The sequence below is a fragment of the Bacillus sp. L_1B0_5 genome, assembly GCF_000836715.1.
In the GTDB taxonomy this organism is placed as follows: Bacteria; Bacillota; Bacilli; order Bacillales; family Bacillaceae_G; genus Bacillus_A; species Bacillus_A thuringiensis_S.
In genome coordinates this window covers 1-56,962 of record NZ_JXIS01000077.1, presented here as the reverse complement: position 1 = coordinate 56,962, position 56,962 = coordinate 1, and the positions used below count along the sequence as shown (strand labels likewise).

Genomic DNA, 56,962 nt, shown 5'->3' with positions numbered 1-56,962 from the left:
TCCCAGCAATATAACTGCTGGTGTATAAAACCTCTCTCTATTAAGCAGATTTACTCGTTTTTCCGATTAAACGATGTAATACAAGTAATTGATATGCATTACATAACAATAGCGGTATAACCATTAAATATAACCAATCTGTATCATTAATCCGAAGCGCTGGTACCCATTCAAGAATCGTTACAACAACCATAAAGAACAGAGCTGGCACAAATGCTTTTTTATTTGTTTCTTTACTTTTTACATAAGCAACAATTGCTCCAAACACAAATAATATTCCAGCAACAAGTATGTTATTCCCCAATGAGATTTCCCCATTTGCAATAAGTACAGACCTTAAATACACAAAATCAAATAATACGAATGCAATAAAGAAGAGCTGGACTGCATTCCATAAAGAAGATGAGCGAAACATCCCTAGTCCAAAACGGTGGATTGTTAAATACGCAAAGAAGCCCATTTGACTTATAACGCTAAAAATAAATCCTACACCCATCAGCCAGAAAGATACCGCTAAAATCTCCTTGCCGTCGAAATTTTGAAAAAATTTATTATACCTGTCCCACTCCAAAACAAAACCAATAATAACTGTGCTAATCCCACCAAGAAACAACGTCGTTAAAAATAGTCGTACCCACTTGCGGCTATTCACAACACATCCCCCATTATCCTTATATTTCTAATTAAATTGTATCAATGACAATTTCAAAAAGCTAGCCATGTTCATGTATAAATTCCTTAAAGATATTTATATTAAAAAGAGAGAACTGTGCTGAAAGGAGTTCCAACTTATGAAACGGATGCTATTCATTTTCGTTTCTTCTTTTCTACTTATCGCACTTGTAGCATGCGCACAAGGAAAAGAAACGAAATCCGAACTAGATTACGATCAAACAAAGAAGATGATTGTTGATATTTTAAAAACAGATCAAGGTAAGAAAGCTATTCAAGATGTATTAACTGATGAAAAAATGAAACAAGCACTCATACTAGATGAAACAGTAGTAAAGAAAACGATTGAAGATGCCATGGTATCCGATAAAGGGCAACAATTCTGGGAAAAGCTCTTTAAAGACCCTGAGTTCTCATCAAAGTTTGCTAAAAGTATGGGGAAAGAACAAACCCAATTAATGAAAACCTTATTAAAAGACCCTGAATACCAAGCAGGTGTTATAGAAATTATGAAAAATCCTGAAGTAGAAAAAATGATGTTACAAACAATGAAGAGTAAAGAATACCGTCAATATCTACAACAAGTACTAACAGAAACTGCTGAAAGTCCACTCTTCCAAGCCAAGATGATCGATATCATTAGTAAAGGTGTACAAAAAGCTGAAAAAGGCGGATCTGATAAGAAAGAAGCAGGCGGTGACGGTGGTTCTCAAGGCGAGAAGAAGGAAGAACAGTAAAAATAATAACTATAATAACGAGTGGACAATTTATACATTGTCCACTCGTTATTACTTTATCTTGCTATTAACAGACAAAATGGGCCCCTCTAGTTAAGCGAAAGGTGTACTAGCAACAGATGAACCCCACTGATTAAAGTTTCACTTTATTTTTGTGTAACAGCTGTTTTATCAATTACTGTTTCAGCTATCTTACTATAAATAATGCCGGTTGTATGTGTATCTTCGTATACTGAAGGAGCAAAGTCTTCTTTATTCCAATCAGGTTGTTGTAGCGGAATACGACCAAGAACATTCGTTTGCAATTCGGCAGCTAACTTATCTCCCCCGCCTCTTCCAAATACATATTCTTTCTCACCAGTTACCTTACTTTCAAAATATGCCATATTCTCAACAACACCGAGAATACTATGTTCAGTGCGTAATGCCATCGCTCCAGCACGCGCTGCTACAAACGCAGCTGTTGGATGCGGCGTCGTTACAATAATCTCTTTGCAAGATGGCAACATTGAGTGCACATCTAACGCAATATCACCTGTGCCTGGTGGCAAATCTAATACTAAATAATCTAAATCGCCCCATTCTACTTCTGTGAAGAAGTGGTTTAACATTTTCCCAAGCATAGGTCCTCTCCAAATAACTGGTGCATTATCCTCTACAAAGAAGCCCATTGAAATTACCTTTACACCTAAACGTTCCACCGGAATTATCTTGTCACCTCTTACGATAGGACGTTTTTCTATCCCCATCATGTCTGGCACACTAAAACCGTAAATGTCCGCATCAATAATACCAACTTTTTTTCCTAAACGAGCTAAAGCAACCGCAAGGTTAACGGAAACGGTTGATTTTCCCACGCCACCTTTTCCACTTGCCACTGCTAAGAATGTCGTTTTTGAATTTGGTGACAATAAAGATTCACTTTGCTCTTCTTCTTGTTCTGGTACAAACTGAGCTAATTCCTCTTCTGTAAATTCTGCAAAACGAAGTCCAACTGTTGCTGCCCCAAGTTCTTTTACTAACTTTACAATTCCAGACTGCAACTGCATTTGTTCCGCTGTACCAGTTTTTACAATTGCAATTTTAACACTCACATGTTCCTTCTCAGGCTTGACTGTTATCTCTTTAATTGCACTTGTTTCTTTTAATGTTTTATGTAAAAACGGATCTACAACTCCTTCTAACGCTTCAACCACTTGTTCTTTCGTTACCATAATTAGCCCAGCCCCCTGTATGAAAAATAACGTAATGTTAATTGAATTTATCTTTGCTTATTCTTGAAATAAATGCGTTTACATTTCCAGTATAACATATTTTCCGAAAACTTCGTTAACGAGAGAAACTCAAAAAAATCCTCCTTATTCTGGAGGATTTCCTTTTTCCGTGAAATAACGCAATATACCACGGTATATTGCAGCTGCTACCTTCTGTTGATATTTCTCCGAATTTAACATATACCTTTCGTTCACATTCGATAAAAAGCCGGCTTCAATTAAAGCACCTGGTGTTTTCGCATACTTCAATAAGTATACGTGAGAGATCGTTTTAGCAGAACGATTCGTATTTTCTAAACTCGTTCTCAATTCAGCCTGTATAAATTTCGCAGCACGTTCATTTTCAATTGAAGAGCGATAATAGAATGTTTGTGCGCCTTTCGATCCACTACTAGTTAAAGCATTTAAATGAATGCTTGCAAAAAAGTCTATATCCGGTTTATTGATGATTTCTACACGTTTTTTTAAATCCTCTGCTTTACGTCTACTATATGACTTTGTATCTTTGTTAGCTAAATCATAATCTCCCTCACGCGTTAAAATAACTAGTGCACCTTGTTCTTGTAAATAGTCTTGTACCTTTTTTGTAATTTCAAGTGTAATATCCTTTTCTATAATATCCTTTCCACCAACAGCCCCTCCATCTGGTCCACCATGCCCAGCATCTAATACGATTACTTTCCCTGATAAGGGTAAATTCCAAGCTCGCCACGATTTTGTAATTTGAAATTCTTGTTTGACTAAAAAAAACAATACAACCGCAGCGAGTGCAAAAGAGATAATTCGAATTCTCTTCATACCTTTCCTCCTCCAGCTAGTCCCTCTAATTACTTATATGGGACAAGAGGAAAGTTTATGCTTGTCTTAATGAAGCTTTAATCGATATCTTCTTTCACCTTTTTCATATCCTTCTTGCCACCACAATCCTATAAACTGCTGACAAGATTCAAAAAGTAATTCCTCATCTTTCAACTTTATTTCTCGCATAGTCATACTCGTTAAAAATTGAAATAGCGTTTCAGTTAATTGTTGTTCTTCTTCTAAGGCTCTATATTTCACATCAAAGAACGATTCACCATAATAGCCAAATTTACTATATCTCGCTCCTAATAAATAAGATTCTATCCCTAATTCAATACAGTAATCTTCATACTGACGATGAAGCTCTTGCATTTGAAAGGCATCACGAATATTTGAACGCAATGTTTTTAATGATAATTCCCGCAACATCTTCCGCTCGTATTTTAACTGCTTTTCTTTTTGTTTTTCTCGTAAGCTGACAATGACATTCATAGTACTTATAAACCTCCCTAATACGTATTAGTCTAAACTTCTAAAGAAGAAGCATACGCACGGCGGTAGCACTAAAATATTCCAAGCTATAAAAATCACAAAAAAGGAATGAAACATAAAAAAACCCCAACCAAAATGGTTGGGGTTTGTAGTTCGCAAAAATTAACGTTTTGAGAACTGAGGTGCACGACGTGCGCCTTTAAGACCGTATTTTTTACGCTCTTTCATACGTGCGTCACGAGTTAATAGACCTGCACGTTTTAGTGTTAGACGGTATTCTGGATCAGCTTTTAATAAAGCGCGAGAAATACCGTGACGAATAGCACCAGCTTGACCAGTGTATCCACCACCATTTACGTTTACAAGTACATCGTAGTTACCTAAAGTTTCTGTTGCAACTAGAGGTTGTTTCACTACTTCACGTAATGCAGCAAATGGGATATAGTTTTCAAAATCACGACCGTTAATGATAACGCGTCCTTCGCCTGGAACTAGGCGTACGCGCGCTACTGAACTCTTACGACGTCCAGTGCCATAGTATTGAACCTGTGCCAAAGTAAGCCCTCCTTTAATTAATTATCCGCGAAGTTCGTAAACTTCTGGTTTTTGTGCTTGGTGTGGATGCTCTGCTCCAGCATACACGTTAAGTTTCTTAGAAACTTGGCGGCCTAAGCGTCCTTTTGGAAGCATGCCTTTAATTGCAAGCTCTAACATTTGTACAGGGTAGTTTGTACGCATTTCTAGAGCTGTTCTTTGTTTAAGTCCACCTGGGTGGTTAGTGTGACGGTAGTAAATTTTATCGTTTAATTTATTACCTGTTAAATGAATTTTCTCAGCGTTAATAATAATTACATGATCACCCGTGTCAACGTGTGGTGTAAATGTAGGTTTGTTTTTACCGCGTAAAATAGATGCTACTTCCGTAGATAGGCGACCTAAAGTTTGACCTTCAGCATCAACCACATACCATTTACGCTCAACTTCGTTAGCTTTTGCCATAAAAGTCGTACGCATGTGTTTCCCTCCTCGTTATCTTTTCCATAGAAAAAATCTATTGTTTATCTTAAACACGATTTCCTTCCGGGGCTAATCGTGGTTTTAGAAACAATACCATATGTTATGATATACTTTTGAGTTTCTAATGTCAAGCAAATGTTACACCAGGATTAGTTGTTATAGTTTACCTCCCATAGGTAAAGCCCATGACCTGGAGCCATCTTTCCAGCAAACTGACGATTTTGTTTCGCTAAAATCTCTGGAATGCTATCAGGATCAAGCTTTCCTTGCCCTACGTTAAGTAACGTACCAACAATAATTCTGACCATATTATATAAAAATCCATTACCTACAAAACGAAAAATTAATTCATCGTCTTGCTCAATTAACTCGATTTCATAAATTGTTCGCACTTTATCTTTTTTGTCAGTTTTTGCCGAACAAAAAGAAGTGAAATCATGCGTTCCAATAAAATAAGGAATTGCTTTTCTTATTTTTTTGATTTCGAGCGGATATGGATATTGATATACGTAATTTCTACGGAATACATCCGCAGTCTTTGATAATAATACACGGTAACGATATTCTTTTTTCTCAACACCGTAACGTGCATGAAATTCTTCTGTTTTTTTCTCTACTTGCCTAATAACAATATCATCTGGCAACATTGTATTTAAAGCGTTACTCCATTGCCACTCTTCAAGAGACAAAGGAGTATCAAAGTGTATGACTTGTCCTTTTGCATGAACCGTAGAATCTGTTCTACCAGATGCCTGAACACGAACAAGTTCTCCCTTATGCAATTTCTGTAATGCTTTTTCTATCTCTTGTTGAACAGTACGATGCTTCGGCTGAATTTGATAACCACAAAAATGCATGCCATCATATGCAACCGTACATTTTATTCTATCCATTTCTCTATTCTCCATTACGATCGCACCCATGCCAAAATACAAGCTAAACAAAATAAGCTTACAATCGTTACAGTATCGCTTGTTTTCCAGCGTAGTTGCCTAAATTTAGTACGTCCTTCACCACTTTGATATCCACGAGCTTCCATCGCAATTGCTAAGTCCTCTGCACGCTTAAAAGCACTGATAAACAGAGGAACGAGCAGTGAGATAATAGCTTTCATTCTATCTTTTATCGGTCCCCCGGCGAAATCAATACCACGTGATGCTTGTGCTTTCATTATTTTACTCGTTTCATCCATTAATGTCGGAATAAAACGAAGAGAAATTGACATCATTAATGCGATTTCATGAACAGGAACCTTTATACGCTTCAACGGCTTTAATAACGTCTCCAAACCATCTGTAATTTCAATAGGTGTCGTCGTTAACGTTAATAATGTCGTCATTAAAATAATAACGAAGAATCGTACAGAAATGTATATCCCTTGCTCTAATCCTTTTTCATGTATCGAAAACCAACCAAGCTGGAGTAGTACATCCCCCTCTTTATTTGTAAAAATATGCAGGAAAAATGTAAAAAGAAAAATCCATAAAATTGGTTTTAAGCCCGAAAGTACATAACGAATCGGCACTTTTGCAAAAAATAAAGCAATGAGTGCATATAAAAATAAAAATCCATATGAAATCGCATTATTTGCTAAGAAAACAACAAATACATATAAAAAGACAATCAGCAGCTTCGTACGTGGATCAAGTTGATGAATAAGTGAATTCCCCGGGATATATCTCCCAATAATCAACTGCTGCATGATTCATGACCACCTTTTCGTAACACCTGCACAACTTCATGAGTAAGATCCTCTAAAGATAAGGTAGCCTTTGGAATTGAAATACCAAACTTCTCTTCAATTGCACGTTTATACTTTAATGACATAGGAAGATCCACACCAATTTTCTCTAGTTCATCAGCATGTGAAAATACTTCCTCTGCACTTCCTTGCAAAAAGACCGTTCCTTTATGCATAACTACAATCTGCTCCGCATACTGAGCAGCATCCTCCATATTATGCGTTACAAGGATAACTGTAAGCCCCTTCTCCTTATGCAACTTATAAAACATCTGCATAAGTTCGTTCTGCCCTTTTGGATCTAGTCCTGCTGTAGGTTCATCTAATACAAGTACTTCAGGTTCCATCGCCAGTACACCCGCTATAGCAACACGTCTCATTTGTCCACCACTTAATTCAAAAGGAGAACGTGTTAACAGTTCCGGTTCTAGCCCTACAAGTTCTATTGCCTCTCTAGCCTTTTGCTTCGCTTCGTCTCCAGATACCCCAAAATTAGTAGGTCCGAAACAAATATCTTTCTCCACAGTCTCTTCAAATAACTGATGTTCTGGGAATTGAAAGACAACCCCTACTTTTTTACGTAGTGGCTTTAGCTTTTTTTCTTTCTTTCCTGCCGAAATCAAATGTTCACCAATTTGAACTGTACCATTTGTCGGCTGCAATAAACCATTTAAATGTTGAATCATCGTCGACTTACCTGAACCAGTATGACCGATAATGGCATAATAGCCCCCACTTGGAAACGACACGTCTACATCATAAAGTGCGCGTCTTTCAAATGGAGTTTTATATTGATAACGATGTTCTACTTTTTGGAATGTAATCTCCAAAGTTCGTTCACCAAGCTTTCCATTGTAAGATGCGTATTTTGCAAGAGAATTTCATTTCTTTTTAATAATTCTGCTATTTTCACCGAAAACGGTACATCTAAGCCAATTTCTTGGAGCATATGAGAGGACTTGAAAATTTTCTCTGGAGTCCCTTCCTCTAATATTTCTCCCTTATTTAAAATAATGACACGATCTGACTGTGCCGCTTCTTCTAAATCGTGCGTAATTGATAACACGGTAATACCTTTTTGATTAACAAGTTGTCTAACCGTTTCTACTACTTCACGTCTTCCTTGAGGATCTAACATTGACGTTGCTTCATCTAATATTAAAATAGATGGCTGAAGTGCTAAAACGCCTGCTATTGCCACTCGCTGCTTTTGCCCACCAGATAAGGAATGAGGCTCATCATTAAGAAAATCTTCCATACGGACAAGTCGTAAGGCCTGTTCTAATCTTTCAATCATTTGTTCTCTTGGCATTCCGATATTCTCTAAGCCAAATACAACATCATCTTGCACTGTTGTTCCAACAAATTGATTATCCGGATTTTGAAATACCATTCCAATTTGTTTTCGAACATCCCATACCGTTTCCTCTGATAAAACCATTGTATCATTTACTGTAATAGTCCCTGCTTCCGGCAAAAACAAACCATTCAATAATTTTGCAAGTGTAGACTTTCCTGAACCGTTTTGTCCAATAATAGATACCCATTCTCCCTCATATAAGGAAAATGAAACATCTTTTAATGCATACGTGGCTGCCCCAGGATATTGAAATGATATATTTTCTATCCGAAGTTTCTCTTTTTTCAATAGAAGGCACCCTTTCCTTCGCCAAGTTAGCCTATTTTTTTATATTTAAAAAAAAAGGGCCATGACCAGTTACTTGAAAAGAACTGTCCTGCCCTTTTAATCAGCATTATACTAACTCGATAATTACCATTGGTGCTGCGTCTCCGCGACGTGGACCAATTTTTGCAATACGAGTGTATCCGCCTTGGCGCTCAGCATAGCGTGGAGCTACATCAGCGAATAATTTTTGAAGTGCATCTTGACCAGTCTCAGCGTTAGCAACTTCATTGCGAATGAAAGCTGCTGCTTGACGACGAGCATGAAGATCTCCGCGTTTACCTAAAGTGATCATTTTTTCCACTACAGAACGAAGTTCTTTTGCACGAGTTTCTGTCGTTTGGATGCGCTCGTTGATAATTAAATCAGTAGCTAAATCACGTAACATAGCTTTACGTTGCGCACTTGTACGGCCTAATTTTCTGTATGCCATTCGTAGTTCCCTCCTTTGTTGATGGGTTTAAATCCTCAGTCGTCTTTACGTAAACCTAAACCTAATTCCTCAAGTTTATGTTTAACTTCTTCTAAGGATTTACGTCCTAAGTTACGAACTTTCATCATATCTTCTTCTGTTTTGTTCGCAAGCTCTTGTACAGTATTAATTCCTGCACGTTTTAGGCAATTATAAGAACGAACAGAAAGATCTAGTTCTTCGATAGTCATCTCAAGAACTTTCTCTTTTTGATCTTCTTCCTTCTCGACCATAATCTCAGCATTTTGTGCTTCATCAGTTAAACCAACAAAGATATTTAAATGCTCAGTTAAGATTTTGGCACCTAAAGAGATAGCTTCTTTTGGCCCGATGCTTCCATCCGTCCATACATCAAGCGTAAGCTTATCATAATTAGCCACTTGTCCGACACGTGTCTTTTCCACTTGGTAAGTTACACGTGATACTGGAGTATAAATAGAATCAATAGGAATTACTCCTATTGGTTGATCTTCGCTTTTATTTGCATCAGCTGGCGTATACCCACGGCCACGCTTTGCAGTTAAACGCATGCGGAAATGCGCATTTTTTGCTAACGTTGCAATGTGTAAATCTGGATTTAAGATTTCTACATCACTATCGTGAGTAATATCAGCAGCTGTGACAATACCTTCGCCCTGTACATCAATTTCCAACGTCTTCTCTTCTTCAGAGTAGATTTTAAGAGCTAACTTTTTCAAGTTTAAGATGATCGTCGTAACGTCTTCTACTACGCCCTCAACTGTTGAAAATTCATGCAATACGCCATCGATTTGGATAGCAGTAACAGCGGCACCAGGGAGTGAGGATAAAAGAATACGACGTAAGGAGTTACCCAAAGTAGTACCATATCCACGCTCAAGCGGTTCAATTACGAATTTACCATATTTAGCATCTTCGTTAAGTTCAACCGTTTCGATTTTCGGCTTTTCGATTTCAATCATTAACTAAACCCTCCTTCAAAACGTCGAAACCCCGGTTAAACAAAGGTATAACCCCTGTCTAACCGAAAGTCCCCCTTAGGCAGTTCCCGATTGTGCACAACAAGCGATGTTTCTGTACGAAATTTCTCGATAATGCATCATATCCATTATAGACAAAAGGGAAAATTCTATACAGAAAAATTACACACGACGACGTTTTGGCGGACGACATCCATTATGAGGAACTGGAGTAACATCTCTAATTGCTGTTACTTCTAGACCTGCAGCTTGAAGAGCACGAATTGCAGCTTCACGACCAGCACCAGGACCTTTAACAGTAACCTCTAAAGTTTTTAAACCGTGCTCCATTGCAACTTTAGCAGCAGCTTCAGCAGCCATTTGCGCAGCGAATGGAGTAGATTTACGAGATCCACGGAAACCAAGTGCACCAGCACTAGACCAAGAAAGTGCGTTACCGTGAGTATCTGTAAGTGTTACGATTGTGTTGTTGAAAGTAGAACGAATATGAGCTATACCAGCTTCGATATTCTTTTTCACACGTTTTTTACGAGTGTTTGTTTTACGTGCCATTGTTAGTTCAACCTCCTTTACTTATTATTTCTTTTTATTTGCTACTGTACGACGTGGACCTTTACGTGTACGAGCATTGTTTTTAGAATTTTGACCACGAACTGGTAAACCACGACGGTGACGAAGACCACGGTAAGAACCGATCTCCATTAGACGTTTAATGTTAAGAGATACTTCACGACGAAGGTCTCCCTCAACTTTAATACGATCGATAACATCACGGATACGTCCTAATTCGTCTTCCGTTAAATCACGAACTCGTGTTTCTGAAGAAATACCAGCTTCAGTAAGAATTTTTTCAGCAGTTGTGCGACCAATGCCGAATACGTAAGTTAAAGAAATAACAACGCGTTTGTCTCGAGGAATATCTACACCTGCGATACGTGCCATTCTGAATGCACCTCCTTCTGATTAACCTTGTTTTTGTTTATGTTTAGGGTTTTCACAAATAACCATTACTTTTCCACGTCTACGAATAACTTTACATTTTTCGCAGATTGGTTTAACTGACGGTCTTACTTTCATGTCTCGAACCTCCTTAAAGATTACGGAGTGCTATATTATTTAAAACGGTACGTAATACGACCACGATTTAAATCGTACGGAGATAATTCTACCGTAACTTTGTCTCCTGGTAAAATACGAATGAAGTTCATACGGATTTTACCAGAAACGTGAGCCAATACGACATGCCCATTCTCTAATTCTACTTTGAACATAGCATTTGGCAACGTTTCAAGAACGGTACCTTCGACTTCAATTACATCATCTTTAGCCATTCAATAGTTCTCCCTTCTTCAAATCAGTAACATTTTACACTGCTCTGAAATCCCGGAGAGCCAGCTACTTATAAAGTGGTAAGGATTTCGTATCCTGCTTCTGTAAGAGCAATCGTGTGCTCAAAATGGGCACACCATTTACCATCTACCGTTACCACTGTCCAGTCATCAGATAGTGTTTTTACATATCGTCTTCCTTGATTCACCATCGGCTCAACACAGATGACCATTCCCGGCTTTAATCTAGGGCCTCTATTTGGTGGACCATAGTGCGGGATTTGAGGGTCCTCATGTAAGTCTTGCCCGATTCCGTGACCAACATACTCCCTAACGATCGATAACCCATTCTCTTCAGCATGGGTTTGAACCGCATGTGAGATATTTGATAATCTTTCGCCTGGTTTTACTTGTTCTAGACCAAGATACAACGATTTTTCTGTGACATCAAGTAGCTTTTGAACAGATTCAGAAATGTTTCCAACTGGATACGTCCATGCAGAATCTCCATGGTACCCATTGTATTTCGCACCAATATCGATACTGATGATATCGCCCTCTTTGAGCTTACGCTTCCCTGGAATTCCGTGTACAAGCTCTTCATTTACAGAAGCACATATGCTCCCCGGAAATCCGTTGTATCCTTTAAAAGATGGCGTAGCACCATATTTTTGAATCGTCTTTTCCGCTATTTGATCGAGCTCTTTCGTTGTAATTCCTGGAGTAATGTGCTGTTTCAACTCTTGATGAGTTAAAGCAACGATTCTGCCAGCTTCTCGCATGATTTCTATCTCGCGAGGAGTTTTGCAGATGATCATTACGCTAAGTCTCCGATGAGAACATCGATATCAGCAAATACTTTATTGATATCTTGCTCACCATTAATGCTTTGCAAGTAACCAAGCTCATCGTAGAAATCAAGCAAAGGTTTTGTTTGCTTAATATTTACATCTAAACGATTTGCTACAGTTTCTTCATTGTCATCAGAGCGTTGGTATAATTCGCCACCACATTTATCGCACACATCAGCTTTTGCTGGTGGATTGAATTCTAAGTGGTAAGTCGCACCGCACTCTTTACAAATGCGACGGCCTGTAAGGCGTTTTAATAACAACCCTGAATCCACATTAATGTTTAAAACATAGTCGATTTTTTTGCCAAGATCTTTCATAATCTCTTCAAGAGCTGATGCTTGTGCAACAGTTCGTGGGAAACCGTCTAGCAAGAAACCTCTTACGCAGTCTTCTTGACTTAAACGTTCACGAACAATTCCGATTGTAACTTCATCTGGAACAAGTGCACCTTTATCAATAAAAGATTTTGCTTGTAGACCCATTTCAGTTTCAGCCTTCATAGCTGCACGGAACATATCTCCTGTTGAAATGTGAGGGATGTTATACTTGGCTACAATCTGTTCGGCTTGTGTACCTTTACCAGCACCAGGAAGCCCCATTAAAATTAAGTTCATCCTTGTTCCCCCTCAGTACATGAGCATGTAGGGAAGATAGTTCTTCCCACTTACTCACTGCTTGATAAACCCTTTGTAATGGCGTTTTACCAGTTGGCTTTCTAGCTGCTTCATTGTTTCTAAAGCAACGCCGACAACGATTAACATACTCGTTCCACCAATCTGTGCAGATGGAGGAAGATTTCCCAATTTCGTAAAGATAACTGGTAAGATTGCAATCGCTGCTAGGAAAATTGATCCTACAAAGGTCAAACGATACAAGATTTTTGTTAGATATTGTTCCGTATTCTTACCCGGACGAATACCTGGAACATATCCACCTTGCTTGTTTAAATTCTCTGACATTTGCTCTGGATTAACCTGAACAAATGCATAGAAATATGTGAAGGCTACAATGAGCGCAACATATATGATCATTCCCACTGGGTGAGAATAGTTAAAGTTTGCAATAATCCACTGCGATACATCATGTTTCGGGAAGAACTGTGCAATAGTTGGAGGCGTAATTAAGAATGAAACAGCAAAAATGACTGGAATAACACCCGCACTATTTACCTTAAGCGGTAAATGTGTGTTTTGTGCTCCAGCATGATTCCCATTCCCTCCTGTTACACGCTTCGCGTATTGAATTGGGATCTTTCTAACAGCTTGTTGAATGAAAATAACACCAACAATAACTGCTAGCACAGCTAGTAAAATCAATGCAACTTTAACGATACTCATGAACAATTGATCTCCGATATTTTGAAACTGTTGTTGATACACTTGAGATATAACACTTGGGATCGCTGCGGCAATACCGCCAAAGATAAGGATGGAAATACCATTACCTACACCTTTAGCTGTAATCTGTTCACCTAACCACATTAAAAATGCAGTACCAGCAGTCAGTACCGTAGCAATGTATAAATAAGTGCTCCAACCAGGATTCAAAATTAATTGCCCACCTACCATACCGTTAAAACCGATTGACATACCAAACCCCTGAATAAACGCAAGAACAATTGTAAAGTAACGCGTGAATTGCGTTAGTTTACGACGGCCCATTTCACCTTGCTTCGACCATTCCGAAAATTTAGGAACAACATCCATCTGCAATAATTGCACGATGATGGATGCTGTAATATACGGCATGATTCCCATCGCAAAGATGGAGAAGTTTTTCAAGGCGCCACCGCCAAATGTATTTAGAATACCTAAAGCATTTAATTGGTCTTGTGCTTTCAGTACGTCTCCATTTGTAAATGGCACTGGGATAAACGTGCCAATCCTGAATACGATTAACATCGCTAAAGTGAATAATATTTTACGTCTTATCTCAGCAACGCGCATAAAGTTGGAGATTGTACGAAACATTAGATCACCTCAACTGATCCGCCAGCTGCTTCAATTGCTTCTTTAGCACTTGAAGAGAACTTGTGCGCTTTAACAGTTAGTTTTTTCTCTACTGCTCCGCTTGCAAGAATTTTAACACCGTCGTTTAACTTGCTGATAACGCCAGTTTCCAGCAATAATTCAGGTGTTACTTCTGTACCATCTTCAAAACGATTTAACGTTGATAAGTTTACAATAGTAAACTCTTTACGGTTAATGTTTGTGAAGCCGCGTTTTGGTAAACGACGGAATAATGGAGTTTGACCACCTTCGAAGCCAAGACGAACACCGCCACCAGAACGTGCGTTTTGTCCTTTATGACCTTTACCAGCAGTTTTACCGTTACCAGAACCGATACCACGACCGACACGGTTACGTACTTTACGAGAACCTTCTGCAGGTTTTAATTCATGAAGTTTCATTCCCAGGCACCTCCTTATATTAATGAGTTATCCTTAAGCTTCTTTTACAGTTAAAAGGTGAGAAACTTTGTTGATCATACCAAGAATAGCAGGAGTTTCTTCCTTAACTACAGTTGAATTCAACTTTTTAAGACCTAAAGCTTCTACCGTCGCACGTTGATCTTGTGGACGACCAATTACACTACGAGTGAGGGTAATTTCTAACTTTTTCGCCATTTGTTTTCCCTCCTTAACCTAGTAGCTCTTCTACAGATTTACCGCGTAATTTTGCAACATCTTCAGCGCGCTTAAGTTCGCTTAATCCGTTCACAGTAGCGCGAATCATGTTGATTGGTGTGTTAGAACCAAGAGATTTCGAAAGAATATCTTGTACACCAGCTAATTCAAGTACCGCACGAACAGGTCCACCAGCAATAACACCAGTACCTTCAGCAGCAGGTTTTAAGAATACTTCACCAGCTCCAAAGTGACCGTTGATTGTGTGTGGAATTGTTGTACCAACTAATGGTACAGCGATTAAGTTTTTCTTAGCGTCTTCGATAGCTTTGCGGATTGCGTCTGGTACCTCTTGTGCTTTACCAGTACCGAATCCAACATGACCGTTTTTATCGCCAACTACAACTAGTGCAGCAAAGCGGAAACGACGACCACCCTTAACAACTTTCGCGACACGATTTATCGTAACTACACGTTCTTCAAGTTCTAATTTACTTGGGTCAATGCGATGCATCAATTTTCCCTCCTTTGACCATTAAAATTGTAATCCAGCCTCACGAGCAGCTTCAGCTAGAGCTTTAACACGGCCATGGTATAAGTAACCACCGCGATCAAATACTACTTCTTTAACGCCTTTCTCTACAGCACGCTTAGCAACTGATTCTCCAACTTTCGTAGCAGCTTCAGTATTGCTAGTACCGTTAAGAGCAAGGTCTTTATCAAGAGTAGATGCACTTACTAACGTTACACCATTCACATCATCAATAACTTGAGCGTAAATATGTTGGTTAGAACGGAACACGTTTAAACGTGGACGCTCTGCAGTACCAGTAAGTTTAGCACGTACACGTGCATGTCTTTTCTTACGAGTCGCATTTTTATCAGCTTTAGTGATCATTCTTGTCACTCCTTTCTCTCACCTAACGGGTTTACTTAGCAGTTTTACCTTCTTTACGACGAACAACTTCGCCTTCGTAACGAATACCTTTACCTTTATAAGGCTCAGGAGCACGTACAGCACGGATGTTAGCAGCAAATTCGCCAACACGTTGCTTGTCGATACCTTTAATTACGATTTTAGTTGGTGCAGGTACTTCAACTTCAAGACCTGCTTCCGGAGTCATTTCTACTGGATGAGAATAACCTACGCTTAAAACAAGTTTATCTCCTTGTTTTTGAGCACGGTAACCAACACCGACTAATTCAAGTCCGCGTGCGAAACCTGCAGTTACACCTTCAACCATGTTTCCGATTAAAGCACGAGTTGTACCGTGTAATGCACGGTGTTCCTTCTGTTCAGATGGACGCTCAACTGTTAGTGTATTTTCTTCAATTTTGATAGACATATCAGCATTGAATTTACGAGTTAATTCACCTTTAGGGCCTTTTACTGTTACAGTATTGTCTTCTGCAATTGTAATAGTAACACCTGCAGGGATTTCAAGAATCTTTTTACCAATACGAGACATGTGGTCACACCTCCGTTCGTTTTAAATATATATTACCAAACGTATGCTACTACTTCTCCACCAGTTTGTAATTGACGAGCGTCTTTGTCTGTCATTACTCCCTTAGATGTAGAAACAAGAGCGATACCTAATCCGTTAAGTACACGTGGTACTTCGTCAGCTTTAGCGTAAACGCGTAAGCCAGGTTTACTGATACGTTTTAATCCAGTGATTACACGTTCATTGTTTGCACCATATTTCAGGAAAATACGAAGGATACCTTGTTTGTTATCCTCGATGTATTCTACATCACGAATGAAACCTTCACGTTTTAAAAGTTCAGCGATCTCTTTTTTGATTTTAGAAGCAGGAACCTCTAATTTCTCATGACGTACCATGTTCGCATTACGGATGCGAGTAAGCATGTCTGCAATTGGATCTGTCATCACCATGTGTTTTACCTCCTTCCCATTTGTGGGTTTTACCAACTAGCTTTTTTAACACCAGGAATTTGACCTTTATATGCAAGTTCACGGAAACAAATACGGCAAAGTTTAAATTTGCGGTATACAGAATGCGGACGACCGCAGCGTTCGCAACGTGTATACTCTTGTACTTTAAACTTAGGAGTACGCTTTTGTTTCGCTATCATAGATTTTTTAGCCACGTTTTCGCCTCCTCTACTTAGCGTTGGCTTCCATTATTTTTGGAATGGCATACCGAATTGTGTTAAAAGTTCACGAGCTTCTTCATCAGTTTTCGCTGTAGTAACGATTACGATGTCCATACCGCGGACTTTGCTTACTTTATCATAATCAATCTCAGGGAAGATAAGTTGCTCTTTAACACCTAATGTGTAGTTCCCACGACCATCGAATGATTTCTTAGAAACACCACGGAAATCACGTACACGTGGTAAAGAAACCGATACTAATTTGTCGAAGAACTCATACATTTGCTCGCCGCGTAAAGTTACTTTCGCACCGATTGGCATACCTTCACGAAGACGGAAACCAGCGATTGATTTTTTAGCACGAGTTACAACAGGTTTTTGACCTGCGATTTGTGTTAATTCTTCTACTGCATTGTCTAAAGCTTTTGAGTTAGATACCGCGTCACCAACACCAGTGTTGATTACGATCTTTTCGATTTTCGGTACTTCCATCACAGATTTATAGTTAAACTTGCTCACTAGAGCAGGAGTAATTTCCTTTTGGAACTTCTCTTTAAGGCGATTCAATGAAGTGACCTCCTTTCTTAAGAAAATTATTTATCTAATAATTCACCAGATTTTTTTGCAATACGAACTTTTTTACCATCTTCTACTTTGAAGCCTACACGAGTAGGTTCACCTGTTTTCGGATCTAAAATCATAACGTTAGAAACGTGAATAGGTGCTTCTTTAGTAATAATTCCACCTTGTGGATTTAATTGAGATGGCTTAGAGTGCTTCTTAACGATATTGACACCCTCAACGATAACACGGTTTTGCTTTGGGAAAGCCACAAGGATAACGCCTTGTTTTCCTTTGTCTTTACCAGTGATTACCTGTACTTTATCACCTTTTTTTACATGCATCTTAATTCTGCACCTCCTTAGCAAGGCAATACCTTAAATTATAGAACTTCTGGAGCTAAAGAAACGATCTTCATGAAGTTGCTATCACGTAATTCACGAGCTACTGGTCCGAAGATACGAGTACCACGTGGGCTCTTATCGTCTTTAATGATAACCGCTGCGTTTTCATCAAATTTGATGTAAGAACCGTCCGGACGACGAGCTCCGCTCTTCGTACGTACTACTACTGCTTTAACAACGTCACCTTTTTTAACAACGCCACCTGGTGTTGCTTGTTTTACCGTAGCAACGATAATGTCACCAATGTTAGCATATTTACGACCAGAGCCGCCTAATACTTTAATTGTTAAAAGTTCACGTGCACCAGAGTTGTCAGCAACTTTCAAACGAGATTCTTGTTGGATCATGTTATGAAACCTCCCTTCGGACTAAAAATTCCGATTCATCTATTTAGATAATAACCGCTTCTTCAACGATTTCAACTAAACGGAAACGCTTAGTAGCAGAAAGCGGGCGAGTTTCCATGATTTTAACGATATCGCCAAGTTTCGCTTGGTTTTGCTCATCATGGGCTTTGTACTTCTTAGAATACTTAACACGTTTTCCGTACAAGGAATGAGTTTTGTAAGTTTCAACTAAAACTGTAATCGTTTTGTCCATTTTGTCAGACACTACACGACCAGTATAAACTTTGCGTTGGTTACGTTCGCTCACTATGCAAACCTCCCCTCAATTTATCGATTAATTCCGATCTCTCTTTCACGAACTACAGTTTTCATACGAGCAATTGCTTTACGCACTTCACGAATGCGAGTTGGATTCTCTAATTGTCCTGTAGCAAGTTGGAAGCGAAGATTAAACAACTCTTCCTTTAAAGCTTTAACTTTTGTTTCGATTTCGGCAGTGGTTAATTCACGAATATCATTAGTTTTCATTAGATTCACCACCATTTTCTTCACGTTTTACGAATTTACATTTCACAGGTAACTTATGAGCTGCAAGACGTAATGCTTCGCGTGCTACCTCTTCAGATACACCCGCGATTTCGAACATAATTTTCCCAGGTTTTACTACTGCTACCCAGCCTTCTGGTGCCCCTTTACCGGAACCCATACGTACTTCTAGAGGTTTTGCAGTGTAAGGTTTAGAAGGGAAAATTTTAATCCATACTTTACCGCCACGTTTCATGTAACGAGTCATTGCACGACGAGCAGCTTCGATTTGACGGTTTGTAATCCATGAAGCAGCTTGTGCTTGTAAACCGAATTCACCGAAAGCAATTTCAGTTCCACCTTTAGCACGACCACGCATTTTACCACGATGCTCTCTACGATATTTTACGCGTTTTGGCATTAACATATTATTTTCCTCCTTCCTCAGAAGCTTTCTTTTTTGTAGGAAGGACTTCTCCACGGTAGATCCATACTTTTACACCTAATTTACCGTATGTTGTATCAGCTTCAACTGCTGCATAGTCAATATCAGCGCGAAGTGTATGAAGTGGAACAGTTCCTTCACTGTAAGATTCTGCACGAGCGATATCAGCTCCGCCAAGACGACCAGAAACCTGTGTTTTAATACCTTTAGCACCTGCACGCATAGCACGTTGAATAACTTGCTTTTGTGCACGACGGAATGATACACGGTTTTCTAATTGACGAGCGATGTTTTCGCCTACTAATTTAGCGTTAAGATCAGCTCTCTTAACTTCTAAAATGTTGATGTGTACACGCTTGCCTGTTAATTGGTTAAGAGCTTTACGAAGTGCTTCAACTTCAGTACCACCTTTACCAATTACCATACCAGGTTTTGCTGTGTGAATTGTAACATTTACACGATTTGCTGCACGTTCGATTTCTACTTTAGCAACAGCAGAATCTTTTAAGCGTACATTAATGTACTCACGGATTTTGATGTCTTCATGTAATAATGTAGCGTAATCTTTCTCAGCGAACCAACGAGATTCCCAGTCACGGATAACACCGACACGAAGACCAATTGGATTAACCTTTTGACCCATCGATTATCCCTCCTTCTTTTCTGATACCACAACTGTGATGTGGCTTGTGCGTTTGTTAATTTGGCTTGCACGACCCATTGCACGTGGACGGAAACGTTTCAACGTTGGACCTTCGTCAACGAAAACTTTTTCAACAACTAGGTTGTTAATGTCCATCTCATAATTGTGCTCTGCATTTGCGATTGCAGATTTTAAAACTTTTTCTACAACTGGAGAAGCAGTTTTTGGTGTGTGGTTAAGGATAGCAATCGCTTCACCCACTTGCTTACCTCGGATTAAGTCTACTACTAAACGAACTTTACGAGGAGCAATACGAACTGTTCTCGCTACTGCTTTAGCTTGCATTGAAGTGCCTCCTCTCATTATCTTCTAGTTTTCTTATCGTCAGCAAGGTGACCTTTATACGTACGAGTTGGTGCGAATTCACCTAACTTATGGCCAACCATATCCTCAGTGATGTACACAGGTACGTGTTTACGACCATCATATACAGCGATTGTGTGTCCGATGAACTGAGGGAAGATTGTTGAACGGCGAGACCAAGTTTTAACAACTTGTTTTTGCTCAGATGCAACTAATTTTTCCATTTTGCTCATTAAGTGATCATCGACAAATGGTCCTTTTTTTAAGCTACGAGCCATTTTGGTGCCTCCCTTCGTGATTGGCGTACGGTTCTAGAAATGAACCGTACTACAATCCCATTATTTTTTACGACGACGAACGATAAATTTGTCAGACGCTTTGTTTTTCTTACGAGTCTTGAATCCAAGAGTTGGTTTACCCCATGGAGACATTGGAGACTTACGTCCGATTGGAGAACGACCTTCACCACCACCGTGTGGGTGATCAACTGGGTTCATTACAGAACCACGAACTGTTGGGCGTTTACCTAACCAGCGAGAGCGACCTGCTTTACCGATTTTGATAAGTTCATGTTGTTCGTTACCTACTTGACCGATTGAAGCGCGACAAGCAGATAATACAAGACGTACTTCACCAGAAGTTAAACGTACAAGTACGTATTTACCTTCTTTACCAAGTACTTGAGCAGATGTACCAGCAGAACGAACTAATTGTCCGCCACGACCAGGCTTAAGCTCGATGTTATGAACAACAGTACCTACTGGAATGTTGATTAATGGTAATGCGTTACCGATTTTGATGTCAGCTTCTGGGCCAGACATAACTTCCATACCTACTTCTAAAGATTTAGGAGCAAGAATGTAACGTTTTTCACCGTCAACGTAGTTAATTAATGCGATATTCGCAGAGCGGTTTGGATCATATTCGATCGTAGCAACGCGTCCTGGAATTCCATCTTTGTTACGCTTAAAGTCGATGATACGGTATTGACGCTTATGTCCGCCACCTTGATGACGTACAGTAATTTTACCTTGGTTATTACGACCAGCCTTTTTGCTTAAAGGAGCAAGTAAAGACTTTTCCGGTCTGTCAGTCGTGATTTCAGCGAAATCATTCGTAGTCATGTTACGACGACCGTTAGTAGTTGGATTATACTTTTTAATTCCCATCTCAATTTCCCTCCTTCTTTAGTAAGAATTAAACGCCTTGGAAGATTTCGATTTCTTTGCTGTCAGCAGTTAGCTTAACGATTGCTTTACGACGACGGCTAGTAAAACCAGCGTGACGACCAACACGTTTTGCTTTCGGCTTGTAGTTCATGATGTTTACTTTGTCTACATTAACACCAAAGATCGCTTCGATAGCGTCTTTAACCTCTGTTTTATTAGATTTAACGTCCACGTCGAACGTATATTTTTTTTCAGCCATCATTTCCATAGAACGTTCAGTGATAACTGGGCGCTTAATGATATCACGAGGATCTCTCATTATGCAAGCACCTCCTCTACTTTTTCCACTGCCGCTTTTGTCATGATTAGCTTATCATGATGAAGTACGTCTAAAACGTTTACGCCTTCAGCAGTGATTACTGTTACTCCAGGGATATTGCGAGCAGATAACTCTACAGATTCGTTTGCATCAGCAGTTACGATAAGAGCTTTCTTCTCAACAGTTAATCCTTTAAGTACTGCTAGCATGTCTTTTGTTTTTGGTGCATTTAACACTAGGTCTTCAAGAACTACAATGTTGTTCTCAACTACTTTAGTAGCTAATGCAGATTTAATTGCTAAACGACGAACCTTCTTAGGAAGTTTGTACGCATAGCTTCTTGGTGTAGGTCCGAATACCGTACCACCACCACGCCATTGAGGAGAGCGGATAGACCCTTGACGAGCACGTCCAGTTCCTTTTTGACGCCATGGTTTACGACCACCACCACGAACTTCAGAACGAGTTTTTACTTTGTGTGTACCTTGACGTAAAGATGCACGTTGCATCATTACAGCTTCGAAAAGTACAGCTTCATTTGGTTCGATACCGAAAATAGCTTCAGCTAATTCGATTTCACCAACCTGTGAACCAGTTTGGTTATATACAGTAACTTTTGGCATTGGAATTCCTCCTTCCTATTGTGAATTATTTGCTAACCTTCACAGCGCCTTGAACAACTACAAGAGATTTCTTAGCACCTGGAACGTTACCTTTTACTAGTAATAAGTTGCGCTCAGTGTCAACTTGAACGATTTCTAAGTTTTGGATAGTAACTTGGTCTCCACCCATACGTCCAGCAAGTTTTTTGCCTTTGAATACACGGTTCGGAGCAACTGGGCCCATTGAACCTGGACGACGGTGATAGCGAGAACCATGAGACATAGGTCCGCGAGATTGTCCGTGGCGTTTGATAACACCTTGGAAACCTTTACCTTTAGAAATTCCTGTTACGTCAACGATTTCACCTGCAGCGAAAACTTCAACTTTTACCTCTTGACCAACCTCTAATCCGTCCACGTCTGCATCGCGGATTTCGCGAATGAAGCGCTTAGGAGTTGTAGATGCTTTAGCAGTGTGGCCTTGTTCAGGTTTGTTAGTTAACTTTTCACGTTTGTCTTCAAATCCTAACTGGATTGCATTGTAGCCATCAGTTTCAGTTGTTTTCTTTTGAAGAACAACGTTTGGATTAGCAGCGATAACTGTTACTGGGATTAACTCACCGTTCTCAGCAAATACTTGAGTCATACCGATCTTTCTTCCTAAGATTCCTTTGGTCATGAGTTACACCTCCTACATTTTTAAGTTATATAATTTATAGTTTGATTTCGATATCTACACCAGACGGTAAGTCTAAACGCATTAATGAATCTACTGTTTGTGGAGTAGGACTCACGATATCGATTAAACGTTTGTGTGTGCGCATTTCGAATTGCTCACGAGAATCTTTGTACTTATGAACAGCACGAAGAATTGTGTAAATAGTCTTCTCAGTTGGTAATGGGATCGGACCAGAAACTGTTGCCCCAGAACGCTTAGCTGTTTCTACAATTTTCTCAGCTGATTGATCAAGAATACGGTGATCATAAGCTTTTAAACGGATACGAATTTTTTCTTTTGCCATTATTTTCCCTCCTTCGTTCGCCTATTTCTAAAATAGACCTTCTCCATGGAAATTTCCCCACACCATGCCATGGCAAAGCGGCCGGGTGTGTCAGCAACCTTCCACTTCATCGCAGTCAAAGACCAACATTGTCTATTATACAATGTTATTCGTCTAGATGCAAGCATCTTTTTGTTTGCATCTGCTTTTCTCTACTTTTGCTATTATACATGGCACTTTAAAGAATTTCAAGTTTTCATCTACTAGAATTCGTTTTACAGTTTTTGGGTTTTGTTTTAATGTTTTTATATACTATAGAAGAAACTCGTCAAAACATAAAGATATCCTCTTATTCATTATACGAACACACAGAAAACCCCCCAAGGGAAAATCCCTTGGGGGGTTTTTATATCAGTTAAGATTACTCAACGATAGTAGCAACTACACCGTAACCTACTGTACGTCCACCTTCACGAATAGAGAATTTAGTTCCCTCTTCGATAGCGATTGGAGCGATAAGTTCGATAGTCATTTCGATGTTGTCACCAGGCATTACCATTTCAGTACCTTCTGGTAATTGGATGATACCAGTTACGTCAGTTGTACGGAAGTAGAACTGAGGACGGTAGTTAGCGAAGAATGGAGTGTGACGTCCACCTTCTTCTTTAGATAATACGAAAACTTCAGCTTTGAATTTAGCGTGTGCTTTTACAGAGCCAGTTTTAGCAAGAACTTGTCCACGTTGGATGTCTTCACGAGCAACCCCACGAAGAAGAGCACCGATGTTGTCTCCAGCTTGAGCTTGGTCAAGAAGTTTACGGAACATTTCTACACCAGTTACAGTTGTAGAAGCATTCTCTTCAGCAAGACCGATGATTTCTACTACGTCACCAACTTTAACGATTCCGCGCTCTACACGACCAGTTGCAACTGTACCACGACCTGTGATAGAGAATACATCCTCGATAGGCATTAAGAATGGTTTGTCAGTTTCACGTTCTGGAGTTGGGATGTAAGCATCAACTTCAGTCATTAATTCAATGATTTTTGCTTCCCAATCAGCTTCTCCTTGAAGAGCTTTAAGAGCAGAACCTTTGATTACAGGAATGTCGTCGCCTGGGAATCCGTATTCAGATAATAGGTCACGAACTTCCATTTCTACTAATTCTAATAATTCTTCGTCGTCTACCATGTCGCATTTGTTTAAGAATACAACGATGTAAGGAACACCTACTTGACGAGAAAGAAGGATGTGCTCACGTGTTTGAGGCATTGGACCATCAGCAGCAGATACTACTAAGATACCGCCGTCCATTTGAGCAGCACCAGTGATCATGTTTTTAACATAGTCAGCGTGACCTGGGCAGTCAACGTGTGCATAGTGACGAGTTTCAGTTTCGTACTCAACGTGTGCAGTTGAGATTGTGATTCCGCGCTCTCTTTCTTCTGGAGCAGCGTCGATTTGATCGTATCCGCGTGCTTCAGCACCACCAGCTTTTGCAAGAACTGTAGTGATCGCAGCAGTTAATGTAGTTTTACCATGGTCAACGTGGCCGATTGTACCGATGTTAACATGGGGTTTAGAACGTTCGAATTTAGCTTTAGCCATTCTAAATTCCTCCTTAGTTTATATAGGTTATTTTATATTTAGACTAGAAAGCGAAACTTACGTCCCACTTTCTAAGCTTACATAAGTAGTTATACTCGAACAATTGATAAAAATCAATTATTCGCCTTTATTTTTTTTAATAATTTCTTCTGAAACAGACTTCGGTACTTCTTCATAATGATCAAATGTCATTGAGAATGTTCCGCGGCCTTGAGTGTTAGAACGTAATGCTGTCGCATAACCGAACATTTCAGAAAGTGGAACCATAGCGCGAACAACTTGTGCGTTACCGCGAGCTTCCATACCTTCTACACGTCCACGACGAGATGTTACGTCACCCATGATGTCTCCCATGTACTCTTCAGGAATTACAACTTCAACTTTCATCATTGGCTCAAGAATTACTGGGTTACATTTAGAAACCGCAGCTTTAAGTGCCATAGATGCAGCGATTTTGAACGCCATCTCAGATGAATCGACATCATGGTAAGAACCGTCAACTAATGCTGCTTTAATGTCAACTAGTGGGTAACCAGCTAGTACACCATTTTTAAGTGAGTCTTCAAGACCCGCTCCAACAGCTGGGATGTATTCACGTGGAACTACACCGCCGACGATTTTGTTTTCGAATTCAAATCCTTTACCTTCTTCGTTAGGTGCAAACTCAATCCAAACGTGACCGAATTGTCCACGTCCACCAGATTGACGAGCAAACTTACCTTCAACTTTCGCAGCAGCGCGGAAAGTTTCACGGTATGCTACCTGAGGAGCACCAACGTTTGCCTCAACTTTGAATTCACGGCGCATACGGTCAACGATGATATCAAGGTGAAGTTCACCCATACCAGCGATGATAGTTTGGCCAGTTTCTTGGTCAGTGTGAGCACGGAATGTTGGATCTTCTTCAGAAAGCTTAGATAATGCTGTACCCATTTTATCTTGGTCAGCTTTAGATTTTGGTTCGATAGCTACAGAGATAACTGGCTCTGGGAATTCCATAGACTCAAGGATAACAAGGCTCTTCTCGTCACAAAGAGTATCACCAGTAGTAGTATCTTTTAAACCTACAGCAGCAGCGATATCACCAGCGTAAACTGTTGAAATCTCTTCACGGCTGTTAGCGTGCATTTGTAGGATACGTCCTACACGCTCACGCTTACCTTTAGTTGAGTTTTTCACGTATGATCCAGAGTTTAACACACCAGAGTACACACGGAAGAACGTTAACTTACCAACATAAGGGTCAGTCATGATTTTGAATGCTAAAGCTGCGAATGGTTCTTCATCGCTAGACTTACGTTCGATTTCTTCATCTGTATCCGGAAGAGTACCTTTAATAGCAGGTACATCTAATGGAGATGGTAGGTAGTCGATAACTGCGTCTAACAGAATTTGAACACCTTTGTTTTTGAATGCAGAACCACAGATTACTGGGAAGAATTCTACAGAAGTTGTAGCCTTACGGATACCAGCTTTAAGCTCTTCTACAGTGATTTCTTCACCTTCTAGGTACTTCATCATCATTTCTTCATCAAGCTCAGCTACCGCTTCAATAAGCTTTCCACGGTATTCTTCAGCTAGTTCTTTGTGCTCTTCAGGAATTTCGACACGCTCGATGTCTGTTCCTAAATCGTTACCGTACATGTAAGCACACTCTTCAACAAGGTCAATGATACCATTGAACTCGTCTTCAGCACCGATTGGTAACTGAATTGGATGTGCGTTTGCTTGTAAACGATCGTGGATTGTTCCTACAGAGTATAAGAAATCTGCACCGATCTTATCCATTTTGTTAACGAATACGATACGAGGTACACCGTAAGTAGTAGCCTGACGCCAAACAGTTTCTGTTTGTGGTTCTACACCAGATTGTGCATCAAGTACTGCTACCGCACCATCAAGTACGCGTAAAGAACGTTCTACTTCTACTGTGAAGTCTACGTGTCCTGGAGTATCAATGATGTTTACACGGTGACCTTTCCATTGAGCTGTAGTTGCAGCAGAAGTAATTGTGATACCACGCTCTTGCTCTTGCTCCATCCAGTCCATCTGAGATGCACCTTCATGAGTTTCACCGATTTTATGAATACGTCCTGTGTAATACAGAATACGCTCAGTTGCTGTTGTTTTACCAGCATCGATGTGAGCCATGATACCAATATTACGAGTGTTTTCTAAAGAGAACTCTCTTGTCATTTGGTGTCTTGCTCCTTCCATATATGGATTGGATTTTTATTTTAAGTAGCAAAAAAGCCACTTTATATTGTTACATATGCCAGTGTCCAGTACCCTCATTATGTAAAACGAGCGCCCAACGAAAGGGAGAGGCATTCTCCCTCTCCACACTTCCATAAGCGACAAATAAAGCGGTTTATGCTTACATTTATTTTGCGTTGAATCCTACCAACGGTAATGAGCAAATGCTTTGTTAGCTTCTGCCATTTTATGAGTGTCTTCACGTTTCTTAACAGATGCACCAGCGTTATTAGCTGCATCTAAGATTTCGTAAGCTAGACGCTCTTCCATAGTTTTTTCACCACGAAGACGAGCATAGTTTACTAACCAGCGAAGACCTAAAGTTGTACGGCGTTCTGGACGAACCTCAACTGGAACTTGGTAGTTAGCACCACCAACACGACGAGCGCGTACTTCAAGAACAGGCATGATGTTCTTAAGAGCTTGCTCGAATACTTCCATTGGTTCTTTATCTGAACGTTCACGAACGATATCGAAAGCGTTATAAAGAATTGTTTGAGATTTACCTTTTTTACCGTCAACCATCATTTTGTTGATAAGGCGTGTTACTAGCTTAGAATTGTACATTGGATCTGGTAACACGTCACGTTTCGCAACAGGTCCTTTACGAGGCATATTGAGTTCCTCCTTTCATTATAAGTTTATTATTTTTTAGCAGGTTTTGGTCGCTTAGTACCATATTTAGAACGTCCTTGCATACGTTTGTCAACACCAGCTGTATCAAGCGCTCCACGAACGATGTGGTAACGTACCCCTGGTAAATCCTTTACTCGACCACCGCGAATTAATACTACGCTATGCTCTTGTAGGTTATGACCGATACCTGGGATGTAAGCTGTAACTTCAATACCGTTTGTTAAACGTACACGAGCGTATTTACGTAACGCTGAGTTAGGTTTCTTTGGAGTCATTGTACCAACACGAGTACATACACCACGTTTTTGAGGTGCAGAGATATCAGTTGATTTTTTCTTTAAAGAGTTAAAACCTTTGTTTAACGCAGGTGATTTAGATTTCCATACTTTATCAGTACGACCATTTCTCACTAATTGGTTAATAGTAGGCATTTGATTATCCTCCCTTCGCATGTTTGTATGACCACATATCCAGGTGGTTCATTATTAGTTGAAAACAAAGTTTTTGCAAGGAAGAGCAAATGCTCTCTCCTCACAAAAACAGTTTTAACTTATTATTCCTATTGCTGAAGCTCCCACTTGAATCCCCGAAACTTTTCCAAGCTTACGAACTGATTCAACTTTTGTTATGGGTATGTTATGTTGCAAAGCAGTGCGAATGATAACATGGGTTAACCGCACATCAGCATCTTCTGCAATAACAACTTCTTTAACTATACCATTTTTGATTGCTTCCAATGTGCGTTTATGACCAACGACTACATTTTCAGCATTTGACACTTTTTGATAAGACATATAAATATCCTCCAAAGCATCGTTCAGGAGCAACCTTGATTATAGTAACATTTTGACTCATACAATGTCAACTAGGATTAGCTGTTTTTATACAAAATTTACGACGGAAAATTTTACTGTTCCACATAAACTTCATCGTTTTCTACATTCATGTTATCTTGTGTTGTTTTTACAAGATCCACTTTGCGATAACGATTCATACCTGTTCCAGCAGGAACAAGTTTACCGATAATAACGTTCTCTTTCAATCCTAGAAGCTCATCACGTTTACCTTTAATTGCTGCATCAGTTAAGACACGAGTTGTTTCTTGGAATGATGCTGCAGATAAGAATGAATCAGTTTCAAGTGAAGCTTTTGTAATACCAAGTAGAACAGGTCTAGCTGTCGCTGGTTGTTTACCTTTCAGTAACACCTTCGCATTCGCATCAGTAAACTGATGGATATCTAGTAATGTTCCTGGTAATACGTCTGTTTCACCTGCATCACTTACACGAACTTTACGTAGCATTTGACGTACCATTACCTCTACGTGTTTGTCACCAATTTCTACCCCTTGCATACGGTATACTTTTTGAACTTCACGTAATAAGTATTCTTGCACTGCTGTAATGTCCGTTACTTTTAGTAATTCTTTCGGATCAATAGAACCTTCTGTTAACTCTTTACCGTGGCTAATTGGCTGTCCTAACGTTACTTTCAGACGAGCACCGTAAGGAATAGCATACGTACGAGCTTCAACTTCACCCTGTACAACTACTTCTTGGCGATCTTTAACATCGTTGATCGCTGCGATAACACCGTCGATTTCACTGATAACTGCCTGACCTTTCGGATTACGAGCTTCGAAGATCTCTTGGATACGAGGTAAACCTTGAGTAATATCATCTCCGGCAACCCCACCTGTATGGAACGTACGCATCGTTAACTGTGTACCTGGCTCACCGATAGACTGAGCTGCGATAATACCTACCGCTTCTCCTACTTCTACGTCTGTACCAGTTGCTAAGTTACGGCCGTAACACTTCTTACATACACCATGGCGAGTGTTACACGTGAACGCTGAACGAATGTTTACAGTTTCAACACCCGAATTCTCAACGATATGAGCGATATCTTCAGTAATTAATTGGTTTTCACTAACTAATACTTCACCTGTTTCAGGATGTTTTACAGTTTTTCTTGCAAAACGTCCAACAAGACGATCATATAATGACTCAATTACTTCATTACCCTCTTTAATCGCACCAATTAATAGACCACGATCTGTTCCACAATCATCTTCACGGACAATTACATCTTGTGCAACGTCTACAAGACGACGTGTTAAGTAACCAGAATCGGCAGTTTTAAGTGCTGTATCGGCAAGACCTTTACGCGCACCATGCGTAGAGATGAAGTACTCAAGTACTGTTAAACCTTCACGGAAACTTGATTTAATTGGAAGTTCGATAATACGACCAGATGGATTGGCCATCAGACCACGCATACCAGCAAGCTGAGTAAAGTTCGATGCGTTACCACGGGCACCGGAATCACTCATCATGAAGATTGGGTTGCGTTTATTCAAGGATTTCATCAGTTTTCCTTGGATAACATCTTTTGCATTACTCCAAATAGAGATAACGCGATCGTAACGTTCTTCTTCCGTGATTAAACCACGACGGAATTGTTTAATTACATTATCTACTTTTGCTTGTGCTTCATGGAGAATTTCATCTTTTTCACCTAATACAAGAATGTCAGATACCCCAACTGTAATACCAGCTTTTGTAGAGTACTTAAATCCTAAGTTTTTCATACGGTCAAGCATGCGAGATGTTTCCGTAATTTGGAAACGCTTGAATACTTCCGCAATGATGTTACCAAGGATCTTCTTGCTAAATGGCGCCACTTCTTCGCGACTAGCAATAATTTCTTTAATGTTCGCACCTTTTTCAACGAAATATTCCGCTGGTGTTTCTTTTTCAAGGTTTGAGTTTGTCGGTTCATTAATATAAGGGAACGACTCTGGTAAGATTTCGTTAAATATTAATTTACCAACTGTTGTTAATAGAAGCTTACCTTTTTGCTCTTCAGTAAATGTTACGTTATTTACTGAACTTGCAGCAACTGCAACACGTGTGTGCAGATGTACATATCCATTTTGGTATGCAAGTATTGCTTCGTTTGCATCTTTGAAGACCATACCTTCACCGATTGCGCCTTCACGCTCAAGTGTTAAGTAGTAGTTACCTAATACCATATCCTGAGATGGAGTAACAACTGGTTTTCCGTCTTTTGGATTCAAGATGTTTTGTGCCGCTAACATAAGAATACGAGCTTCTGCTTGTGCCTCTGATGATAACGGAACGTGAACCGCCATTTGGTCACCGTCAAAGTCCGCATTGTATGCAGTACATACAAGTGGGTGAAGACGAATTGCGCGACCTTCTACTAATGTAGGTTCAAACGCCTGGATACCAAGACGGTGAAGTGTTGGTGCGCGGTTTAGAAGTACTGGATGCTCTTTAATCACAGATTCTAAAACGTCCCAAACTTCAGGGTGTACACGCTCAATTTTACGTTTAGCACTCTTAATGTTGTGTGCTAAACCTTTTCCAACTAACTCTTTCATAACGAAAGGTTTGAACAGTTCAAGCGCCATTTCTTTCGGTAATCCACATTGGTACATCTTTAAGTTCGGTCCTACAACGATTACAGAACGGCCAGAGTAGTCAACACGTTTACCTAATAAGTTTTGACGGAAACGTCCTTGTTTACCTTTAAGCATGTGAGATAGTGATTTTAATGGACGGTTACCTGGTCCAGTAACCGGACGGCCACGACGACCATTATCAATTAATGCGTCTACAGCTTCTTGTAACATACGTTTTTCGTTTTGAACGATGATGCTTGGAGCACCTAGGTCCAATAGACGTTTTAAACGGTTGTTACGGTTAATTACACGACGATATAAGTCGTTTAAGTCAGAAGTAGCAAAACGTCCACCATCTAACTGTACCATTGGGCGTAGTTCTGGTGGGATAACTGGTAGAACATCTAAGATCATCCAAGATGGTTCATTTCCAGAGTTACGGAATGCTTCTAATACTTCTAGACGTTTAATAGCACGAGTACGGCGTTGTCCTTGTGCTGTTTTTAATTCTTCTTTTAAGAAGTCTACTTCTTTATCTAAATCAATGTCTTGTAGTAGCTTTTTAATCGCTTCTGCACCCATAGCAGCTTGGAATGTGCTACCATATCGATCACGATATGCACGGTATTCTTTTTCAGAAAGTAATTGCTTCTTATCAAGTGGTGTATCTCCACTTTCTGTTACAACATAAGAAGCGAAATAAATTACTTCTTCAAGCGCGCGAGGGGACATGTCTAAGACAAGTCCCATGCGGCTCGGGATACCTTTGAAATACCAAATATGAGATACAGGAGCAGCTAATTCGATATGACCCATACGTTCACGACGTACTTTTGCACGCGTTACTTCAACGCCACATCGATCACAAACTACACCTTTATAACGTACACGTTTGTATTTTCCGCAATGACATTCCCAGTCCTTTTGTGGTCCGAAAATACGCTCACAGAACAAGCCATCTTTTTCAGGCTTTAACGTACGATAGTTAATTGTTTCTGGTTTCTTAACTTCACCGTATGACCAAGAACGAATCTTGTCAGGTGAAGCAAGTCCAATCTTCATATATTCAAAGTTATTTACATCTATCAAGGGGCCTACCTCCCTTTTAGTCTACAGGTTATCCCAATTATTCCTTAGTTGTCTCAACTTCAACATTCAATTTATCTGCTGATTGATGATCATCGTCATCTTCTGTATCACGCATTTCAATTTCTGTGTCGTTGATTGACATCATTTTAACGTCCATACCTAAACTTTGCAGTTCTTTAATCAATACTTTGAATGATTCAGGAACGCCTGGTTCTGGAACATTTTCACCTTTAACAATTGCTTCATACGTCTTAACACGTCCAACAACATCATCAGACTTCACTGTTAAGATTTCTTGAAGAGTATAAGCAGCACCGTAAGCTTCAAGTGCCCAAACCTCCATCTCACCGAAACGCTGTCCACCGAACTGAGCTTTACCTCCCAGAGGTTGCTGCGTTACAAGTGAGTATGGTCCAGTAGAACGAGCATGAAGTTTATCGTCAACCATGTGCGCAAGTTTAATCATATACATGACACCAACAGATACGCGGTTATCGAATGGTTCACCAGTACGTCCGTCATACAGGATTGTTTTCGCATCATTTGCCATACCAGCTTCTTCAATTGTGCCCCAAACATCTTCCTCACGAGCACCATCGAATACTGGTGTTGCAATGTGAATGCCAAGGTATCTTGCTGCCATACCAAGATGAAGCTCTAATACCTGACCGATATTCATACGAGATGGTACCCCTAATGGGTTTAACATGATATCGATTGGCGTACCGTCTGGTAAGTAAGGCATATCTTCTTCTGGTAAAATACGAGAGATAACACCTTTGTTACCGTGACGTCCGGCCATCTTGTCACCTTCAGAAATTTTACGTTTTTGAACGATATATGCACGTACAAGTTGATTCACGCCTGGTGGCAATTCATCGCCATCTTCACGATTGAATACTTTTACGTCCAAGATAATACCGCCACCACCGTGTGGTACACGTAGTGATGTATCACGTACTTCACGCGCTTTTTCTCCAAAGATAGCATGTAATAGACGTTCTTCAGCTGTTAATTCTGTTACACCTTTAGGTGTTACTTTACCAACAAGTAAATCTCCATCTTTTACTTCAGCACCAACGCGAATGATACCGCGCTCGTCAAGGTTACGTAATGCGTCTTCCCCAACGTTTGGAATGTCACGTGTAATTTCTTCTGGTCCAAGCTTCGTATCACGAGCTTCTGATTCATATTCTTCAATATGAATAGAAGTGTACACATCATCTTTTACAAGGCGCTCACTCATGATGATCGCATCCTCGTAGTTATAACCGTCCCAAGTCATGAAGCCAACAAGCACGTTACGTCCAAGTGCTAGTTCACCTAATTCCATAGAAGGACCATCCGCAAGGATTTCACCTTTTACAACTTCATTTCCAACACTTACGATTGGACGTTGGTTGTAACAAGTTCCTTGGTTAGAACGAATGAATTTTTGCATTTTGTAGCGATCTAAGTCGCCTTTTACTGTTTGACCGTCAACCTCTACATAGCGGCGTACCCAAACTTCACGTGCTTCTACGCGCTCAACAACACCAGGATGTTTACAGATTACTGCAGCACCTGAGTCTTTTGCTGATACGTACTCCATACCTGTACCTACAATCGGAGATTCCGGATTCATTAACGGAACCGCCTGACGTTGCATGTTCGCTCCCATAAGTGCGCGGTTAGAGTCATCGTTTTCTAAGAACGGAATACAAGCTGTCGCTGCCGACACTACTTGTTTTGGAGATACATCCATGTAGTCGATGCGTTCTCTATTTGTTACAATATTTTCACCACGGAAACGAGCTACGATATCTTCACTTAGGAATTCACCTTCATCAGATAATTTCATATTCGCTTGGGCTACAACATAGTTATCTTCTTCATCTGCTGTTAAATAATCAACATGCCCTGTTACAAGACCAGTTTCTGGGTCAACACGACGGTATGGTGTTTCAATGAAACCAAACTCATTTACTTTCGCGAACGAAGATAATGAGTTAATTAAACCGATGTTTGGTCCCTCTGGTGTTTCAATCGGACACATACGACCGTAGTGGGAGTAATGAACGTCACGTACTTCAAAGCCTGCGCGCTCACGCGTTAAACCACCAGGTCCTAATGCAGATAGTCTTCGTTTGTGAGTTAACTCTGCTAATGGATTTGTTTGGTCCATGAACTGAGATAACTGAGAACTTCCGAAGAACTCTTTAATAGATGCAATAACAGGACGAATATTAATTAGTGCCTGTGGTGTAATTGCATTCGTATCTTGGATCGACATTCTCTCACGAACAACACGTTCCATACGAGAAAGACCGATACGGAATTGATTTTGTAATAGTTCTCCAACAGAACGCAGACGACGGTTTCCTAAATGGTCAATATCATCTGTATCCCCTACTTTGTATAGTAGGTTGAAGAAGTAACTGATAGAAGCAAGGATATCACCTGGTGTGATGTGTTTCACATCACGAGTAATATTTGCATTACCAATTACATTAATTACGCGTTCGCCTTCCGACTCAGGAGCATAAATCTTAATAGATTGCAGCTCAACATCGCCTTCTACCACTCCACCCATTGGTTTCGCTGTTTTGAATCCAATGTTTTTCTCTAAGTAAGGTAAAATGCGATCAAGTGTACGACGATCTAAGATTGTTCCTTCTGTCGCTAAAATTTCACCAGTTTCTGGATCCACTAACGTTTCAGCTAAACGTTGATTAAACAATCTGTTTTTAATGTGTAACTTCTTGTTGATCTTATAGCGACCTACATTTGCTAAATCGTAGCGCTTTGGATCGAAGAAACGAGACACAAGTAAGCTCTTAGCATTTTCTACTGTTGGTGGTTCACCAGGACGTAGACGCTCATAAATTTCAAGCAATGCTTTTTCTGTGCTATCTGTGTTGTCTTTTTCTAATGTGTTGCTTAAGTATTCGTTATCACCTAAAAGCTCGGTGATTTCTTGATCAGAGCCAAACCCTAATGCGCGTAACAAAACAGTTACAGGAAGTTTACGCGTACGGTCAATACGCACATATACAACATCCTTAGCATCTGTCTCATACTCTAACCAAGCTCCGCGGTTTGGAATTACAGTAGCAGTAAAACCACGTTTTCCGTTTTTATCCACTTTGCCACTATAGTATACGCTTGGAGAGCGAACTAACTGGGAAACGATAACACGTTCTGCACCGTTAATTACGAATGTTCCAGTCTCTGTCATGAGTGGGAAATCTCCCATGAACACATCTTGTTCTTTTACTTCACCAGTTTCCTTGTTGATTAGACGCACTTTTACACGAAGTGGTGCTGCATACGTCACATCACGCTCTTTGCATTCGTCTACAGAGTATTTAGGTTCACCTAAGCTGTAGTCGATAAATTCAAGCGATAGATTTCCCGTAAAGTCTTCAATCGGAGAAATGTCTTGGAACATTTCTCGCAAACCCTCATCAAGAAACCACTGATAAGAAGAGGTTTGAATTTCGATAAGATTTGGTAACTCTAATACTTCACTAATACGGGCATAACTTCTTCGTTGGCGGTGGCGTCCGTATTGAACTAGTTGACCTGTCAACTGCTTCACCCCTCAAATCATGAGTATTATAAATGCACAAAAAAATTTGTGCAAAATCACAAATAAATACAACTACTGCTATTAGCGTAGTCTTTTTCTCTTAAAGATAAATACGTTGAGTCTTTCTACCTGCTCAAAAAAGAAAAATGGCTTCTATAAGAAAACCATCATTCTGTTTCATAATCTGCTGATTTTACTATCTTTTCCAAGAGAAACAAAAATATACATCTTTCTCAACGCAGAAAATCATATATTGGCATTGTATAATGTTAACATAGCCAAAAATAACCGTCAACGTTTTTTTGATTTTATGATATAATATCCTTTTTTCTTTTCTACAACCTCAACTTCAGAAAATACTTCTTCTAGTTTTTTCAGCGCAGATGGTGCACCTTGCTTCTTTTGAATAACAATCCAAAGTTCTCCACCTGGAACTAAATACTCCACAGCTTTTTCTAAAATCTCATGTACGATATCTTTACCCGCACGAATTGGAGGGTTAGATAGAATAGCAGCATACTTGCCATCTACATTTTCATAGACGCTACTTTGAAAAATACGTATATTCTCGATTCTGTTATTAGCGGCATTTTCTTTCGCAAGCCCAAGCGCCCTTTCATTCACATCCACCATGTGAACTTCACAACCTTGAAACTCTTTCGCTAACGACAAACCAATAGGACCGTATCCACAACCTACGTCTAATATATCACCTTTAATATCCGGCATTTGAAACGCTTCAATTAAAAGACGGGAACCAAAGTCCACCTCGTTTTTCGAAAACACCCCATGGTCAGATAAAAAAGTAAATTGAGATCCACGAAGTGGAAATTCCCATCGTTTACGATCACTTTTACTAGAAGGGTCGTTAGAAAAATAATGGTCTGCCATATGGCCACCTCTTTTCTTTACAGTTAAAAAAAAAGCTCGCATGAGAGCGAGCTTTTTTTTAAAGCATCAAAAGTTAATTACTTAACTTCTACAGCAGCGCCAACTTCTTCAAGTTTAGCTTTCATTTCTTCAGCTTCCTCTTTAGAAACGCCTTCTTTGATTGCTTTTGGAGTGTTGTCAACTAATTCTTTAGCTTCTTTTAAGCCAAGACCAGTGATTTCACGTACAGCTTTGATAACTTTGATTTTTTGAGCGCCAGCACTTGCAAGTACTACGTCAAACTCAGTTTTTTCAGCAGCAGCTTCACCAGCGCCACCAGCTACAGCTACAGGAGCAGCAGCAGTTACGCCGAATTCTTCCTCGATAGCTTTTACTAAGTCGTTAAGTTCTAATACAGTCATAGATTTAACTGCTTCAATGATTTGTTCTTTAGTCATTGTAAATATCCTCCCTTAAATAGGTTTGTATTGTTTTATAGATAACAAGTAATTATCTTTTAAAAAATTAAGCGCCTTGCTCTTCCTTTTGTTCTGCAACTGCTTTAGTAGCAAGTGCAAGGTTACGGATTGGAGCTTGAAGAACGCTAAGAAGCATAGAAAGTAAGCCTTCACGTGATGGAAGAGTAGCGATTGCTTTAACCTCATCAAGTGTTACAAGTTTACCTTCGATTACGCCCGCTTTAATTTCTAAAGCTTCATGTTTTGTAGCGAAGTCGTTTAATACTTTCGCAGGAGCAACTACATCCTCGTTACTGAACGCGATTGCGTTTGGTCCTGTTAAGAATTCGTTTAACTCAGCCATTTCAGCAGATTCTGCAGCACGACGAGTTAGAGAGTTTTTGTAAACTTTGAACTCAACGCCAGCTTCACGTAATTGCTTACGTAATTCTGTTGCTTCAGAAACTGTTAAACCACGGTAGTCAACAACGATTGTAGATTTACTAGCACGAAGTTTGTCCGCGATTTCAGTTACAACTTGTTGTTTAGTTTCGATTACTTTGCTCATGTTATTACACCTCCTGTAGATTATATAGAAGATGTACCGAAAGTGCACTAAAAACCTCCATGCCCAACTTGTAGACATGGAGGCATATAGTCACAGAAAAAAATTCCGTTTCGTATATTAACACCTAGGTAGGAAATTAAGTCTATTGACACCTACTGTCTACGGTACACTATTTAAATTCACAACATAAATGATTATATTAAATCTTCTTTATGAAGTCAACTTCCAATTTTTACGCTAATGTAGAAACGTCTACACGTACGCCAGGTCCCATTGTAGAAGCAACTGTTACGTTCTTCATGTAAGTACCTTTTGCAGCAGATGGCTTAACTTTTAATAAAGTGTCAGCGATTGTTTTGAAGTTTTCTACTAATTTAGCATCTTCGAAAGATACTTTACCGATTGGAACGTGGATGTTACCAGCTTTATCAACGCGGTATTCAACTTTACCAGCTTTGATTTCGTTAACAGCTTTAGTTACATCGAAAGTAACTGTTCCAGTTTTAGGGTTTGGCATTAAACCTTTAGGTCCTAATACGCGACCAAGTTTACCAACTTCACCCATCATGTCAGGAGTTGCTACTACTACATCGAAATCGAACCAACCTTGTTGGATTTTACCGATGTAATCAGTATCGCCTACGAAGTCAGCTCCAGCAGCTTCAGCTTCTTTAGCTTTTTCACCTTTAGCGAACACTAATACACGTTGTACTTTACCAGTACCGTGTGGAAGAACAACTGCACCACGGATTTGTTGGTCAGCTTTCTTAGGGTCAACACCTAAACGGAATGCAGCTTCTACAGTTGCATCAAATTTAGCTGTGTTTGTTTTCTTTACTAATTCTACTGCTTCTGTTGCAGAGTAAGCAGATGCACGATCAACAAGCTTTGCAGCTTCTACGTACTTTTTACCTCTTTTAGCCATTTTTATTTCCTCCTCGAATGTGGTTTTAGCGGAATAACCTCCCACGTTTACGCCTGTTTTCAGGTATAACCTGAGGATGAGCGCCATCCATTTATTTAAAAACAATAATCATTTACGATAATAAAGGTTGCGAATTGGAATTCCAGACCCGCAACCTTTTTTAAAAACAAATCGAATTAGTCTTCGATAACGATGCCCATACTGCGTGCAGTACCTTCAACCATACGCATTGCAGCTTCTACGCTAGCAGCGTTTAGGTCAGGCATTTTAGTTTCAGCGATTTCGCGTACTTTATCACGCTTAACAGTTGCCACTTTATTACGGTTTGGTTCACCAGAACCAGACTCAATACCAGCTACTTTCTTAAGAAGAACAGCAGCAGGAGGAGTTTTAGTAATGAAAGTGAATGAACGGTCCTCAAATACCGTAATTTCAACAGGGATGATAAGACCAGCTTGATCTGCTGTACGAGCGTTAAACTCTTTACAGAAGCCCATGATGTTAACACCTGCTTGTCCTAATGCTGGACCAACTGGTGGAGCTGGGTTAGCTTTACCTGCAGGAATTTGAAGCTTTACCATTTTAATTACCTTTTTAGCCACGAGACACACCTCCTTAAGTCCGTGATGTGGTCAATTGGACAGTGATTTGCCCTCCCACGTCATATTTTATCTGTAAGGATAAAATCTTTCAAAAAACGTCTCCGATAACGAAGACGTACTGACTTAAAAGATATTATCACTTTTTACAATTCATTTCAAGTTTCATTTTATAATTTTTCAATTTGATGGAAGTCAAGTTCAACTGGAGTCTCGCGACCAAACATGTCCACAAGTACGCTAACCTTTTTCTTCTCCACATCAATTTCTTCAATAGCACCTGTATAATCTGCGAATGGCCCCTCATTTACACGTACTGTCTCATGAAGTTCAAAGTCGAAATCAACCACTTCGTTGTCCATTCCCATATGTTTCATAATGGTAACAACTTCCTCTTCTAATAGAGGTGATGGTTTAGATCCAGAACCAGAAGAACCAACGAACCCAGTTACACCCGGCGTGTTACGTACAACATACCAAGAATCATCAGTCATGATTAATTCTACTAATACATAACCTGGGAACACTTTTCTTTTCATTAATTTTTCTTTTCCGTTTTTCATTTCTACTTCTACTTCTTCCGGGACAACAACACGGAAAATTTTATCTTGCATACCCATTGATTCTACACGCTTCTCTAGGTTTGCTTTTACTTTATTTTCATATCCAGAATAAGTATGGACAACATACCAACTTTTTTCCATTCATTTAGGACGAGCGTCCTTCCCTCCCTGACGTACATTTTTTTGCGCAAATGAAAAAACCCGTTCACCGGGCTTTTACACAGTTCTTATAAATAACATTATATCATGGATAAGTGCTTCTTATTCAAGAATTAACCAAGAATTAACCGAATTAAAGAAGAAATGCCCATATCAACTACTGCGAAGAAAATCGCAAAGAACACAACTGTAGCAACAACAGTCGCTGTTGAGCGGAGTAATTCATCTTTTTTAGGCCAACTTACTTTTTTCATTTCGCGACCTACATCGCCGAAAAAGTTCGTTAAACGCATCTGCGGGACCTCCAGTGTATTATTTCAATTATTTATTTTGTTTCCTTGTGAACTGTATGCTGATTGCATGTTTTACAAAACTTTTTTATTTCAAGTCGCTCTATTGAGCTCGTATCTTTCATAGTAGAGTAGTTTCGATTTTTACACTCTTCACATGAGAGTACAACTTTTTTCCTCATTAGTTACACCAACCTTGTAACATTATGTCCCTAAAAATGTATCATACAATAAAAGACAATGTCAATGACATGCATTTTGTACTCTCTACAAAAGAAAACAGGTGATTTATTTTACACCTGTTGCACTTGTTATTTGTTATGAATTTAAACTTGTACTTTCTCGCATTTCCATATATCGCTCCAATTTCCTCTTCACCCGCTGTAAAGCGTTATCAATAGATTTCACATGTCTGTTTAACTGTTCTGAAATCTCTTGATAAGAACGCCCATCTAGATATAAAGAAAGTACTTTTCTTTCTAAATCGCTTAATAATTCAGATATTTTTGATTCTATGTCTGTATATTCTTCTTGGCTAATAATCATTTCTTCAGGATCAGTTACCTTCGCTTCAGAAATAACATCCAATAATGTTCGATCAGATTCCTCATCGTAAATCGGCTTATCTAAAGACACATACGAATTTAAGGGAATATGTTTTTGTCTTGTCGCCGTTTTAATAGCGGTAATAATTTGTCGAGTGATACACAGTTCAGCAAATGCTTTGAATGAAGACAGCTTGTCCTCTTTATAATCACGAATTGCTTTAAACAACCCTATCATACCTTCTTGAACAATGTCTTCTCGATCGGCACCCACTAAAAAGTAAGATCTTGATTTCGCGCGAACAAAGTTCTTATATTTGTGAATTAAATATTCTAGAGCGTCAGTATTACCTTTTCGAACTAACTCAACGATTGCCTCATCTTCTAAATCACGAAATGTAACGTCGCCTACACTTACGAAGCCTGCTTCCACCTTGATCCCTCCGACCGCTATTTATTTAGCAATATTATACAGTAAAAAGACAAAGAGCGTCAATGCTTCAACGCTCTCCTCTTCTTAATTTTTCTAATTTTTCTGTAATATCTTTACTAAATATCTTTCGCATGGCGGGTTGCTGTTCTTTCGTGTCTTTTGTACGCCTTCTTACTTGTTGCTCCATTGCCTGTACTTCCAACTCTAATTCACGCGCAGATTTCCGAAGGGCACCTTGCGCAAATATAACCCATTGTTCCGTGTAATCAGAAGTCGCAACATATATTCGTGTATTTATATTTCTAAGCTCTATCGCAAGTTGCTCTATCTTTTCGTCTGCAGTTTGATTCTTTCGTGTGAATATTACTTCCACACGAGATTGTTTCATCTTTTTTTCAATACCATGTACTGTATAGGCATCAAAGACTATCATCACTTTTGTGCCTGTATAACCTTGATAATCCGCCATCTTATCAATAAGCGCATCTCTTGATGATTGTAAATCTACATCCCGCAGTTTCTTCAAATCTCCCCAAGCTCCGATAATGTTGTAACCGTCAACGATTAAAATATCGTTCATCTTTTATTTACCAATTTCGTGACGTTTACGATATACCTCATACATTAACAAACTTGCGGCTACGGAAGCATTTAAGGATGTAACTTTACCAACCATCGGTAGAGTGATTAGGAAATCACACTTTTCACCAATAATACGACTCATACCTTTTCCTTCACTACCAATTACTAACCCAATTGGCATTTTACCATCTAAATTACGGTAATCCGTTTTCCCTTTGGCATCTGTACCAGCAATCCAAAGTCCACGTTCTTTTAATTCATCAATTGTACGGGATAAATTCGTTACGCGCGCAACAGGAATGTATTCAATTGCTCCTGTTGATGCTTTCGCAACTGACGCTGTAAGCCCCACAGCCCTTCTCTTTGGAATAATAATTCCATGAGCTCCTGTCGCATCAGCGGTACGCATAATAGAACCTAGGTTATGCGGATCTTCAATCTCATCTAAAATTAAGAAGAATGGATCTTCATTACGTTTTTCTGCCACTTTGAATAAATCTTCTAACTCCGCATACTGATATGCAGCTACTTGAGCAATTACACCTTGATGATTCCCCTCAACTAATTGATCTAACTTTTTCTTTGGTGCGTGTTGTAAAATAACCTTATTTTCTTTCGCTAACGCTAGTACAATCTGTACCTGTCCTTTGGCAGCACCTTCTGCGATCCAAATTTTATTAATATCTCTCCCTGATCGTAACGCTTCAATTACAGGGTTACGTCCGATAATATATTCACTGCTCATGATGATGTGCCCCCTTCCTTTTCTTCTAAAACTGCAATTGCCTTATATACAATTTCGTCTAATCTTTCACGGTTATTTAATAAATGATGATAACCAATTAGCGCTTCAAAGGCTGTACTATGTCGATATGTTTGTACATCCGTATTTTTCGGCACTGTACCCGAATTTGCATTACGCCCTCTTCTTAATACCGCCTCTTCTTCCTCTGTCAAAAATGCCGTCTCTAATAAATGATAAACAACTTTTGCCTGTGCTTTTGCTGAAACAAAGCTCGTCCCTAAGCGATGTAATTGATTAGGGCGAACCTTTCCTTTTTGAAGGAGGTGATAGCGGATATATTGTTCATATACCGCATCACCCATATACGCTAACGCCAAGCTGTTTAATTGCTTTGCATCAATCATTCTTATCCTCTTTTCCATCTTGTACCTTGAGCGGTATCTTCTAAAATAATATTACGTTCTTTTAAATCGTCGCGAATTTGATCAGACAATGCGAAATCGCGATTTTTACGCGCCTCAATGCGCTTTTGGATAAGTTCTTCAATTTCTTCATCCAGCAATCCTTCTTGTGTTAATTCTAATCCTAAAATATCAAATAACGTTTCCAGTTGTTTTACGTATGCTTCGATCACAACTTTAGATGTATGCTCTTCAAGTAAATATTGATTTGCATGATTGGCTACATTGTATAATTCGGTAATTGCATTCGCGGTGTTAAAGTCATCATTCATCGCCTCTTCAAATGCAGTCTGGAATTTCTCTATTTCAGCTAACCATTTCTCATTATGGTCTGTTAAATCCGTACTGCTTTCCATACGATGCTTTAAGTTTCCATAAGCTGTTTTAATTCTTTCCAGTCCATTATTCGTACTTTGTAATAACTCTTCACTAAAGTTAATCGGATGACGATAGTGTACTGATAACATAAAGAATCTAATTAACTGCGGGTCGTATTGCTTAATAATATCGTGAACTAAAATAAAGTTACCAAGCGATTTAGACATCTTCTCATTGTTAATATTAATATATCCATTATGCATCCAGTAACGTGCAAACGTTTTTCCAGTCAATGCCTCCGACTGCGCAATTTCATTTTCATGATGTGGGAACGCCAAGTCTTGACCACCAGCATGAATATCGATTGTATCCCCTAAGTACTTACGTGCCATAGCTGAGCATTCAATATGCCACCCTGGACGTCCTTTCCCCCAAGGGCTTTCCCAGAAGATTTCTCCTTCTTTCGCAGCTTTCCATAAAGCAAAATCAAGAGGATCTTGTTTCTTTTCTCCTACCTCAATACGAGCACCGTGACGTAAATCCGCGATTGGTTGATGTGATAATTTACCGTAACCTTCGAATTCCTTCGTTTTAAAGTACACATCACCCTCTGATTCATATGCATACCCTTTATTCACAAGCTCTTGAATAAATTCAATAATGATGTCCATATTTTCTGTTACACGAGGATGAACTGTTGCGTGTTTGCAACCTAGCGCTGTTACATCTTCAAAGTACGCTTCAACAAAACGATCAGCAATTGTCGGTACATCTTCACCTAATTCATTTGCCGCTTTAATTAATTTATCATCTACGTCCGTAAAGTTAGATACGTATTGCACATCGTATCCTTTATATTCTAAATAACGACGTACTGTATCGAATACCATAGGAGGTCTTGCATTCCCAATATGAATGTAGTTATAAACTGTAGGTCCGCATACATACATCTTTACCTTATTTTCTTCTAATGGAACAAACTCTTCTTTTTGGCGTGTTAACGTATTATAAATGTGAATAGTCATTTTTATCCTTCCTTTCTACCTTTACTTCCAGTTGTTTCTTCAATTTATCAAGTTCTACTTCCATAGCCTTTAATTTATCAAAAATTGGATCCGGAAGGTCAGAGTGATTTAATTCTTGACCAATCTTTACTCCATTTTGAATAACGACTCTGCCAGGTATACCTACAACTGTAGAATGTGCAGGAACTTCTTTTAATACGACAGACCCTGCCCCGATTTTAGAATTCTCTCCCACAGTAATAGAACCAAGGACTTTAGCACCCGTCGCAATTAATACATTATCCTGAATTGTCGGATGCCTCTTTCCTTTTTCTTTTCCTGTACCACCTAATGTAACCCCTTGATAAATTGTTACATTATCACCAATTTCACAAGTTTCTCCAATTACAACTCCCATTCCATGGTCTATGAAAAAGCGTCGACCAATAGTTGCGCCTGGATGAATCTCAATGCCAGTAAAAAAGCGACTAACTTGTGAAACAAAACGTGCAAGAAAGAAAAAATCTCTTTTATAAAAAGCATGTGCAATTCGATGAGCCCAAACTGCATGTAATCCAGAGTAAGTTAAAATGACTTCGAAATAACCTCTTGCCGCTGGATCCTGTTCAAAAACGACTTCAATATCTTCCCGAAGCCTCTTAAACATCGGTGTTCCCTCCCCTTTATGGGCTGCTTTTTGTCGAGCGAACTAACTCCCCTAACTCATCACTTATCCCCTAATTCCTTATATAGGGAGATAAATTCTATATTCATACCTATTTACACGGTATAAAAAAAAGGCGCCTCTGTCATATTGACAGAGACGCCTTTTAAGCGCGGTTCCACTCTGTTTAGGCTTAAAAAAGCCTCAAACTCATCCATGATAACGGTGTACACCGCTTCTGCTTACTTTGCATCCTAAGACGTCCCACGAAACAATTCGCTGTTCAGCAGAAGACTCGAAGGGGCATTTCAAAAATCTGCTTATAAACCACTCCCAGCCTAAAGGTGGTTCTCTCTGTAAAAAGCCTGATTTTCTACTTCTCCTTCTCGTCGCTTTTCCTTATTAGGTTTTAGGTATACTTATTATATTTCTAAACCTAGAAAATGTTAACCAATTACTTTTTGAAGACGATTTAAAACTTTTTCTTTTCCAAGAAGTGCAATAGCATTCGGAAGCTCTGGACCATGCGTTTGTCCTGTAGTTGCAACACGGATTGGCATAAATAAATTTTTACCTTTATGTCCTGTTTCCTTTTGAACTGCTTTAATTGCCGCCTTAATTGCCGCTGGCTCCATTTCTTCTAAAGCTTCTATTTGACCAGCAAATGCACGAAGTACTTCAGGTACTTGTTCACCATTTAATACTTCTTGTCCTTCTTCTTCATAATCAACATGATCTTTAAAGAACATTTCAGAAAGCTCTACAATTTCAGCCCCAAAACTCATTTGTTCATGGTATAAAGCAATCACACCACGGATCCAAGCTTGGTCTTGTTCACTTAAAGTTTCTCCCACACGTCCAGCTTTCACTAAATGCGGTAAACTTAACTCTACAACCGTATCTAAATCTTGCTTTTTCATATACTGGTTGTTCATCCATTTTAGTTTTTGGGAATCAAATAATGCAGGTGATTTTGATAAACGAGCTGCATCAAACATTTTGATAAACTCATCTTGAGAGAAGATTTCTTCTTCACCTACTGGTGACCAACCTAATAGCGCAATAAAGTTAAAGATTGCTTCTGGAAGATATCCAAGCTCTTTATATTGCTCAATAAATTGAATAATAGATTCATCACGCTTGCTTAATTTTTTGCGACTTTCATTTACAATTAAAGTCATATGACCGAATTGTGGGATATCCCAACCGAAAGCTTCATAAATCATCATTTGTTTTGGCGTGTTTGAAATATGATCATCACCACGAAGTACATGTGTAATCTCCATTAAGTGATCATCTACTGCTACCGCAAAGTTATAAGTTGGGATTCCATCTTTTTTCACGATAACAAAATCACCAAAATCATTTGAATGGAATGCAACTTCGTCTTTTACGATGTCTTTGAATGTGTAATCACGATCAGCTGGTACACGGAAACGAATACTCGGAATACGTCCCTCAGCTTCAAATTCTTTCATTTGTTCTTCAGTTAAATCACGGTGGTTACCTGCATAACGAGGTGTTTCACCACGCGAAATTTGACCTTCACGCTCTGCTTCTAGCTCTTCTTCTGTCATATAACATTTGTAAGCTAAACCACGCTCTAATAAATCTAGATATAATTTTTTATAAATATCTAAACGCTCTGTTTGACGATATGGTCCAAATTCACCACCAACATCAACACCTTCATCCCAGTCCATACCGAGCCATTTTAAGTATTTTAATTGGCTTTCTTCTCCACCAGCCACGTTACGTTTCACATCAGTATCTTCAATACGAATAATAAACTTGCCATCTAAATGACGAGCAAATAAATAATTAAATAATGCCGTACGCGCATTTCCGATATGTAAGTGTCCTGTTGGACTTGGCGCATAGCGCACTCTCACTTGCTTTTCCATAATTGGTACACCTTCCATTCTTAATGTCTACACATTCTATAATTGTACAACAAAAAAATGTGATTATCCATCTTACGAATTAAAAACCATTATTTTTTCTGTAATAATACCACTGCTTGAGAAGCAATTCCTTCTTCCCTACCTGTAAATCCTAATTTTTCTGTTGTTGTTGCCTTTACATTAATGTTATCTATAGACGTTTCTAACAGTTCACTAATACGTTTACGCATACTTTCAATATGCGGTGCCATTTTCGGCTTTTGAGCAATAATTGTACAATCTAAATTCCCTAACTCGTAACCTTGTTCACGCACAAATGCCCAAACTTTTTGTAACAATACAGCTGAATCTGCATCTTTAAAAGCTGGGTCTGTATCTGGAAAATGCTTTCCGATATCTCCTGCTGCAATAGCACCTAAACATGCATCAGCAATCGTATGTAACAATACATCTGCATCTGAATGACCGATTAATCCTTTCTCGTGTGGAATTGTAATTCCGCCAATAATTAACGGTCTACCTTCCGCAAATTCATGCACATCAAAACCTTGTCCAATTCGAAACATTCTTTACATCCTCCTTGAGCTAAACCACTGAGCTTTATGACTCTATATTATATTGATATCCTTACAAAGAAAAGCCCGGCCATTGCCGAGCTTTCCTTTGTTATACACCATCACGGCTATTTTTTCTGAACATGAAGGAAACTTTCAGCAATTAGTAAATCCTCTGGAGTCGTCACTTTAATATTATAGTAACTCCCCTCTACCACACCTACTTGCTTACCAATGCGTTCCACGAGACTTGCATCATCTGTACCAAGAAAACAGCTCTGTTTTGCACTTCTATGAGCTTCTAACAAAAGAGAAACAGAGAACCCTTGCGGTGTTTGTACAGCCTTAAGCTGAGATCGTTCTACCGTTTCGACAACAACACCTTGCTCTACTTTCTTAACTGTATCCTTTACTGGCACTGCACAAATGGAAGCTCCATATTTTTCTGCTGCTGTTAATACATTTTGAATCACTTTATCCGTTACGAATGGGCGCGCTCCGTCATGCACAAGAACATATTCAACATCACTCGCATGCTGAATCGCATTATATACACTATCTTGTCTTTCGGCTCCACCCTGAATAAATTGTACCTGTTTTTCAATTGGATACTTCTGCATTAATTCTTCAAAATACGGGCGTTCCTCTTCGTTAATTGCCATAACAATACTTTTGCACGCTTTATCTCCTTCAAAAGCACGTAATGTATGCACGATAATCGGTACTTCATTTATAAGTAAGAACAACTTATTTTTGCCAGCACCCATCCGCTTTCCTTGGCCGGCTGCCGGAATAATTAATGTATACATATTAATAATCCTCTACCTATAATGCTTTTTCTAATAATTTACGTTTCGCGAAAATCATACGACCAGCCGATGTTTGTAATACGCTAGTAACCAGCACATTAAGTTGCGAACCTACATACTCTCTACCATCTTCTACTACAATCATCGTACCATCATCTAAGTACGCAACACCTTGGTTTTGCTCTTTACCATCTTTCACAACATAAACATTTAATTCTTCGCCAGGGAGTACAACTGGTTTAATTGCATTAGCTAAATCATTAATGTTTAACACCGTTACTCCTTGTAATTCAGAAACTTTATTTAAGTTGAAATCATTCGTTACTACAGTTCCACCGGTGATTTTTGCTAACTTTACAAGTTTGCTATCCACCTCTTGGATATCCTCGAAATCGCCTTCATAAATTTCTACCGGAATCGGCATCTCTTTTTGAATACGATTTAAAATATCTAGCCCTCTGCGACCACGATTACGCTTTAAAGCATCGGAAGAATCGGCAATATGCTGAAGCTCTTCTAATACGAATTGTGGAATCACAATTGTTCCTTCTAAAAACTTCGTTTGGCAAATATCAGCAATACGTCCATCAATAATTACACTCGTATCGAGAATTTTCCAATGAGCCGTAGATTTTTCTACCTCTATCTCTTCGTTCTCACTATTGTTTTTCTTCTTACCTCCACGTTGGGGTAATGTAAATAATCCTAGCAATTCATTCCTCTTTTTAAATCCTACTTGGAATCCTAAATATCCAAGTAAAAGAGTAAAGAACACTTGCAACACCGTGCTAATAACTGGAATTGTAAATTCACGAATTGGTATTAAAATTAAATATGCAACAATAAGACCAGAGATCAACCCTAATGTACCAAATAAAACATCTGCTACAGGCGCCTTTACAAGAGCCTCTTCAATATGCTTAATAAGTTGAACAATATAATCTACAAGCCAAAATGTTGTTAAAAATAAAATAATTGCACCAATAATTGCACGAACATACGATCCTTCCAATAAAGGAACCGCACCGATGTCTAATACATTAATAACTTTTGGGATTAAGTAAATCCCTAACGCTCCCCCGATTACTAGAAAGAAGAGCTGTACGATCCGTTTTAACATCCAACCACCTCCTACTCATTATTAACCATTGTTTCGCTAATCAAAACGCCGAATGCAAAAGCGGACGTGTTTTTTTATAAATAGTTTTATTTACCAATATATCATATCATATACCAAAAATGTTCTAGTGTCGTTATATTATAGAATCAATGTAATATTCTTAATTGTGTCTACTCATATAGAGATGCTCTTGAATTCTTTTTAGGCCTTCTCGTATTTTCTTCGCCCTTACTTCTCCAATTCCTTCCACATCATCCAATTCATGAATAGTCGCACGACAAACTCCTTGCAACGTTTTGAATCGATTAATTAAATTTTCAATGATAAGTGGCGGAACACGAGAGATTTTGCTTGTAATTCGATATCCCCTTGGCGTCACACTTTCTTCTAAACTGGTTTGCCCTGGGTAGCCAAGTAATTTAACTAAATCACTATCCTCTAAAAGTTGTGTATTTGCAAGGTCCTGTAACCTTTTCAAAATTTGATGATGGTCTTGTGTTTTCTCCTGATGGTAATCTTTAATTAACAATGCTGCCTCTGCCTCTAAATCAGCTAGTAATTCTGTAAGTTGTAAACGGATTAACCTACCTTCTGTTCCTAGCTCATGAATATAGCTCAATATTTCATTTTTAATACGCAGTACCATTTCAACACTATGTAAAACGTGAACTACCTCGGACATTGTAACGACCTCTTCAAATTCTAGAATGCCCAAATTCGTAATACCATCATTCCATACAGCCTTATATTTTTCTAACGTTTGAATAGCTTGATTTGCCTTTGTTAAAATAACACCTATATCTTTTAGTGTATAACGTAAGTTCCCTTGATATAGCGTAATTACGTTACGTCTTTGTGAAATGGCCACAACAAGGCTTCCAGTCTGCTTCGCTACACGTTCTGCTGTTCGGTGACGCATACCTGTTTCAATAGAATCAATAGATGCCTCTGGAACTAACTGTGCATTCGCTATTAAAATTTTACTTCCCGTTTCATTTAAAATAAGTGCCCCGTCCATTTTTGCTAATTCATATAAACTAGCAGGAGAGAATGCACAATTAATGTGAAAACCACCATCAACAATACTTTTAATCTGCTCATTATATCCAAGAACAATTAGTCCCCCTGTTTGCGCGCGAAGTACATTATCTATCCCTTCGCGCAATGGTGTTCCTGGGGCCACGAGCTGTAAAATATTAATCATACTTTTGACACGTTGCTTATTTTCTTCCATAGCCTAGCCTCCTAATGTCAAACGAAGCGCTTCCCCTAAATTAGAAACACCTACAACCTCAATCCCATCCGGAATTGTCCATCCTCCTAAGTTTTTTCTAGGAATAATTACACGTTGAAATCCTAATTTAGCTGCTTCTTGTACACGTTGTTCAATTCTTGATACTCTTCTTATTTCTCCAGTTAATCCTACTTCTCCTATTACTGCATCAGCTGGTGCCGTAGATTTATCCCTAAAACTTGAGGCTATACTTAAAGCCACCGCTAAATCAATTGCCGGTTCGTCTAATTTCAAACCACCAGCTACTTTTAAATATGCATCTTGATTTTGCAATAGTAAACCTGTTCTTTTTTCTAATACTGCCATAATAAGTGAAACACGGTTATGATCAATTCCTGTCGCCATTCTTCGAGGATTTCCAAAACTAGTAGGGGAGATTAATGCTTGTATTTCTACTAAAACCGGTCTTGTTCCTTCCATTGAAGCAACTACTGTTGATCCTGCAACACCAACCGGCCTTTCCTCAAGGAAGATTTCAGAAGGATTTAAAACTTCCGCAAGACCAAGCTCTTTCATTTCAAAGATACCCATTTCATTCGTGGAACCAAAACGGTTCTTCACAGCTCGTAAAATACGATACGTATGGTGTCGGTCTCCTTCAAAATAAAGAACTGCATCGACCATATGTTCTAACATACGAGGTCCTGCAATTGCTCCTTCTTTTGTCACATGCCCAACAATGAAAATAGGGATTCCTTTTGTTTTTGCAAGTTTCATTAATTCTGCTGTGCATTCACGTACTTGTGCCACACTTCCTGGGGCCGACGTCACTTCAGGTAAATGTATCGTTTGAATAGAATCAATAACAACAAAAGCTGGATTCATCTCTTCAATATGTGCTGCAATACGCTGCAGGTCTGTCTCTGCTACAACAAATAGATTGCTACCCTTTACATGCAAACGATCTGCACGAAGTTTAATCTGCTTTGCCGACTCCTCACCCGATATGTATAATACATCATATGAAGAATCTGCTAATTGCGATGAAATCTGTAATAGTAATGTTGATTTTCCAATCCCAGGGTCTCCACCAATAAGTACTAAGGACCCATCTACAATTCCGCCACCAAGCACACGGTTAAACTCTTGAAATTCCGTTTCAATACGTGCCTCAGACTTTGTTTCTACTTCGGTAAGACGTCTTGGTTTTGTTACTTCCGTTTGAATTGCATTCGCGTAATTAAGGCGCCTGGATGATACAACTGGCTCCATTTCTTCAACAAGTGTATTCCATTGACCACATCCAGGACATTTACCCATATATTTTGGTGACTGATAACCACATTCTTGACATATAAATTTCGTTTTCTTTTTAGCCATACCTTTTTATAGTTCACTTCACTTTCGTCTATAAACGTTTATCCTTCTCGTACAAGAAAGAGGGCTATCGCGTAGCCCTCTTTGTTTGTCTATACTTATTTTACCTTTTCTGCACTATGAATGACAAATGATTCTCCTTCTACATCAAAGATAACTTTTTGTCCTTTCTCAATAGCACCTTTTAAAAGTTCTTCTGATAGCCTATCTTCTACATGTTTCTGAATTGCTCTACGAAGCGGACGAGCACCGTACTCACGATCAAATCCTTTATCAGCAATAGCTGAAATTGCCCCTTCTGTTAAGTGCAACTCGATTTCTTGTTCTTTTAAGCGATTCACTAACTGATTTACCATAAGAGTTACAATCTCTTGAATATGTTTTTTCTCAAGCATATGGAATACGATAATTTCATCAATACGGTTTAAGAATTCTGGACGAAATGCCTTTTTCAGCTCATCCATTACTTTACCTTTCATATCCGAATAATCACGGCTTTCATCTTGTACATTAAATCCAAGATGTTTGTTACGTTTTAACGCCTCGGCACCAACGTTAGACGTCATAATAACAATCGTATTACGGAAATCAACTGTACGTCCTTTAGAATCTGTTAAACGACCATCTTCTAATACTTGTAGTAAAATATTAAACACATCCGGATGAGCTTTCTCTACCTCATCTAATAAGACAACTGAATATGGCTTGCGACGAACTTTCTCTGTTAATTGTCCACCTTCTTCATATCCAACGTATCCTGGAGGAGAACCAACTAAACGGGAAGTAGAATGCTTCTCCATGTACTCTGACATATCGATGCGAATCATTGCATCCTCATCACCGAACATAGATTCTGCTAGTGCTCTTGCAAGTTCTGTTTTACCTACTCCTGTTGGCCCTAAGAAAATAAATGAACCAATTGGGCGCTTCGGATCTTTTAATCCTGCTCTTGCACGACGAACAGCTTTTGCTACAGCTACTACTGCTTCATCTTGACCAATCAAACGATCATGAAGAATGGATTCTAAATTTAATAATTTATCAGTCTCTGTTTGTGCAAGTTTAGAAACTGGGATACGCGTCCATGTAGAAACGACATTTGCAATATCTTCTACCGTAACCTCTGAATTTTCTTTTCCTTGTTGCTCTTTCCATTGACGTTTTGTATCTTCTAACTTCTCACGTAAGCGTTGCTCCATATCACGTAAGGATGCAGCCTTTTCAAATTCTTGACTTTGTACAGCTGCATCTTTTTCTTTTCGAATCTCCTCAAGCTTCACTTCAAGCTCTTTTAAGTTTGGTGGTGTTGTATAAGAACGTAAGCGAACTTTTGAAGCAGCTTCATCAATTAAATCAATTGCTTTATCCGGTAAAAAGCGATCTGTAATATAACGATCTGAAAGTTTTACAGCTGCATCAATAGCGTCATCTGTAATAGATACACGGTGATGCGCCTCATAACGATCACGTAAACCTTTCAAGATTTGAATCGATTCTTCTAAACTTGGCTCATCAACATGAATTGGTTGAAAACGTCTTTCTAAAGCCGCGTCTTTTTCAATATATTTACGATACTCATCTAAAGTTGTTGCCCCAATACATTGTAACTCTCCTCGTGCTAAAGATGGTTTCAAAATATTCGATGCATCGATTGCACCTTCTGCTCCACCTGCACCAATTAATGTATGAAGCTCATCAATAAATAGAATAATATTACCTGCTTGGCGAATTTCATCCATCACTTTCTTTAAACGATCTTCAAATTCACCGCGATATTTCGTTCCAGCTACCACTGTACCCATATCTAGTGTCATAACACGCTTATCTCTTAAAGTTTCAGGAACTTCATTATTTACAATTTGCTGTGCTAATCCTTCTGCAATTGCCGTTTTACCTACACCAGGCTCACCAATTAATACTGGGTTGTTTTTCGTTCTACGGCTTAATACCTCAATTACACGTTGAATTTCTTTACCACGTCCAATAACAGGGTCTAAGCGATTTTCACGCGCAACAACTGTTAAGTCCCTTGCTAAACTGTCAAGTGTCGGTGTATTTGCATTTGCTGCTGAACCACCTTGATGACCTGAACTAGCTTCATTACTTCCAAGAAGTTGTAAAACTTGCTGTCTTGCTTTATTTAGACTTACACCTAAATTATTTAAAACACGTGCGGCTACACCTTCACCTTCACGGATTAAACCGAGTAAAATGTGTTCTGTTCCAACGTAAGAATGGCCTAGCTTACGCGCTTCATCCATAGATAATTCAATAACCTTTTTAGCACGAGGTGTATAATGTACAGTTTGAGAAGCTTCTGTTCCACGCCCAATTAACGCTTCTACTTCTTTTTGAACTTTCTCTGGACTTAATCCAAGAGCAATTAATGCTTTTGCTGCAATTCCTTCACCTTCGCGTACAAGCCCAAGTAAAATATGTTCTGTTCCAATATTATTATGCCCAATACGAATTGCTTCCTCTTGAGATAAAGCTAATACTTTCTGTGCTCTTTCTGTAAATCTTCCAAACATCATAGAAATCGCCTCCTACTTGCGCTTAGTTTTTTTCAATACGTAATCGCTCACGGATTAAGGTTGCTCTTCGATAATCTCTTTCTTCTGGCCCTAAAGGTCCACCTGCGTATTGTTGTAAAATACCTGGTTGCGTAAGAACCATTAGCTCCGTCAAAATATTTCTCGATATACCTTTTATATATCCTAGATCAATACCAAGTCGTACATCCGATAAGCAATTAGCTGCTTCTGCAGATTGAATTAAACGACTGTTTGCTAGTATGCCGTAAGAACGATAAACCTTATCTTCAAGTTCAATACTTGAATTTTGTACAATTAATTCTCTAGCCATTTTTTCTTGCTGTATAATCTGTTGAATGACACTCTTTAAATCTGCAATAATATCTTCTTCAGACTTTCCTAGCGTCATTTGATTTGAAACTTGAAATATATTACCTAACGCTTCGCTACCTTCACCGTATATTCCTCTTACTACTAACCCTAATTTTTGAATTACTTGTATAATACGGCTAATTCTTTTTGTTAAAACCAGTCCCGGTAAATGAATCATCACAGAAGCTCTCAACCCTGTGCCAACATTAGTAGGACAACTCGTAATATATCCAAGTGATTCATCAAAAGCGTATTCAACTTCTTTCTCAATCCAATTATCTATTTGATTGGCACTTTGAAGCGCCTCCGATAACTGTAATCCTGAAAATAGGCACTGAATCCGAATATGGTCTTCTTCATTAAGCATAACACTAATATGCTCACTTTCTGATAGTAGACATGCTCCATATTCTGTCCCTGCAAGATTTGGACTAATTAAATGCTTTTCGACTAAAACTCTCCTTTGAAGAGGGGTTAATTCATTCATCTTTAATAGTCCAAACTCCCCAAAGGATCCTACCGCTTTATTTATAAATTTCTTTTTAAATAATTCATGAATCTGTTTAGCTTCTTCTTCGTTTTGCATAGTGGAAAATTGATATTGTTTAAAATTACGAGCCAAACGAATTCGACTACTTAAAACAATATCAGAATCAGGGCCATCCCCCTTCATCCATGGACTAATTGCTTCGTTCATAATTTTGTCCAGTGACATAGAACTATTCCCCCTCTCTATGCTCACTAAGCTGTATTTCAAGACCTCGAATCTTATCTCTTACCTCTGCAGCTTTCTCAAATTCCTCTTTCTGTACGTATTGTTTCAGAATGAGTTTTAGTTCATCTAATTCTTTCTTTAAGTGGATATTTCCTTCTATACGCTCCGGAATTTTTCCACAATGATCTGTATGCCCACCGTGAAGGCGTTTTAATAATGGCTTTAAATGCTCCTTAAATGTATCGTAACAAGAAGAACAGCCAAAACGTCCAACTTTTGTAAATTGTTCATATGTCATCTTACAATCTGGACACCTTACTATATCTGCATTTGAAAATCCATTTTTTCCTTCTTCAAACATTGTTGATTCACCGTGTAATAAACCAGCAAATAAATCATGAAATGAAAAGTTAGACTGCGATGATTGAAAGAAAGACGTATAGCCACTTTGCTCTGCACATTGCTCACAAAGATGAACTTCCGCCTTCTTCTCGTTAATTACTTTTGTATAATGTAAAGTTGCTGGTCTTATGTTACAGTTTTGACAAGTCATCACTATCCCCACCTTTACAACAGAAACGCTCTATCTCATGGTACTTTTCATACATTACTAGATTGTTCGCTTTCCTGAATCCGTTTAAATAAAAGTGCATGTTCTTTTTCAAAACTTCTACAATATTTAACTGCTTTATCTTAGTTATCAATCTTTTACAAAAGTTATATTTATTTATATTTCAGTGTTCTTAACATTGCGCATAATATTCGAGCCCTAAGTTCATCTCGAGAAGGAACATCCATTGATAATACAGAACGGTCTATTACACTTAACATCAGTTTCGCTTCACGATTTGTTATGATTCCCTCTTCTATTAAACGTATAATCATACTTTCTGCATTCCCTTGCGCAACGCTATGATCAATCATATGAAGCATTTGATCAATAATGTCTATATCATCATGCAGCTTGACTTTTATAATGCGAATGTAACCTCCTCCACCACGTTTACTTTCTACTACAAATCCTCTTTCTAACGTAAAACGGGTATTGATTACATAATTGATTTGAGATGGTACGCACTCGAATCGATCCGCAATCTCATTTCTCTTGATTTCAATCACATTATTATTACTTAAGTCAATAACTTGCTTTAGATATTGCTCAATGATATCAGATATATTTCTCATTTATCCGCCACCTTTATTGACTTTGACTATCTTTGACTTTAATTATATACGTATTAATAAAATTTGCAACTCTTTTGCTTATTCACTATCCTAGCCACATTCCCCTGTATTTAATCAAAATATAAATACTTTAAACACATTTTTTATTACTATGGATTATAAAATAAAACACGAAAAAACACGAGTCATTTGACTCGTGTTTTAGTTGCTTGGCGACGTCCTACTC

The 56,962-nt window shown here is 38.9% G+C and carries 72 protein-coding genes and 2 other annotated features; of the genes, 1 reads left to right on the top strand and 71 read right to left on the bottom strand.

The window, feature by feature from the left end; all coding sequences use genetic code 11:
• Positions 1-40 precede the first annotated feature (40 nt).
• Entirely contained in the window at positions 41-652 is a 612-nt protein-coding gene (kbaA, locus tag RT27_RS22930; RefSeq protein WP_016084015.1) for a KinB signaling pathway activation protein KbaA, read from the bottom strand.
• A gap of 139 nt (positions 653-791) precedes the next feature.
• Between kbaA and gerD the strand changes: the two genes are divergently transcribed.
• The gene (gerD, locus tag RT27_RS22925; RefSeq protein ID WP_016084016.1) at positions 792-1,409 is read left to right on the top strand and encodes a spore germination lipoprotein GerD; all 618 of its coding nucleotides are present in this window, start codon (positions 792-794) and stop codon (positions 1,407-1,409) included.
• Between the two features lie 146 nt (positions 1,410-1,555).
• Here gerD and RT27_RS22920 read toward each other — a convergent pair whose 3' ends face one another.
• The 70 genes from RT27_RS22920 to ctsR all read right to left on the bottom strand — a co-directional run bounded on the left by RT27_RS22920 (position 1,556) and on the right by ctsR (position 56,736).
• A complete protein-coding gene (locus RT27_RS22920) occupies positions 1,556-2,623 on the bottom strand; it encodes an Mrp/NBP35 family ATP-binding protein (protein WP_043937641.1) in 1,068 nt (355 codons plus the stop codon).
• Between the two features lie 144 nt (positions 2,624-2,767).
• Positions 2,768-3,481: an N-acetylmuramoyl-L-alanine amidase CwlD gene (gene cwlD / locus RT27_RS22915; protein ID WP_000822437.1), complete on the bottom strand. Its 714-nt coding sequence runs from the start codon at positions 3,479-3,481 to the stop codon at positions 2,768-2,770.
• 66 nt (positions 3,482-3,547) lie between these two features.
• Positions 3,548-3,976, bottom strand: coding sequence for a DUF2521 family protein (locus tag RT27_RS22910; RefSeq protein WP_001101008.1), 429 nt, complete (start codon positions 3,974-3,976; stop codon positions 3,548-3,550).
• Between the two features lie 162 nt (positions 3,977-4,138).
• On the bottom strand, positions 4,139-4,531 hold the full coding sequence (gene rpsI, locus RT27_RS22905) for a 30S ribosomal protein S9 (RefSeq protein ID WP_000079986.1): 393 nt from the start codon (positions 4,529-4,531) through the stop codon (positions 4,139-4,141).
• A 21-nt stretch (positions 4,532-4,552) separates the two neighbouring features.
• Positions 4,553-4,990 carry a 50S ribosomal protein L13 gene (rplM, locus tag RT27_RS22900; protein ID WP_001260795.1) on the bottom strand — a complete coding sequence of 146 codons (438 nt, stop codon included), beginning with the start codon at positions 4,988-4,990 and terminating at the stop codon, positions 4,553-4,555.
• Between the two features lie 152 nt (positions 4,991-5,142).
• The gene (truA, locus tag RT27_RS22895) at positions 5,143-5,886 is read right to left on the bottom strand and encodes a tRNA pseudouridine(38-40) synthase TruA (protein WP_002094238.1); all 744 of its coding nucleotides are present in this window, start codon (positions 5,884-5,886) and stop codon (positions 5,143-5,145) included.
• A 14-nt stretch (positions 5,887-5,900) separates the two neighbouring features.
• Entirely contained in the window at positions 5,901-6,695 is a 795-nt protein-coding gene (locus RT27_RS22890) for an energy-coupling factor transporter transmembrane protein EcfT (protein WP_001186530.1), read from the bottom strand.
• A complete protein-coding gene (locus RT27_RS22885; RefSeq protein ID WP_000406529.1) occupies positions 6,683-7,564 on the bottom strand; it encodes an energy-coupling factor ABC transporter ATP-binding protein in 882 nt (293 codons plus the stop codon). Before RT27_RS22885 ends, RT27_RS22890 begins: the two co-directional genes overlap by 13 nt.
• Positions 7,540-8,382 carry an energy-coupling factor ABC transporter ATP-binding protein gene (locus RT27_RS22880; protein ID WP_016084019.1) on the bottom strand — a complete coding sequence of 281 codons (843 nt, stop codon included), beginning with the start codon at positions 8,380-8,382 and terminating at the stop codon, positions 7,540-7,542. Before RT27_RS22880 ends, RT27_RS22885 begins: the two co-directional genes overlap by 25 nt.
• A gap of 106 nt (positions 8,383-8,488) precedes the next feature.
• Positions 8,489-8,851 carry a 50S ribosomal protein L17 gene (rplQ, locus tag RT27_RS22875; protein WP_000331490.1) on the bottom strand — a complete coding sequence of 121 codons (363 nt, stop codon included), beginning with the start codon at positions 8,849-8,851 and terminating at the stop codon, positions 8,489-8,491.
• Positions 8,852-8,886: 35 nt separating this feature from the next.
• Positions 8,887-9,831, bottom strand: coding sequence for a DNA-directed RNA polymerase subunit alpha (locus RT27_RS22870; RefSeq protein WP_000569644.1), 945 nt, complete (start codon positions 9,829-9,831; stop codon positions 8,887-8,889).
• Between the two features lie 180 nt (positions 9,832-10,011).
• Positions 10,012-10,401 carry a 30S ribosomal protein S11 gene (rpsK, locus tag RT27_RS22865; RefSeq protein WP_000101797.1) on the bottom strand — a complete coding sequence of 130 codons (390 nt, stop codon included), beginning with the start codon at positions 10,399-10,401 and terminating at the stop codon, positions 10,012-10,014.
• Between the two features lie 24 nt (positions 10,402-10,425).
• Positions 10,426-10,791: a 30S ribosomal protein S13 gene (gene rpsM / locus RT27_RS22860; protein ID WP_000090792.1), complete on the bottom strand. Its 366-nt coding sequence runs from the start codon at positions 10,789-10,791 to the stop codon at positions 10,426-10,428.
• A gap of 21 nt (positions 10,792-10,812) precedes the next feature.
• Positions 10,813-10,926, bottom strand: a complete 114-nt coding sequence (rpmJ, locus tag RT27_RS22855) for a 50S ribosomal protein L36 (protein ID WP_000868344.1) — start codon at positions 10,924-10,926, stop codon at positions 10,813-10,815.
• Positions 10,927-10,961: 35 nt separating this feature from the next.
• On the bottom strand, positions 10,962-11,180 hold the full coding sequence (gene infA, locus RT27_RS22850; protein WP_001029884.1) for a translation initiation factor IF-1: 219 nt from the start codon (positions 11,178-11,180) through the stop codon (positions 10,962-10,964).
• 68 nt (positions 11,181-11,248) lie between these two features.
• Complete coding sequence (gene map / locus RT27_RS22845; protein ID WP_016084021.1) at positions 11,249-11,995, bottom strand: type I methionyl aminopeptidase; 747 nt, start codon at positions 11,993-11,995, stop codon at positions 11,249-11,251.
• A complete protein-coding gene (locus RT27_RS22840; protein WP_016084022.1) occupies positions 11,995-12,645 on the bottom strand; it encodes an adenylate kinase in 651 nt (216 codons plus the stop codon). The genes map and RT27_RS22840 overlap by 1 nt, the downstream gene beginning before the upstream one ends.
• A 54-nt stretch (positions 12,646-12,699) precedes the next feature.
• Complete coding sequence (gene secY / locus RT27_RS22835) at positions 12,700-14,001, bottom strand: preprotein translocase subunit SecY (protein ID WP_000490118.1); 1,302 nt, start codon at positions 13,999-14,001, stop codon at positions 12,700-12,702.
• The gene (rplO, locus tag RT27_RS22830) at positions 14,001-14,441 is read right to left on the bottom strand and encodes a 50S ribosomal protein L15 (protein WP_000766083.1); all 441 of its coding nucleotides are present in this window, start codon (positions 14,439-14,441) and stop codon (positions 14,001-14,003) included. The genes secY and rplO overlap by 1 nt, the downstream gene beginning before the upstream one ends.
• A 33-nt stretch (positions 14,442-14,474) precedes the next feature.
• Entirely contained in the window at positions 14,475-14,657 is a 183-nt protein-coding gene (rpmD, locus tag RT27_RS22825) for a 50S ribosomal protein L30 (RefSeq protein ID WP_001085233.1), read from the bottom strand.
• A gap of 13 nt (positions 14,658-14,670) precedes the next feature.
• Positions 14,671-15,171 (bottom strand): 30S ribosomal protein S5, encoded by a 501-nt coding sequence (rpsE, locus tag RT27_RS22820; RefSeq protein ID WP_000554646.1) that lies wholly within the window; start codon positions 15,169-15,171, stop codon positions 14,671-14,673.
• A 21-nt stretch (positions 15,172-15,192) separates the two neighbouring features.
• Positions 15,193-15,555 carry a 50S ribosomal protein L18 gene (gene rplR / locus RT27_RS22815; protein ID WP_000628818.1) on the bottom strand — a complete coding sequence of 121 codons (363 nt, stop codon included), beginning with the start codon at positions 15,553-15,555 and terminating at the stop codon, positions 15,193-15,195.
• Between the two features lie 31 nt (positions 15,556-15,586).
• Positions 15,587-16,126: a 50S ribosomal protein L6 gene (gene rplF, locus RT27_RS22810; RefSeq protein ID WP_000086551.1), complete on the bottom strand. Its 540-nt coding sequence runs from the start codon at positions 16,124-16,126 to the stop codon at positions 15,587-15,589.
• A gap of 32 nt (positions 16,127-16,158) precedes the next feature.
• Positions 16,159-16,557, bottom strand: coding sequence for a 30S ribosomal protein S8 (gene rpsH, locus RT27_RS22805; RefSeq protein ID WP_000245511.1), 399 nt, complete (start codon positions 16,555-16,557; stop codon positions 16,159-16,161).
• 29 nt (positions 16,558-16,586) lie between these two features.
• Entirely contained in the window at positions 16,587-16,772 is a 186-nt protein-coding gene (gene rpsN / locus RT27_RS22800; protein ID WP_001085700.1) for a 30S ribosomal protein S14, read from the bottom strand.
• Between the two features lie 33 nt (positions 16,773-16,805).
• Positions 16,806-17,345, bottom strand: a complete 540-nt coding sequence (gene rplE / locus RT27_RS22795; protein ID WP_001080829.1) for a 50S ribosomal protein L5 — start codon at positions 17,343-17,345, stop codon at positions 16,806-16,808.
• A gap of 26 nt (positions 17,346-17,371) precedes the next feature.
• Complete coding sequence (gene rplX / locus RT27_RS22790) at positions 17,372-17,683, bottom strand: 50S ribosomal protein L24 (RefSeq protein WP_000558200.1); 312 nt, start codon at positions 17,681-17,683, stop codon at positions 17,372-17,374.
• A 38-nt stretch (positions 17,684-17,721) separates the two neighbouring features.
• The gene (rplN, locus tag RT27_RS22785) at positions 17,722-18,090 is read right to left on the bottom strand and encodes a 50S ribosomal protein L14 (protein ID WP_000615912.1); all 369 of its coding nucleotides are present in this window, start codon (positions 18,088-18,090) and stop codon (positions 17,722-17,724) included.
• Between the two features lie 43 nt (positions 18,091-18,133).
• On the bottom strand, positions 18,134-18,397 hold the full coding sequence (gene rpsQ, locus RT27_RS22780; RefSeq protein WP_000004106.1) for a 30S ribosomal protein S17: 264 nt from the start codon (positions 18,395-18,397) through the stop codon (positions 18,134-18,136).
• A gap of 20 nt (positions 18,398-18,417) precedes the next feature.
• Positions 18,418-18,618 (bottom strand): 50S ribosomal protein L29, encoded by a 201-nt coding sequence (gene rpmC, locus RT27_RS22775; protein ID WP_000855718.1) that lies wholly within the window; start codon positions 18,616-18,618, stop codon positions 18,418-18,420.
• On the bottom strand, positions 18,608-19,042 hold the full coding sequence (gene rplP / locus RT27_RS22770) for a 50S ribosomal protein L16 (protein ID WP_000928969.1): 435 nt from the start codon (positions 19,040-19,042) through the stop codon (positions 18,608-18,610). The genes rpmC and rplP overlap by 11 nt, the downstream gene beginning before the upstream one ends.
• Position 19,043: 1 nt before the next feature.
• Positions 19,044-19,703, bottom strand: coding sequence for a 30S ribosomal protein S3 (gene rpsC / locus RT27_RS22765; RefSeq protein WP_000529956.1), 660 nt, complete (start codon positions 19,701-19,703; stop codon positions 19,044-19,046).
• Between the two features lie 3 nt (positions 19,704-19,706).
• Entirely contained in the window at positions 19,707-20,048 is a 342-nt protein-coding gene (rplV, locus tag RT27_RS22760) for a 50S ribosomal protein L22 (protein WP_001148024.1), read from the bottom strand.
• Between the two features lie 17 nt (positions 20,049-20,065).
• The gene (gene rpsS, locus RT27_RS22755) at positions 20,066-20,344 is read right to left on the bottom strand and encodes a 30S ribosomal protein S19 (RefSeq protein WP_000124454.1); all 279 of its coding nucleotides are present in this window, start codon (positions 20,342-20,344) and stop codon (positions 20,066-20,068) included.
• 60 nt (positions 20,345-20,404) lie between these two features.
• Positions 20,405-21,235 (bottom strand): 50S ribosomal protein L2, encoded by an 831-nt coding sequence (gene rplB, locus RT27_RS22750; protein WP_000511583.1) that lies wholly within the window; start codon positions 21,233-21,235, stop codon positions 20,405-20,407.
• Positions 21,236-21,263: 28 nt separating this feature from the next.
• On the bottom strand, positions 21,264-21,554 hold the full coding sequence (gene rplW / locus RT27_RS22745; protein WP_001205557.1) for a 50S ribosomal protein L23: 291 nt from the start codon (positions 21,552-21,554) through the stop codon (positions 21,264-21,266).
• The gene (gene rplD / locus RT27_RS22740; protein ID WP_016084023.1) at positions 21,554-22,177 is read right to left on the bottom strand and encodes a 50S ribosomal protein L4; all 624 of its coding nucleotides are present in this window, start codon (positions 22,175-22,177) and stop codon (positions 21,554-21,556) included. Before rplD ends, rplW begins: the two co-directional genes overlap by 1 nt.
• Positions 22,178-22,202: 25 nt before the next feature.
• Positions 22,203-22,835 (bottom strand): 50S ribosomal protein L3, encoded by a 633-nt coding sequence (gene rplC, locus RT27_RS22735; RefSeq protein WP_000160209.1) that lies wholly within the window; start codon positions 22,833-22,835, stop codon positions 22,203-22,205.
• 34 nt (positions 22,836-22,869) lie between these two features.
• The gene (gene rpsJ, locus RT27_RS22730; protein ID WP_001040595.1) at positions 22,870-23,178 is read right to left on the bottom strand and encodes a 30S ribosomal protein S10; all 309 of its coding nucleotides are present in this window, start codon (positions 23,176-23,178) and stop codon (positions 22,870-22,872) included.
• A 400-nt stretch (positions 23,179-23,578) separates the two neighbouring features.
• Positions 23,579-24,766: an elongation factor Tu gene (tuf, locus tag RT27_RS22725; RefSeq protein WP_001029617.1), complete on the bottom strand. Its 1,188-nt coding sequence runs from the start codon at positions 24,764-24,766 to the stop codon at positions 23,579-23,581.
• 117 nt (positions 24,767-24,883) lie between these two features.
• Entirely contained in the window at positions 24,884-26,962 is a 2,079-nt protein-coding gene (gene fusA / locus RT27_RS22720; protein ID WP_000196383.1) for an elongation factor G, read from the bottom strand.
• Between the two features lie 204 nt (positions 26,963-27,166).
• Positions 27,167-27,637 (bottom strand): 30S ribosomal protein S7, encoded by a 471-nt coding sequence (gene rpsG, locus RT27_RS22715; RefSeq protein WP_001137492.1) that lies wholly within the window; start codon positions 27,635-27,637, stop codon positions 27,167-27,169.
• Between the two features lie 29 nt (positions 27,638-27,666).
• Positions 27,667-28,089 (bottom strand): 30S ribosomal protein S12, encoded by a 423-nt coding sequence (rpsL, locus tag RT27_RS22710; RefSeq protein ID WP_001142341.1) that lies wholly within the window; start codon positions 28,087-28,089, stop codon positions 27,667-27,669.
• Positions 28,090-28,203: 114 nt separating this feature from the next.
• Entirely contained in the window at positions 28,204-28,452 is a 249-nt protein-coding gene (locus tag RT27_RS22705) for a 50S ribosomal protein L7ae-like protein (RefSeq protein WP_000121833.1), read from the bottom strand.
• Positions 28,453-28,565: 113 nt separating this feature from the next.
• On the bottom strand, positions 28,566-32,177 hold the full coding sequence (gene rpoC, locus RT27_RS22700) for a DNA-directed RNA polymerase subunit beta' (protein WP_016084024.1): 3,612 nt from the start codon (positions 32,175-32,177) through the stop codon (positions 28,566-28,568).
• A 37-nt stretch (positions 32,178-32,214) separates the two neighbouring features.
• On the bottom strand, positions 32,215-35,748 hold the full coding sequence (gene rpoB, locus RT27_RS22695) for a DNA-directed RNA polymerase subunit beta (protein WP_016084025.1): 3,534 nt from the start codon (positions 35,746-35,748) through the stop codon (positions 32,215-32,217).
• A gap of 291 nt (positions 35,749-36,039) precedes the next feature.
• A complete protein-coding gene (locus RT27_RS22690; RefSeq protein ID WP_016084026.1) occupies positions 36,040-36,639 on the bottom strand; it encodes a class I SAM-dependent methyltransferase in 600 nt (199 codons plus the stop codon).
• A 77-nt stretch (positions 36,640-36,716) separates the two neighbouring features.
• Positions 36,717-37,076 carry a 50S ribosomal protein L7/L12 gene (gene rplL, locus RT27_RS22685; RefSeq protein ID WP_000159737.1) on the bottom strand — a complete coding sequence of 120 codons (360 nt, stop codon included), beginning with the start codon at positions 37,074-37,076 and terminating at the stop codon, positions 36,717-36,719.
• A gap of 67 nt (positions 37,077-37,143) precedes the next feature.
• Positions 37,144-37,644 (bottom strand): 50S ribosomal protein L10, encoded by a 501-nt coding sequence (gene rplJ, locus RT27_RS22680; RefSeq protein ID WP_000048718.1) that lies wholly within the window; start codon positions 37,642-37,644, stop codon positions 37,144-37,146.
• A 39-nt stretch (positions 37,645-37,683) separates the two neighbouring features.
• Positions 37,684-37,827, bottom strand: a sequence feature (ribosomal protein L10 leader region).
• Positions 37,828-37,876: 49 nt separating this feature from the next.
• Positions 37,877-38,569, bottom strand: a complete 693-nt coding sequence (gene rplA / locus RT27_RS22675; RefSeq protein ID WP_002094239.1) for a 50S ribosomal protein L1 — start codon at positions 38,567-38,569, stop codon at positions 37,877-37,879.
• Positions 38,570-38,745: 176 nt separating this feature from the next.
• Positions 38,746-39,171 carry a 50S ribosomal protein L11 gene (gene rplK, locus RT27_RS22670; RefSeq protein ID WP_001085872.1) on the bottom strand — a complete coding sequence of 142 codons (426 nt, stop codon included), beginning with the start codon at positions 39,169-39,171 and terminating at the stop codon, positions 38,746-38,748.
• 167 nt (positions 39,172-39,338) lie between these two features.
• Complete coding sequence (gene nusG / locus RT27_RS22665) at positions 39,339-39,872, bottom strand: transcription termination/antitermination protein NusG (protein ID WP_000415794.1); 534 nt, start codon at positions 39,870-39,872, stop codon at positions 39,339-39,341.
• A gap of 131 nt (positions 39,873-40,003) precedes the next feature.
• On the bottom strand, positions 40,004-40,183 hold the full coding sequence (gene secE / locus RT27_RS22660) for a preprotein translocase subunit SecE (RefSeq protein WP_001241323.1): 180 nt from the start codon (positions 40,181-40,183) through the stop codon (positions 40,004-40,006).
• Between the two features lie 32 nt (positions 40,184-40,215).
• Positions 40,216-40,362, bottom strand: coding sequence for a 50S ribosomal protein L33 (rpmG, locus tag RT27_RS33960; protein WP_014481927.1), 147 nt, complete (start codon positions 40,360-40,362; stop codon positions 40,216-40,218).
• 136 nt (positions 40,363-40,498) lie between these two features.
• Positions 40,499-41,158, bottom strand: coding sequence for an RNA polymerase sporulation sigma factor SigH (locus tag RT27_RS22655; protein WP_016084027.1), 660 nt, complete (start codon positions 41,156-41,158; stop codon positions 40,499-40,501).
• A gap of 67 nt (positions 41,159-41,225) precedes the next feature.
• Positions 41,226-41,738 (bottom strand): NYN domain-containing protein, encoded by a 513-nt coding sequence (locus tag RT27_RS22650; RefSeq protein WP_000997887.1) that lies wholly within the window; start codon positions 41,736-41,738, stop codon positions 41,226-41,228.
• Between the two features lie 3 nt (positions 41,739-41,741).
• Complete coding sequence (rlmB, locus tag RT27_RS22645) at positions 41,742-42,485, bottom strand: 23S rRNA (guanosine(2251)-2'-O)-methyltransferase RlmB (RefSeq protein WP_000093762.1); 744 nt, start codon at positions 42,483-42,485, stop codon at positions 41,742-41,744.
• Positions 42,482-42,889: a Mini-ribonuclease 3 gene (locus RT27_RS22640; RefSeq protein WP_000564261.1), complete on the bottom strand. Its 408-nt coding sequence runs from the start codon at positions 42,887-42,889 to the stop codon at positions 42,482-42,484. Before RT27_RS22640 ends, rlmB begins: the two co-directional genes overlap by 4 nt.
• Positions 42,890-42,891: 2 nt before the next feature.
• Entirely contained in the window at positions 42,892-44,289 is a 1,398-nt protein-coding gene (gene cysS / locus RT27_RS22635) for a cysteine--tRNA ligase (protein ID WP_016084028.1), read from the bottom strand.
• Positions 44,270-44,935 (bottom strand): serine O-acetyltransferase, encoded by a 666-nt coding sequence (gene cysE, locus RT27_RS22630; protein ID WP_000476495.1) that lies wholly within the window; start codon positions 44,933-44,935, stop codon positions 44,270-44,272. Before cysE ends, cysS begins: the two co-directional genes overlap by 20 nt.
• 149 nt (positions 44,936-45,084) lie before the next feature.
• Positions 45,085-45,331: a binding site (T-box leader), on the bottom strand.
• A gap of 47 nt (positions 45,332-45,378) precedes the next feature.
• Complete coding sequence (gene gltX, locus RT27_RS22625) at positions 45,379-46,836, bottom strand: glutamate--tRNA ligase (protein WP_029441422.1); 1,458 nt, start codon at positions 46,834-46,836, stop codon at positions 45,379-45,381.
• 89 nt (positions 46,837-46,925) lie between these two features.
• Positions 46,926-47,402: a 2-C-methyl-D-erythritol 2,4-cyclodiphosphate synthase gene (ispF, locus tag RT27_RS22620; RefSeq protein ID WP_016084030.1), complete on the bottom strand. Its 477-nt coding sequence runs from the start codon at positions 47,400-47,402 to the stop codon at positions 46,926-46,928.
• 116 nt (positions 47,403-47,518) lie between these two features.
• Positions 47,519-48,199 carry a 2-C-methyl-D-erythritol 4-phosphate cytidylyltransferase gene (gene ispD, locus RT27_RS22615; RefSeq protein ID WP_016084031.1) on the bottom strand — a complete coding sequence of 227 codons (681 nt, stop codon included), beginning with the start codon at positions 48,197-48,199 and terminating at the stop codon, positions 47,519-47,521.
• A gap of 16 nt (positions 48,200-48,215) precedes the next feature.
• Positions 48,216-49,319 carry a PIN/TRAM domain-containing protein gene (locus RT27_RS22610; RefSeq protein WP_016084032.1) on the bottom strand — a complete coding sequence of 368 codons (1,104 nt, stop codon included), beginning with the start codon at positions 49,317-49,319 and terminating at the stop codon, positions 48,216-48,218.
• A gap of 160 nt (positions 49,320-49,479) precedes the next feature.
• Positions 49,480-50,553: a DNA integrity scanning diadenylate cyclase DisA gene (gene disA / locus RT27_RS22605; RefSeq protein WP_016084033.1), complete on the bottom strand. Its 1,074-nt coding sequence runs from the start codon at positions 50,551-50,553 to the stop codon at positions 49,480-49,482.
• A gap of 3 nt (positions 50,554-50,556) precedes the next feature.
• Entirely contained in the window at positions 50,557-51,933 is a 1,377-nt protein-coding gene (gene radA / locus RT27_RS22600) for a DNA repair protein RadA (protein ID WP_016084034.1), read from the bottom strand.
• 95 nt (positions 51,934-52,028) lie between these two features.
• The gene (gene clpC, locus RT27_RS22595; RefSeq protein ID WP_016084035.1) at positions 52,029-54,464 is read right to left on the bottom strand and encodes an ATP-dependent protease ATP-binding subunit ClpC; all 2,436 of its coding nucleotides are present in this window, start codon (positions 54,462-54,464) and stop codon (positions 52,029-52,031) included.
• A 22-nt stretch (positions 54,465-54,486) separates the two neighbouring features.
• Positions 54,487-55,551, bottom strand: coding sequence for a protein arginine kinase (locus RT27_RS22590; RefSeq protein ID WP_000050837.1), 1,065 nt, complete (start codon positions 55,549-55,551; stop codon positions 54,487-54,489).
• 4 nt (positions 55,552-55,555) lie between these two features.
• A complete protein-coding gene (locus tag RT27_RS22585) occupies positions 55,556-56,104 on the bottom strand; it encodes a UvrB/UvrC motif-containing protein (RefSeq protein ID WP_016084037.1) in 549 nt (182 codons plus the stop codon).
• Positions 56,105-56,274: 170 nt separating this feature from the next.
• Positions 56,275-56,736 carry a transcriptional regulator CtsR gene (ctsR, locus tag RT27_RS22580; RefSeq protein WP_001244560.1) on the bottom strand — a complete coding sequence of 154 codons (462 nt, stop codon included), beginning with the start codon at positions 56,734-56,736 and terminating at the stop codon, positions 56,275-56,277.
• Positions 56,737-56,962 lie beyond the last annotated feature (226 nt).

Bases quoted from the DNA above. Each gene is read 5' to 3' on its own strand.
- gltX (WP_029441422.1), bottom strand. From the start codon at position 46,836: ATGGAAAAGCAAGTGAGAGTGCGCTATGCGCCAAGTCCAACAGGACAC.
- ctsR (WP_001244560.1), bottom strand. From the start codon at position 56,736: ATGAGAAATATATCTGATATCATTGAGCAATATCTAAAGCAAGTTATT.
- RT27_RS22590 (WP_000050837.1), bottom strand. From the start codon at position 55,551: ATGTCACTGGACAAAATTATGAACGAAGCAATTAGTCCATGGATGAAG.
- cwlD (WP_000822437.1), bottom strand. From the start codon at position 3,481: ATGAAGAGAATTCGAATTATCTCTTTTGCACTCGCTGCGGTTGTATTG.
- RT27_RS22890 (WP_001186530.1), bottom strand. From the start codon at position 6,695: ATGCAGCAGTTGATTATTGGGAGATATATCCCGGGGAATTCACTTATT.
- rpsH (WP_000245511.1), bottom strand. From the start codon at position 16,557: ATGGTGATGACAGATCCAATTGCAGACATGCTTACTCGCATCCGTAAT.
- rpsC (WP_000529956.1), bottom strand. From the start codon at position 19,703: ATGGGTCAAAAGGTTAATCCAATTGGTCTTCGTGTCGGTGTTATCCGT.
- rplP (WP_000928969.1), bottom strand. From the start codon at position 19,042: ATGTTAATGCCAAAACGCGTAAAATATCGTAGAGAGCATCGTGGTAAA.
- rpmG (WP_014481927.1), bottom strand. From the start codon at position 40,362: ATGAGGAAAAAAGTTGTACTCTCATGTGAAGAGTGTAAAAATCGAAAC.
- nusG (WP_000415794.1), bottom strand. From the start codon at position 39,872: ATGGAAAAAAGTTGGTATGTTGTCCATACTTATTCTGGATATGAAAAT.
- disA (WP_016084033.1), bottom strand. From the start codon at position 50,553: ATGGAAGAAAATAAGCAACGTGTCAAAAGTATGATTAATATTTTACAG.
- infA (WP_001029884.1), bottom strand. From the start codon at position 11,180: ATGGCTAAAGATGATGTAATTGAAGTCGAAGGTACCGTTCTTGAAACG.
- rplQ (WP_000331490.1), bottom strand. From the start codon at position 8,851: ATGGCATACAGAAAATTAGGCCGTACAAGTGCGCAACGTAAAGCTATG.
- truA (WP_002094238.1), bottom strand. From the start codon at position 5,886: ATGGATAGAATAAAATGTACGGTTGCATATGATGGCATGCATTTTTGT.
- rpsL (WP_001142341.1), bottom strand. From the start codon at position 28,089: ATGCCTACTATTAACCAATTAGTGAGAAATGGTCGTACTGATAAAGTA.
- rplV (WP_001148024.1), bottom strand. From the start codon at position 20,048: ATGCAAGCTAAAGCAGTAGCGAGAACAGTTCGTATTGCTCCTCGTAAA.
- RT27_RS22840 (WP_016084022.1), bottom strand. From the start codon at position 12,645: ATGAACTTAATTTTAATGGGGCTTCCTGGTGCTGGTAAAGGTACACAA.
- rpsJ (WP_001040595.1), bottom strand. From the start codon at position 23,178: ATGGCAAAAGAAAAAATTCGTATCCGTTTAAAAGCTTATGATCACCGT.
- rplB (WP_000511583.1), bottom strand. From the start codon at position 21,235: ATGGGAATTAAAAAGTATAATCCAACTACTAACGGTCGTCGTAACATG.
- rplR (WP_000628818.1), bottom strand. From the start codon at position 15,555: ATGATCACTAAAGCTGATAAAAATGCGACTCGTAAGAAAAGACATGCA.
- secE (WP_001241323.1), bottom strand. From the start codon at position 40,183: ATGCGTTTAACGAACTTTTTCGGCGATGTAGGTCGCGAAATGAAAAAA.
- gerD (WP_016084016.1), top strand. From the start codon at position 792: ATGAAACGGATGCTATTCATTTTCGTTTCTTCTTTTCTACTTATCGCA.
- cysS (WP_016084028.1), bottom strand. From the start codon at position 44,289: ATGACTATTCACATTTATAATACGTTAACACGCCAAAAAGAAGAGTTT.
- rpsM (WP_000090792.1), bottom strand. From the start codon at position 10,791: ATGGCACGTATCGCAGGTGTAGATATTCCTCGAGACAAACGCGTTGTT.
- fusA (WP_000196383.1), bottom strand. From the start codon at position 26,962: ATGACAAGAGAGTTCTCTTTAGAAAACACTCGTAATATTGGTATCATG.
- RT27_RS22650 (WP_000997887.1), bottom strand. From the start codon at position 41,738: ATGAACGATATTTTAATCGTTGACGGTTACAACATTATCGGAGCTTGG.
- rpsS (WP_000124454.1), bottom strand. From the start codon at position 20,344: ATGGCTCGTAGCTTAAAAAAAGGACCATTTGTCGATGATCACTTAATG.
- RT27_RS22910 (WP_001101008.1), bottom strand. From the start codon at position 3,976: ATGAATGTCATTGTCAGCTTACGAGAAAAACAAAAAGAAAAGCAGTTA.
- rpmC (WP_000855718.1), bottom strand. From the start codon at position 18,618: ATGAAAACTAATGATATTCGTGAATTAACCACTGCCGAAATCGAAACA.
- rpmJ (WP_000868344.1), bottom strand. From the start codon at position 10,926: ATGAAAGTAAGACCGTCAGTTAAACCAATCTGCGAAAAATGTAAAGTT.
- RT27_RS22585 (WP_016084037.1), bottom strand. From the start codon at position 56,104: ATGACTTGTCAAAACTGTAACATAAGACCAGCAACTTTACATTATACA.
- rlmB (WP_000093762.1), bottom strand. From the start codon at position 42,485: ATGAGCAGTGAATATATTATCGGACGTAACCCTGTAATTGAAGCGTTA.
- rplN (WP_000615912.1), bottom strand. From the start codon at position 18,090: ATGATCCAACAAGAATCTCGTTTGAAAGTTGCTGACAACTCTGGTGCA.
- rpmD (WP_001085233.1), bottom strand. From the start codon at position 14,657: ATGGCGAAAAAGTTAGAAATTACCCTCACTCGTAGTGTAATTGGTCGT.
- RT27_RS22610 (WP_016084032.1), bottom strand. From the start codon at position 49,319: ATGTTAAAACGGATCGTACAGCTCTTCTTTCTAGTAATCGGGGGAGCG.
- RT27_RS22920 (WP_043937641.1), bottom strand. From the start codon at position 2,623: ATGGTAACGAAAGAACAAGTGGTTGAAGCGTTAGAAGGAGTTGTAGAT.
- radA (WP_016084034.1), bottom strand. From the start codon at position 51,933: ATGGCTAAAAAGAAAACGAAATTTATATGTCAAGAATGTGGTTATCAG.
- RT27_RS22690 (WP_016084026.1), bottom strand. From the start codon at position 36,639: ATGGCAGACCATTATTTTTCTAACGACCCTTCTAGTAAAAGTGATCGT.
- rplX (WP_000558200.1), bottom strand. From the start codon at position 17,683: ATGCATGTAAAAAAAGGTGATAAAGTACAGGTAATCACTGGTAAAGAC.
- rplM (WP_001260795.1), bottom strand. From the start codon at position 4,990: ATGCGTACGACTTTTATGGCAAAAGCTAACGAAGTTGAGCGTAAATGG.
- rplL (WP_000159737.1), bottom strand. From the start codon at position 37,076: ATGACTAAAGAACAAATCATTGAAGCAGTTAAATCTATGACTGTATTA.
- ispD (WP_016084031.1), bottom strand. From the start codon at position 48,199: ATGTATACATTAATTATTCCGGCAGCCGGCCAAGGAAAGCGGATGGGT.
- rplC (WP_000160209.1), bottom strand. From the start codon at position 22,835: ATGACCAAAGGAATCTTAGGAAGAAAGATCGGTATGACTCAAGTATTT.
- rplA (WP_002094239.1), bottom strand. From the start codon at position 38,569: ATGGCTAAAAGAGGTAAAAAGTACGTAGAAGCTGCAAAGCTTGTTGAT.
- rplW (WP_001205557.1), bottom strand. From the start codon at position 21,554: ATGAGAGATCCTCGTGATATCATTAAGCGCCCAGTTATCACTGAACGT.
- rpsK (WP_000101797.1), bottom strand. From the start codon at position 10,401: ATGGCACGTAAAACAAACACTCGTAAAAAACGTGTGAAAAAGAATATC.
- rplF (WP_000086551.1), bottom strand. From the start codon at position 16,126: ATGTCTCGTATTGGTAAAAAGATTCTTGAAATCCCTGCAGGTGTTACT.
- map (WP_016084021.1), bottom strand. From the start codon at position 11,995: ATGATCATCTGCAAAACTCCTCGCGAGATAGAAATCATGCGAGAAGCT.
- secY (WP_000490118.1), bottom strand. From the start codon at position 14,001: ATGTTTCGTACAATCTCCAACTTTATGCGCGTTGCTGAGATAAGACGT.
- ispF (WP_016084030.1), bottom strand. From the start codon at position 47,402: ATGTTTCGAATTGGACAAGGTTTTGATGTGCATGAATTTGCGGAAGGT.
- rplJ (WP_000048718.1), bottom strand. From the start codon at position 37,644: ATGAGCAAAGTAATCGAAACTAAACAACAAGTTGTAACTGAAATCGCG.
- clpC (WP_016084035.1), bottom strand. From the start codon at position 54,464: ATGATGTTTGGAAGATTTACAGAAAGAGCACAGAAAGTATTAGCTTTA.
- cysE (WP_000476495.1), bottom strand. From the start codon at position 44,935: ATGTTTAAGAGGCTTCGGGAAGATATTGAAGTCGTTTTTGAACAGGAT.
- RT27_RS22870 (WP_000569644.1), bottom strand. From the start codon at position 9,831: ATGATTGAAATCGAAAAGCCGAAAATCGAAACGGTTGAACTTAACGAA.
- RT27_RS22705 (WP_000121833.1), bottom strand. From the start codon at position 28,452: ATGTCTTATCAAAAAGTGTCAAATGCTGAAAATGTAGTCGTTGGTCAT.
- RT27_RS22640 (WP_000564261.1), bottom strand. From the start codon at position 42,889: ATGATTGATGCAAAGCAATTAAACAGCTTGGCGTTAGCGTATATGGGT.
- rplD (WP_016084023.1), bottom strand. From the start codon at position 22,177: ATGCCAAAAGTTACTGTATATAACCAAACTGGTTCACAGGTTGGTGAA.
- rpsE (WP_000554646.1), bottom strand. From the start codon at position 15,171: ATGCATCGCATTGACCCAAGTAAATTAGAACTTGAAGAACGTGTAGTT.
- rpsG (WP_001137492.1), bottom strand. From the start codon at position 27,637: ATGCCTCGTAAAGGACCTGTTGCGAAACGTGACGTGTTACCAGATCCA.
- tuf (WP_001029617.1), bottom strand. From the start codon at position 24,766: ATGGCTAAAGCTAAATTCGAACGTTCTAAACCCCATGTTAACATCGGT.
- rplO (WP_000766083.1), bottom strand. From the start codon at position 14,441: ATGAAACTTCATGAATTAAAACCTGCAGAAGGTTCTCGTAAAGTACGT.